Annotated in this window: 54 protein-coding genes and 3 pseudogenes (2 of these 57 running past the window's edge); 12 read left to right on the top strand and 45 right to left on the bottom strand. The window is 34.8% G+C overall.

Translation table 11 applies throughout. The annotated features are described in order from the left end of the window. From dnaJ to hrcA, 4 genes are all read right to left on the bottom strand, one after another. Window positions 1–267 carry the beginning of a molecular chaperone DnaJ gene (dnaJ, locus tag G7082_RS13860; protein ID WP_166035793.1) on the bottom strand. It extends 903 nt beyond the left edge of the window, so the window shows 267 of its 1,170 coding nt (coding positions 1–267); it begins with the start codon at window positions 265–267; the stop codon falls past the left edge of the window. 140 nt (window positions 268–407) lie between these two features. Further along, the gene (gene dnaK / locus G7082_RS13865; protein ID WP_166035794.1) at window positions 408–2,237 is read right to left on the bottom strand and encodes a molecular chaperone DnaK; all 1,830 of its coding nucleotides are present in this window, start codon (window positions 2,235–2,237) and stop codon (window positions 408–410) included. 28 nt (window positions 2,238–2,265) lie between these two features. Further along, window positions 2,266–2,781, bottom strand: a complete 516-nt coding sequence (gene grpE / locus G7082_RS13870) for a nucleotide exchange factor GrpE (protein ID WP_166035795.1) — start codon at window positions 2,779–2,781, stop codon at window positions 2,266–2,268. A gap of 14 nt (window positions 2,782–2,795) precedes the next feature. Next, on the bottom strand, window positions 2,796–3,842 hold the full coding sequence (gene hrcA, locus G7082_RS13875) for a heat-inducible transcriptional repressor HrcA (protein WP_166035796.1): 1,047 nt from the start codon (window positions 3,840–3,842) through the stop codon (window positions 2,796–2,798). Between the two features lie 278 nt (window positions 3,843–4,120). On the opposite strand from hrcA, the gene G7082_RS13880 reads away from it, so the two are divergent. Next, window positions 4,121–5,647: a YfcC family protein gene (locus G7082_RS13880; protein WP_166035797.1), complete on the top strand. Its 1,527-nt coding sequence runs from the start codon at window positions 4,121–4,123 to the stop codon at window positions 5,645–5,647. Window positions 5,648–5,978: 331 nt separating this feature from the next. Here G7082_RS13880 and hemW read toward each other — a convergent pair whose 3' ends face one another. From hemW to truB, 3 genes are read right to left on the bottom strand one after another with little or no spacing between them, the layout of a single operon-like run. Further along, the gene (hemW, locus tag G7082_RS13885) at window positions 5,979–7,112 is read right to left on the bottom strand and encodes a radical SAM family heme chaperone HemW (RefSeq protein ID WP_166035798.1); all 1,134 of its coding nucleotides are present in this window, start codon (window positions 7,110–7,112) and stop codon (window positions 5,979–5,981) included. Next, on the bottom strand, window positions 7,112–8,062 hold the full coding sequence (ribF, locus tag G7082_RS13890; protein ID WP_166035799.1) for a riboflavin biosynthesis protein RibF: 951 nt from the start codon (window positions 8,060–8,062) through the stop codon (window positions 7,112–7,114). The genes hemW and ribF overlap by 1 nt, the downstream gene beginning before the upstream one ends. A 12-nt stretch (window positions 8,063–8,074) precedes the next feature. Next, window positions 8,075–8,992, bottom strand: coding sequence for a tRNA pseudouridine(55) synthase TruB (truB, locus tag G7082_RS13895; protein WP_166035800.1), 918 nt, complete (start codon window positions 8,990–8,992; stop codon window positions 8,075–8,077). 246 nt (window positions 8,993–9,238) lie between these two features. On the opposite strand from truB, the gene G7082_RS13900 reads away from it, so the two are divergent. Further along, on the top strand, window positions 9,239–10,069 hold the full coding sequence (locus G7082_RS13900; RefSeq protein ID WP_166035801.1) for a transporter substrate-binding domain-containing protein: 831 nt from the start codon (window positions 9,239–9,241) through the stop codon (window positions 10,067–10,069). A 5-nt stretch (window positions 10,070–10,074) separates the two neighbouring features. Further along, on the top strand, window positions 10,075–10,731 hold the full coding sequence (locus G7082_RS13905; protein ID WP_166035802.1) for an amino acid ABC transporter permease: 657 nt from the start codon (window positions 10,075–10,077) through the stop codon (window positions 10,729–10,731). A 43-nt stretch (window positions 10,732–10,774) separates the two neighbouring features. Here G7082_RS13905 and G7082_RS13910 read toward each other — a convergent pair whose 3' ends face one another. The 9 genes and pseudogenes from G7082_RS13910 to rimP form a co-directional block, all read right to left on the bottom strand. Continuing rightward, window positions 10,775–11,863, bottom strand: a complete 1,089-nt coding sequence (locus G7082_RS13910; RefSeq protein WP_166035803.1) for a M42 family metallopeptidase — start codon at window positions 11,861–11,863, stop codon at window positions 10,775–10,777. 20 nt (window positions 11,864–11,883) lie between these two features. Continuing rightward, complete coding sequence (locus G7082_RS13915) at window positions 11,884–12,840, bottom strand: Gfo/Idh/MocA family protein (protein WP_166035804.1); 957 nt, start codon at window positions 12,838–12,840, stop codon at window positions 11,884–11,886. A 289-nt stretch (window positions 12,841–13,129) separates the two neighbouring features. Further along, window positions 13,130–13,483: a 30S ribosome-binding factor RbfA gene (gene rbfA / locus G7082_RS13920; protein ID WP_166035805.1), complete on the bottom strand. Its 354-nt coding sequence runs from the start codon at window positions 13,481–13,483 to the stop codon at window positions 13,130–13,132. A 21-nt stretch (window positions 13,484–13,504) separates the two neighbouring features. Further along, window positions 13,505–15,505: pseudogene (gene infB, locus G7082_RS13925) on the bottom strand (translation initiation factor IF-2); the annotation flags it as partial. A gap of 233 nt (window positions 15,506–15,738) precedes the next feature. Beyond that, a pseudogene (locus tag G7082_RS15245) lies at window positions 15,739–15,847 on the bottom strand (translation initiation factor IF-2 N-terminal domain-containing protein); the annotation flags it as partial. A gap of 11 nt (window positions 15,848–15,858) precedes the next feature. Next, the gene (locus G7082_RS13930; RefSeq protein WP_166035807.1) at window positions 15,859–16,167 is read right to left on the bottom strand and encodes a YlxQ-related RNA-binding protein; all 309 of its coding nucleotides are present in this window, start codon (window positions 16,165–16,167) and stop codon (window positions 15,859–15,861) included. Then, complete coding sequence (gene rnpM, locus G7082_RS13935; RefSeq protein ID WP_166035808.1) at window positions 16,157–16,456, bottom strand: RNase P modulator RnpM; 300 nt, start codon at window positions 16,454–16,456, stop codon at window positions 16,157–16,159. The genes G7082_RS13930 and rnpM overlap by 11 nt, the downstream gene beginning before the upstream one ends. Window positions 16,457–16,475: 19 nt before the next feature. Next, window positions 16,476–17,636 (bottom strand): transcription termination factor NusA, encoded by a 1,161-nt coding sequence (gene nusA, locus G7082_RS13940; protein ID WP_166035809.1) that lies wholly within the window; start codon window positions 17,634–17,636, stop codon window positions 16,476–16,478. A gap of 22 nt (window positions 17,637–17,658) precedes the next feature. Then, the gene (gene rimP, locus G7082_RS13945) at window positions 17,659–18,132 is read right to left on the bottom strand and encodes a ribosome maturation factor RimP (protein ID WP_166035810.1); all 474 of its coding nucleotides are present in this window, start codon (window positions 18,130–18,132) and stop codon (window positions 17,659–17,661) included. A 219-nt stretch (window positions 18,133–18,351) separates the two neighbouring features. Here rimP and G7082_RS13950 point away from each other — a divergent pair, with 219 nt between their 5' ends. Beyond that, on the top strand, window positions 18,352–19,176 hold the full coding sequence (locus tag G7082_RS13950) for a metallophosphoesterase (protein WP_166035811.1): 825 nt from the start codon (window positions 18,352–18,354) through the stop codon (window positions 19,174–19,176). A 103-nt stretch (window positions 19,177–19,279) separates the two neighbouring features. Here G7082_RS13950 and G7082_RS13955 read toward each other — a convergent pair. From G7082_RS13955 to G7082_RS14000, 10 genes and pseudogenes are all read right to left on the bottom strand, one after another. After that, window positions 19,280–23,613 (bottom strand): annotated as a pseudogene (locus tag G7082_RS13955) (PolC-type DNA polymerase III). Window positions 23,614–23,689: 76 nt separating this feature from the next. Continuing rightward, entirely contained in the window at window positions 23,690–25,390 is a 1,701-nt protein-coding gene (locus G7082_RS13960; protein ID WP_166035812.1) for a proline--tRNA ligase, read from the bottom strand. A gap of 25 nt (window positions 25,391–25,415) precedes the next feature. After that, complete coding sequence (rseP, locus tag G7082_RS13965) at window positions 25,416–26,705, bottom strand: RIP metalloprotease RseP (RefSeq protein WP_166035813.1); 1,290 nt, start codon at window positions 26,703–26,705, stop codon at window positions 25,416–25,418. Window positions 26,706–26,732: 27 nt separating this feature from the next. Next, the gene (locus tag G7082_RS13970; RefSeq protein WP_166035814.1) at window positions 26,733–27,521 is read right to left on the bottom strand and encodes a phosphatidate cytidylyltransferase; all 789 of its coding nucleotides are present in this window, start codon (window positions 27,519–27,521) and stop codon (window positions 26,733–26,735) included. Between the two features lie 2 nt (window positions 27,522–27,523). Further along, on the bottom strand, window positions 27,524–28,318 hold the full coding sequence (locus G7082_RS13975) for an isoprenyl transferase (protein ID WP_166035815.1): 795 nt from the start codon (window positions 28,316–28,318) through the stop codon (window positions 27,524–27,526). A gap of 202 nt (window positions 28,319–28,520) precedes the next feature. Further along, complete coding sequence (gene frr / locus G7082_RS13980) at window positions 28,521–29,078, bottom strand: ribosome recycling factor (protein ID WP_166035816.1); 558 nt, start codon at window positions 29,076–29,078, stop codon at window positions 28,521–28,523. Window position 29,079: 1 nt separating this feature from the next. After that, window positions 29,080–29,802 carry a UMP kinase gene (gene pyrH / locus G7082_RS13985; RefSeq protein ID WP_166035817.1) on the bottom strand — a complete coding sequence of 241 codons (723 nt, stop codon included), beginning with the start codon at window positions 29,800–29,802 and terminating at the stop codon, window positions 29,080–29,082. 131 nt (window positions 29,803–29,933) lie between these two features. Continuing rightward, window positions 29,934–30,812, bottom strand: coding sequence for a translation elongation factor Ts (gene tsf / locus G7082_RS13990; RefSeq protein WP_166035818.1), 879 nt, complete (start codon window positions 30,810–30,812; stop codon window positions 29,934–29,936). 111 nt (window positions 30,813–30,923) lie between these two features. Further along, on the bottom strand, window positions 30,924–31,703 hold the full coding sequence (gene rpsB, locus G7082_RS13995) for a 30S ribosomal protein S2 (protein ID WP_166035819.1): 780 nt from the start codon (window positions 31,701–31,703) through the stop codon (window positions 30,924–30,926). A gap of 201 nt (window positions 31,704–31,904) precedes the next feature. Beyond that, the gene (locus tag G7082_RS14000) at window positions 31,905–32,675 is read right to left on the bottom strand and encodes a hypothetical protein (RefSeq protein WP_166035820.1); all 771 of its coding nucleotides are present in this window, start codon (window positions 32,673–32,675) and stop codon (window positions 31,905–31,907) included. 121 nt (window positions 32,676–32,796) lie between these two features. Between G7082_RS14000 and G7082_RS14005 the strand changes: the two genes are divergently transcribed. Continuing rightward, window positions 32,797–33,420: a histidine phosphatase family protein gene (locus G7082_RS14005; protein ID WP_166035821.1), complete on the top strand. Its 624-nt coding sequence runs from the start codon at window positions 32,797–32,799 to the stop codon at window positions 33,418–33,420. Window positions 33,421–33,493: 73 nt separating this feature from the next. Next, window positions 33,494–34,048 carry a hypothetical protein gene (locus G7082_RS14010; RefSeq protein WP_166035822.1) on the top strand — a complete coding sequence of 185 codons (555 nt, stop codon included), beginning with the start codon at window positions 33,494–33,496 and terminating at the stop codon, window positions 34,046–34,048. A gap of 33 nt (window positions 34,049–34,081) precedes the next feature. On the opposite strand, the gene G7082_RS14015 is transcribed toward G7082_RS14010, so the two are convergent. Then, the gene (locus tag G7082_RS14015; RefSeq protein WP_166035823.1) at window positions 34,082–35,431 is read right to left on the bottom strand and encodes a hypothetical protein; all 1,350 of its coding nucleotides are present in this window, start codon (window positions 35,429–35,431) and stop codon (window positions 34,082–34,084) included. A gap of 146 nt (window positions 35,432–35,577) precedes the next feature. Between G7082_RS14015 and G7082_RS14020 the strand changes: the two genes are divergently transcribed. Next, a complete protein-coding gene (locus tag G7082_RS14020; RefSeq protein WP_166035824.1) occupies window positions 35,578–36,207 on the top strand; it encodes an MBL fold metallo-hydrolase in 630 nt (209 codons plus the stop codon). 210 nt (window positions 36,208–36,417) lie between these two features. Here the strand turns inward: G7082_RS14020 and G7082_RS14025 are convergent, their stop codons facing one another. Continuing rightward, a complete protein-coding gene (locus G7082_RS14025; RefSeq protein ID WP_166035825.1) occupies window positions 36,418–36,921 on the bottom strand; it encodes a PTS sugar transporter subunit IIA in 504 nt (167 codons plus the stop codon). 186 nt (window positions 36,922–37,107) lie between these two features. Here G7082_RS14025 and G7082_RS14030 point away from each other — a divergent pair, with 186 nt between their 5' ends. The 5 genes from G7082_RS14030 to rpsT all read left to right on the top strand — a co-directional run bounded on the left by G7082_RS14030 (window position 37,108) and on the right by rpsT (window position 41,928). After that, window positions 37,108–37,941, top strand: coding sequence for an undecaprenyl-diphosphate phosphatase (locus G7082_RS14030; protein ID WP_166035826.1), 834 nt, complete (start codon window positions 37,108–37,110; stop codon window positions 37,939–37,941). A gap of 197 nt (window positions 37,942–38,138) precedes the next feature. Then, window positions 38,139–40,067, top strand: a complete 1,929-nt coding sequence (locus tag G7082_RS14035; protein WP_166035827.1) for a heavy metal translocating P-type ATPase — start codon at window positions 38,139–38,141, stop codon at window positions 40,065–40,067. A gap of 113 nt (window positions 40,068–40,180) precedes the next feature. After that, window positions 40,181–40,711: a DUF1836 domain-containing protein gene (locus G7082_RS14040; RefSeq protein WP_166035828.1), complete on the top strand. Its 531-nt coding sequence runs from the start codon at window positions 40,181–40,183 to the stop codon at window positions 40,709–40,711. Further along, window positions 40,712–41,563 (top strand): DegV family protein, encoded by an 852-nt coding sequence (locus G7082_RS14045; RefSeq protein WP_238842661.1) that lies wholly within the window; start codon window positions 40,712–40,714, stop codon window positions 41,561–41,563. A 110-nt stretch (window positions 41,564–41,673) separates the two neighbouring features. Further along, window positions 41,674–41,928, top strand: a complete 255-nt coding sequence (gene rpsT / locus G7082_RS14050; protein ID WP_086952313.1) for a 30S ribosomal protein S20 — start codon at window positions 41,674–41,676, stop codon at window positions 41,926–41,928. 54 nt (window positions 41,929–41,982) lie between these two features. On the opposite strand, the gene holA is transcribed toward rpsT, so the two are convergent. The 17 genes from holA to G7082_RS14135 all read right to left on the bottom strand — a co-directional run. Next, window positions 41,983–42,999 carry a DNA polymerase III subunit delta gene (gene holA / locus G7082_RS14055; protein WP_166036109.1) on the bottom strand — a complete coding sequence of 339 codons (1,017 nt, stop codon included), beginning with the start codon at window positions 42,997–42,999 and terminating at the stop codon, window positions 41,983–41,985. Window positions 43,000–43,053: 54 nt separating this feature from the next. Beyond that, window positions 43,054–45,381, bottom strand: a complete 2,328-nt coding sequence (locus G7082_RS14060; protein WP_166035829.1) for a DNA internalization-related competence protein ComEC/Rec2 — start codon at window positions 45,379–45,381, stop codon at window positions 43,054–43,056. Then, a complete protein-coding gene (locus tag G7082_RS14065) occupies window positions 45,350–45,850 on the bottom strand; it encodes a ComE operon protein 2 (protein ID WP_166035830.1) in 501 nt (166 codons plus the stop codon). The genes G7082_RS14060 and G7082_RS14065 overlap by 32 nt, the downstream gene beginning before the upstream one ends. A 33-nt stretch (window positions 45,851–45,883) precedes the next feature. Further along, the gene (locus G7082_RS14070; protein ID WP_166035831.1) at window positions 45,884–46,531 is read right to left on the bottom strand and encodes a helix-hairpin-helix domain-containing protein; all 648 of its coding nucleotides are present in this window, start codon (window positions 46,529–46,531) and stop codon (window positions 45,884–45,886) included. A gap of 192 nt (window positions 46,532–46,723) precedes the next feature. Beyond that, complete coding sequence (locus tag G7082_RS14075; RefSeq protein WP_166035832.1) at window positions 46,724–47,764, bottom strand: SepM family pheromone-processing serine protease; 1,041 nt, start codon at window positions 47,762–47,764, stop codon at window positions 46,724–46,726. Window positions 47,765–47,774: 10 nt separating this feature from the next. After that, window positions 47,775–48,263 (bottom strand): pantetheine-phosphate adenylyltransferase, encoded by a 489-nt coding sequence (coaD, locus tag G7082_RS14080; protein ID WP_166035833.1) that lies wholly within the window; start codon window positions 48,261–48,263, stop codon window positions 47,775–47,777. A 3-nt stretch (window positions 48,264–48,266) separates the two neighbouring features. Next, window positions 48,267–48,827, bottom strand: a complete 561-nt coding sequence (rsmD, locus tag G7082_RS14085) for a 16S rRNA (guanine(966)-N(2))-methyltransferase RsmD (protein ID WP_166035834.1) — start codon at window positions 48,825–48,827, stop codon at window positions 48,267–48,269. 352 nt (window positions 48,828–49,179) lie between these two features. Then, entirely contained in the window at window positions 49,180–50,535 is a 1,356-nt protein-coding gene (gene glmM, locus G7082_RS14090; protein ID WP_166035835.1) for a phosphoglucosamine mutase, read from the bottom strand. Window positions 50,536–50,571: 36 nt separating this feature from the next. Next, entirely contained in the window at window positions 50,572–51,609 is a 1,038-nt protein-coding gene (locus G7082_RS14095; protein ID WP_166035836.1) for a CdaR family protein, read from the bottom strand. Beyond that, window positions 51,609–52,496: a diadenylate cyclase CdaA gene (gene cdaA / locus G7082_RS14100; protein WP_166035837.1), complete on the bottom strand. Its 888-nt coding sequence runs from the start codon at window positions 52,494–52,496 to the stop codon at window positions 51,609–51,611. The genes G7082_RS14095 and cdaA overlap by 1 nt, the downstream gene beginning before the upstream one ends. 144 nt (window positions 52,497–52,640) lie before the next feature. Next, window positions 52,641–53,201, bottom strand: coding sequence for an elongation factor P (gene efp / locus G7082_RS14105; RefSeq protein ID WP_166035838.1), 561 nt, complete (start codon window positions 53,199–53,201; stop codon window positions 52,641–52,643). Window positions 53,202–53,281: 80 nt separating this feature from the next. Continuing rightward, window positions 53,282–53,491, bottom strand: coding sequence for a hypothetical protein (locus G7082_RS14110; RefSeq protein WP_166035839.1), 210 nt, complete (start codon window positions 53,489–53,491; stop codon window positions 53,282–53,284). A gap of 89 nt (window positions 53,492–53,580) precedes the next feature. Then, window positions 53,581–54,918, bottom strand: coding sequence for a type I glutamate--ammonia ligase (glnA, locus tag G7082_RS14115; protein WP_166035840.1), 1,338 nt, complete (start codon window positions 54,916–54,918; stop codon window positions 53,581–53,583). A gap of 22 nt (window positions 54,919–54,940) precedes the next feature. Then, entirely contained in the window at window positions 54,941–55,267 is a 327-nt protein-coding gene (locus G7082_RS14120; RefSeq protein ID WP_166035841.1) for a MerR family transcriptional regulator, read from the bottom strand. 118 nt (window positions 55,268–55,385) lie between these two features. After that, window positions 55,386–56,630: a GTPase HflX gene (gene hflX / locus G7082_RS14125; protein ID WP_166035842.1), complete on the bottom strand. Its 1,245-nt coding sequence runs from the start codon at window positions 56,628–56,630 to the stop codon at window positions 55,386–55,388. A 13-nt stretch (window positions 56,631–56,643) separates the two neighbouring features. After that, window positions 56,644–57,585: a tRNA (adenosine(37)-N6)-dimethylallyltransferase MiaA gene (miaA, locus tag G7082_RS14130; protein ID WP_166035843.1), complete on the bottom strand. Its 942-nt coding sequence runs from the start codon at window positions 57,583–57,585 to the stop codon at window positions 56,644–56,646. Beyond that, window positions 57,582–57,671 carry the 3' portion of a glycerophosphodiester phosphodiesterase gene (locus G7082_RS14135; protein WP_166035844.1) on the bottom strand. The gene runs 639 nt beyond the window's last position, so only the last 90 of its 729 coding nucleotides appear in the window; the start codon falls outside the window, past its right edge; it ends in the stop codon at window positions 57,582–57,584. Before G7082_RS14135 ends, miaA begins: the two co-directional genes overlap by 4 nt.

A 57,671-nucleotide genomic window follows, 5' to 3' on the forward strand; every position in this document is an offset into this window, starting at 1 on the left:
AAAATCACCAAAGCCACCACCAAAGCCGCCAGCTCCAAAGTTAGGATCTGTACTTGCATGACCATATTGATCATACGCTGCTCTTTTTTGAGAATCACTTAAGACTTCAAAAGCTTCTGATAGCTCTTTAAACTTATCTTCTGCATCAGGTTCTTTGTTAATATCTGGATGGAATTTTTTTGATAATTTACGATAGGCTTTTTTTAGTTCGTCGTCCGTTGCTGTTTTAGGAACACCAAGGACTTCATAATAATCTCTTTTTGCCATTACGTGTAACCCCCATCTTTTCTCTACTTATAGAATCCCATAAATCATAACATAAATCAGGAAATATCGGAACCTTTTCTTATTATGATAAGAAAAAGCCAAAAGCGCAGTGCTTTGGCTTTTCCCCATTAACTATTTAATTATTTTTTGTCGTCGTTGATTTCTTCAAAATCAGCATCAACTACATCATCAGCGCCACCTTGAGCTGCTTCTGGGTTTTCTGTTTGTGCTTGTTGTGCTGCTTGTTCGTATAACTTAACAGTTAAAGCTTGAACGATTTCGTTTAATTCGTCGCGTTTAGCTTTCATGTCTTCTAAGTTATTTGCTTCAACAGCTGCTTTTAAGTCGTCACGAGCAACTTCTGCTTTTTTCACTTCGTCAGCATCCACTTTACCTTCTAATTCGCCTAAAGTTTTGTCAACTGAGAATAATAAAGCGTCGATGTCGTTTCTTAAATCAACTTCTTCTTTACGTTCTTTATCTGCTTCTGCGTTAGCTTCTGCATCTTTCACCATTTTTTCAATTTCTTCATCTGTTAAACCTGAAGATGATTTAATGGTAATAGTTTGTTCTTTTTGAGTTCCTAAATCTTTCGCACTTACGTTAACAATACCGTTTTTGTCGATATCAAATGTTACTTCGATTTGAGGGATTCCACGTGGAGCAGCTGGAATATCTGTTAATTGGAAGCGACCTAATGTTTTGTTATCTGTTGCCATTGGACGTTCACCTTGTAATACATGAATATCTACAGCCGGTTGGTTATCAGCAGCAGTTGAGAATACTTGTGATTTACTTGTTGGAATTGTCGTGTTACGGTCAATTAATTTAGTAAATACAGATCCCATTGTTTCAATACCTAATGATAATGGTGTTACGTCTAATAATACAACGTCTTTCACGTCCCCTGTGATAACACCACCTTGGATAGCAGCACCCATTGCCACTACTTCATCCGGGTTAACTGATTTATTTGGTTCTTTGTTTGTTTCTTTACGTACTGCTTCAACAACAGCAGGAATACGTGTAGATCCACCAACTAAGATAACTTCGTCGATTTCAGAAATTGAGATACCAGCATCTTTGATTGCTTGACGTACTGGGATTTTAGTTCTATCTACTAAGTCAGATGTTAATTCATCAAATTTAGCACGAGTTAAGTTTAATTCTAAGTGAAGAGGTCCAGCGTCACCAGCAGTGATAAATGGTAAGCTGATTTGTGTACTTGTTACACCTGATAAATCTTTTTTAGCTTTTTCAGCAGCATCTTTCAAACGTTGAACAGCCATTTTATCTTTAGATAAATCAATGCCGTTTTCTTTTTTGAATTCTTCTACTAAATGAGCGATGATTTTTTCGTCAAAGTCATCCCCACCTAAGTTGTTATCTCCTGCAGTTGATAATACGTCGAATACGCCGTCACCTAATTCAAGGATAGAAACGTCAAATGTACCACCACCAAGGTCAAATACTAAAACTTTTTCTTCTTTATCTGTTTTATCTAAACCGTAAGCTAAAGCTGCTGCAGTAGGTTCGTTAACAATACGTTCTACTTCTAAACCAGCGATTTTACCAGCGTCTTTTGTTGCTTGACGTTGCGCGTCATTAAAGTATGCAGGTACAGTGATAACTGCTTTATCAACTTTTTCGCCTAAGTAATCTTCAGCGAAACCTTTTAGGTATTGTAAAATCATTGCTGAGATTTCTTGTGGTGTATAAGTTTTTCCTTCTACTTCTTCTTTAAAGCCAACTTCACCGATATGGCGTTTGATAGATGCGATTGTATTTGGGTTAGTTACTGCTTGACGTTTAGCAACTTCACCGACTTGGATTTCTCCATTTTTAAATGATACAACTGAAGGAGTTGTTCTGTTTCCTTCTGGGTTTGCGATAATTTTTGCTTCTCCGCCTTCTAATACTGATACTGCAGAGTTTGTTGTTCCTAAATCAATTCCGATAATTTTACTCATATTAAAAATCTCCCTTAATTTTTATTTTTTATTGTGCAACAATAACCATTGTCGGTCTTAAGACACGGTCATGTAAAATATAACCTTTTTGCAATACTTGGATTATTTCATCTGCAGCTTGACCTTCAGATGCTGGTAATGTTTGTACCGCTTGATGTTTATTAGGATCAAACGTTTCACCTAATGCTTGAATTTCTTCAACATTGGCTTCTTTTAACGCGTGAATCATTCCTTCTCTTACCATCTCAATCCCTTTTTTCATGCCTTCGTCTTGTGTTTCAATTTCAAGAGCACGATCCAGGTTATCTAATGAATTAAGTAATCCTGTTGCTAAGTTTTGTGCACGATACTTGGCAGCATCCTCACGTTCTTTGTTATTACGATTACGCATGTTAACAATCTCAGCTTGGGCACGTAGGAACTTGTCCTCCATGTCACTTAATTCTTGTTTTAACGTTTCTTCAACTGAAATTTCTTCTGTTACTTCAGTAGATGCTTCTTCGTTTTCAAGTTCTTCAATTTCTTCTTTCTTCAAATCATCCATCTCCTTTCAAATGCTTAATTCCTAATTGAATTATCTAAGCCTCGGTAATACGAATCCAAGTGACCTGATAACTCATCTGTAAAGACATTAACTAAGCCTAATAGTTTTGAATAGGACATACTGGTTGGTCCTAACAGAGCAATCACGCCTTTACCATGTTGCGGCACTTCATAAGAAGCAGTGATTAAACTCATATTTAAAAGTAATTCATTGGGAATCTCGTTACCAATACGAATATCAATCCCTGTTGTATCAGGCAATAATAGTTCGGTTAACTGATCCGAATCACTAATTAACGAATAAATGGATTTAAATTCTGAGATATCATTTAACATCCCTGAATCAAGTAAATTCATACCACCACTAATGTAAACTTGATCATCAAAAGCTTGATTAAAAACTTCTTCGAACAAGTACAAGACGTGTGATGAATTGGAGAAATACCTTTGTAAAACTAAAGGAATTTCTGTTCTTAACTTGTGGTACACCGTTAGTAAACTCTCGCCTACTAAACGATCATTAATGATGCGCGTCATTTTCTCAATATCCTCAGAACTAATTGTTTCAGGAATTGAAAAAACTTGGCTCTCTACATAACCTTGGTCCGTCACGATAATCGCAATCAATTGATTCCGATTAAGAGGGACAATCCTAAAACCTGTTAATCTGCGTTCTTTAACTTCTGGACCTAAGGAAAATGCTGTATAGCTAGTTAAGTCAGATAAAATATTAGCAGATTGTTCGATAATCTCATTCGTCGCATTGTATCTTCTATCTAGCAATTGACGAATCTTAACAATCTCATTTTGGGATATTTCAGCAGGTTGCATTAAATGATCCACATAATAACGATACCCTTTTATAGAAGGAACTCGTCCTGAAGATGAATGTGTTTTTTGAATAAGCTCTAGTTCTTCTAACTTCACTAAATCATTTCTGATCGTCGCAGAACTTGCTTTAATCCCTTCATTCATTAACGTTTTAGAGCCTACTGGAATACCAGTCTCTGTATAAATTTTTACCAGTAAATGTAAAATAGCGAGTTGTCTATCACTTAACATTATCATCACCTTCTTTTTACATTAGCACTCTTATTTACTAAGTGCTAACTACATTTACTAATATATCAAGTTATAATTTTATTGTCAACAATAATCCATCATTTTTTTAGCACTCTTATCTTTCGAGTGCTAATTTTTATGATTATGAGAATTAAGACAGAACTTCTATTTATAAGTTAAGCCTTTTCACATGTGATTTTAAACGGATTTTCCAAATCAACTCATACTCCATAAAAATTAGATATAATTATTAAATAAATATTAAGGAGGCAGTTTCAATGGCAAAAGAAAAGAAAAAGTTTAGTTTTCCAAGTGCTTACACGGTTATTTTGTTGGTATTATTATTAGTGATGATTTTAACTTATTTCATCCCCGCTGGTAAGTACGCTACCTTAAGTTACGACATGGACAAAAAAGAATTTGTTCTAACTGAACCCAAAGGCGAAACAAGTGTTGAACCCGGCAACCAAGCTACTCTTGATAAATACGGTATCAACACAAATCTCGATAAGTTTAAAGACGGTTCAGTCTATAAACCTGTCGCAATTCCTAACTCCTATGAAGAATTAGAACGTGAAAATCATGGTTTCTTCGGGGCAGTTAAAGAATTTCTAAACGCACCGATTCAAGGACTAGAAGAAAGTATTAGTGTTATCACCTTTGTTCTTATTCTTGGGGGGATCATTGGTATCATTAATAAAACCGGGGCATTTGCTGCGGGAATGAATTCTCTGTCCAAAAAATTAAATGGCCGTGAAAAGTGGTTAATCATTTTAACAATGACATTAATTTCAATTGGAGGAACAACTTTTGGTTTAGCTGAAGAAACCATTGCCTTTTATCCAATTTTAGTACCGATTTTTATTGCAGCAGGATATGACGCTCTCGTTGCCATCGCTACTATTTACTTAGGAAGTTGTATTGGAACACTTGGTTCAACGGTCAATCCATTTTCAATCGTTATTGCTAGTAATACAGCAGGGGTTACGTTTACCGATGGAATGGGCTTACGTCTTGCAATGTTAATCATCGGAACTCTAATGTGTATTGCCTATACTGTTCGTTACGCTGAGAGAGTACGTAAAAATCCTGAAACATCCCTTATTTATGATCAAAAAGAAATGTTAGAGAAAAAATTCTTACACAGTGACACGGATGCAGAAATACCTGTTTTTGATTTAAGAAAAAAATTAATGTTAATTATTTTTGCTTTAGGTTTTGTTGTCATGGTTTACGGGGTAAAAGAATTAAACTGGATGTTCGTTGAAATTTCTTCATTATTCCTATTAATCACCTTTATCCTAGCGTTAATTTCTGGCTTGAATGAAAAAACTTTCGTTGGTGAATTTGTTACTGGCGCTAGTGAATTACTAAGCGTTGCTTTAGTTATTGCCTTAGCTCGTGGAGTAACTATTATCATGGAAAATGCCATGATTAGTGACACATTGATGTATCAATTAAGTAATGGCGTTTCGAGTATGAAAGGGCCAGTCTTTACAACCGTTTTATACTTTGTTTACATCTTACTAGGCTTCTTTATTCCATCATCTTCTGGACTTGCGGTATTGTCTATGCCAATTATGGCACCATTAGCAGATGTCGTTAATGTAGACCGTGCTCTTGTAATTGATGCCTATAACTGGGGACAAGGAATCATTTCATTTATCGCCCCAACCGGATTAGTCCTAGCATCACTTGCTATGGTTGAAATCACCTTTGATAAATGGGTAAAATTCGTCATGAAACTAATGATCGCTATTGCTATTGTTTCTATTATATTATTGGCGATAGGTGTTTATTTATAAGCGTGATGAAAAAGGCGTTTTGCTCCAAGCAGTTGGAAGAAATTAAAAACAATTCGTGCTCTTTGAATTGATTTTAGTTTCTGAAACTGCCGTAGGAGCTGCCTTTTGAATCCGGACTACATAGAGTGAATAAAAAATCGTTTTGCTCCGAGTAACTGGAAGGAATGACTAATAATCCGCGCTTTTTGGATTATTAGTCATTCCTGAAGTTACCGAAGGAGCAGATTTTTTATTCCGGACTACACAGCGTGATGAAAAAGGCGTTTTGCTCCAAGTATTAACAAAGAAGGTTTAGGAATTAAGTTTTCACTTTACTTCCTAAACCTTTTTATTATGATATTAAAAATTCTTTAAAAACTTCATTCCCTAAAATCAGACCTTTATCAGTTAAAGCTAACTTATCTCCTGATTTAAACAACATTTCATCCAGAATTAATTTCTCAATGGTTTGTCCATAAACGCTATCTAATGAAGAACCAAATTTATCTTCAAAATGTTGAATCGAAATCCCTTCAATTTTTCGAAGACCTAAAAACATTTGTTCTTCCATTTGATTGGTTTTTGTTAACGTATCAACTGTAATCGTTGGCAATTTATCTTCTCTTAAAGGCTCTAAATAATGTTGAATCGGACCGTGATTTTTATAGCGAACATTTCCTAAATAACCACTCGCCCCAGCACCAAGCCCGTAATAATGCTCATTGTTCCAATAAACTAAGTTATGACGACTTTCCATGCCTGGCTTAGCAAAGTTGCTGACTTCATACTGATGTCTGCCAGCTTTCGTCATTTTTTCAATAGCCATCTCAAACATATCACCTTCAACATCAATTCCCGGAAGATGTAAACGCCCTTGTCTTGCCCAATTGTAAAACATGGTCTTATTCTCTAAAATCAATGAGTACATTGAATAATGAGGTAAATCCAAAGATAACGCCTTATCTAGGGTATCTTCAAAATTCTCTAAGGTTTGATTAGGCAAAGCAAAAATCAAATCAATACTGACATTTCTAAAATCGGCGATATCAAAAATTTTCATCGTGTCATAAACATCTTGTGCTGAATGTTTACGTCCAATTTTTTTAAGCAGACGATCATCAAAAGATTGAACCCCCATGGATAAACGATTGACACCATAGTTCTGTAACACTTGAAGCTTTTCTAAGGTTAAATCACCAGGATTCGCCTCGACTGTAAATTCATTTTTATCGTCAAACGGTAGTTCTTCTCTGACTCCTTTTAATAAAGCATCTAATTGAGCGGCAGAAAGAGAAGTTGGTGTTCCCCCACCAATATAAATTGTTTCAGTATCTTCTGAAGGATATTTTTCCTTAGTTAGTCTAATTTCTTTAATAAGAGCTTGAATATATTCATCTACTGGTTGCCCTTCAAGAAAAACTTTATTGAAGTCACAATAGAAACAAATATGTTCACAAAAAGGAATGTGAATATAAGCTGACGTCATTACAGCTCACCTTGTTTAGCAAAATAATCACGAGTATCTGTTTCATCTTGATTTAATTGCTTCACTAGACCTTCGATACCGTCAAATTTCATCTCTTCACGTAAATAATGGCACCACTGAACAGAAACTTGCTCCCCGTAAATATCTTCATTGAAATCTAAAATATTCACTTCAATGGTCATCGGACGATTTTTTTCAAAAGTAATGTTATAACCAATTTGCGCCATACCATTGTACCAAGTATTGGCTACCTTGATTTTCACTGCATAAACGCCACCCACTGGAAGAAGTGAGTGATGAGGTACTTTGATATTAGCCGTTGGAAAACCTAGGGTACGACCACGTTTATCTCCGTGCATTACCATACCTGATAATTCGTAAGTGTAACCAAGAAACTGATTAGCGCCTTCCATGTTGCCTTCTGCCATCATTTTTCGTATGTTGGTTGAACTGATTTTATCCTCACCCTGTTTTTGTTGAGGGACTTCAATCACTTCAAAACGAGCGTTGGCATAGTTTGGCAATTGGCTCATACTAGCCACATCAGCTTTACCGTACGTATAATCAAAACCAGCAACTGCCACTTTAGCGTGTAAACCAACAATGTATTGATCCACAAAGTCCTGTGGTTTCAGACTCGCAAATGCCGAAGTAAACTCAATCACGTACAGGATATCCACGCCGATTGCTTCCATGCGGTTGATTTTTTGTTCTACCGTGGTAATATATTTCATTGTTTTATGATCAACTTTTTGAAAAACAACAGATGGATGATGATTAAACGTCATCACAGCTAGCTTAGATCCACGTTTTTTAGCTTCTATTTTTGCTGTTTCAATCACTTTTTGATGACCTAAATGAACTCCATCAAAAAAGCCTAAAACTAAAACGACTTCTTCATTAGGAATTTGATTCTCTTTATATGGATGATGTATTTCTATTACTTGCATGTTTTTTCCCCTTTAATCGTTGCGTAAAACTTTAATTGGTTTTAACAACCCACTTTTTGTTGGATGCTTCCCATAAATACTAACAATTTTTCCTTGATAAAACAAAGCAATCGGCTCATCAACGACCACATTTTCAAAAAAGTCTTCTGGTAGAACTGAACCATTTCTAACACCTTGATACTTTTCATCCGACAGATCCACTCGTGGAAAATCTTTCACACCGAGTTCAAGGGGATGTAAAAATGTCTCTTGGCGCTCTAAATCCATTAAAAGGGCAATTTCTTCAATCGTAAAACATTCGTCTTTAGTGAAACCACCACTTTTGATTCGAGTTAAATCAGACATGTGAGCGGCATATCCTAATTTTTTACCTGTATCAACTGCCAACGTTCTGACATACGTTCCTTTACCACAATCGACTTCAAATGACCATTTTTGTTGTTGTAGATCAGCATCAAAAACGGGTTCTGTCGTCCGGTTAAAAGAGTAAATCATCGCTTTTCTTTCAGGACGCTCCACCGTTTCACCGTTTCTTGCGTATTCATATAATCTACGTCCATTGACTTTAACCGCTGAATACATAGGTGGTATTTGCGTAATCTCACCAGTCATTTCTTTCATCATTTCGTCAATTTTCTTAGTTGAAATTTCAGTTAAAACAGGGGTCGTTTCTACAACTGCCCCACTCACATCTTCGGTTTCAGTTGAAAAGCCAAGGGTCACTTCACCTAGATAAATTTTATTCGAATCTTGAATGTACTCAATCACTTTCGTTGCCTTGCCAACACAAATCGGTAAAACCCCATCTACATCAGGATCTAACGTCCCACTATGACCTACTTTTTTAGTCTTTAATATTTTTCTTAATTTGAAGACACAATCATGACTTGTCATGCCACGAGGCTTCCATACAGGAATTATTCCTTCCATCTACACATGCTCCTATTCCTTAAATATACTTTGACATTATACCATATTTTTATCCCTAAAAAACAAGCACTCAAAATAGCTATAAAAACAATTTTGTTTTATTTTCATTTTAAGAACCTTGTAGTAGCGACCTTTCACAATAAACTTAAAAGAGAATAAATCAAAACAATACCTCATCTCTTTAAATTTGCCTATAATCATTGAGTATTTAACAAAAAGAATGGTACATAAGAGAGGAATTTATTTGTGAAAAAAATCGGATTATTAGTTTCAACCCTTATTTTAAGTTTAAGTTTATTTGCGGCTTGTACCCCTAAAAAAGAAAGTAAAGAACCTGCTAAGGAGAAAAAAGAATGGGTTGTAGCAACATCAGGTACTCTATTTCCAGCTTCTTACTACAATGATAAAAACGAACTAACAGGTTATGATATCGAAGTGGTTAAAGAGGTCGCAAAACGTATGGATAAAAAAGTAACGTTCAAAGAGTACAATGTAGACGGCATGCTAACATCCGTTCAAAAAGGCTCAGCTGATTTTGCTGCTAACGATTTTTCTTTAAGTGATAGCCGTAAGAAAAAATTTATTTTATCTGAACCACTTAAATATTCATTTGGTAGTATGATTGTTAGAAAATCAGATCAATCTGGTATTAAATCTTTCGAAGATTTAAAAGGTAAAAAATCAGCAGGTGAAGCGACAACTAACTACATGAAAATCGCCGAAAAATATGGTGCTGAATTAGTGAGTTATGATAACGCTACTAACGATCAATATTTAACAGATGTGGCAAACGGTCGTACTGATGTCATTTTAAATGATTACTACTTACAAAAAATGTCAGTAGGCGCTTTACCTGATATTCCTGTAATGATTTTAGATGATTTATACTTTAACCCAACAGAAAATGGTTTATTATTTAGCAAAGAAAATACGGAACTGAAAAAAGAAATTGATGTTACATTAGGTGAAATGAAAAAAGATGGCACCTTAGCAAAAATTTCTAAAGAGTTCTTTGGTGCTGACGTTTCCGTTAAACCTGATGTGAAAATTGCTGAAGATATTAAGATTGAAGAGTAATTATCATGTATATGCCTAGTATTGATTTTAAACTACTAGTTGATTCGATTCCCTTTGTTTTAGAAGGATTGCCTTATACTATTCTGATTAGTTTGGCTTCCTTTATGATTGGTAACTTACTAGGAATTTTACTAACTTCAATTAGTTTACTTGATATTCCAGTCATTCGAACTGTTATTAAGGTTTATCTTTCCTTCTTAAGAGGAACACCATCCCTTGTTTTGCTTTTTATTTTGTACTTTGGGATGCCTATTCAACTGCCACCGATTCAAGCAGCGATTATTTGTTTCTCTTTAACAAGTAGTGCTTTCTTGGCAGAAATTTACCGAGGAGCTATTTCTGGTGTTGATCCAGGGCAATGGGAGGCTTCTAAAGCATTAGGGCTATCTTATATAGTAACCATGAAAGATATTATTTTTCCTCAAGCTTTAAGAATTGCGATTCCTTCACTTGGAAATGTGGCGATGGATATTGTTAAAGGCTCTTCTCTAGCAGCCATGATTACAGTGCCAGACATCTTCCAAAAAGCTAAAATCGTTGGCGGACGTGAATTTGATTTCATGACCATGTATGTTTTAGTGGCACTTATTTATTGGGGAATTTGTTTGGTGATAGGGTCGTTGCAGAAGAGATTGGAAAAACAGTTTGAGTATTTGACGTAAAAAAAGATGAGAGAAACCTTAAACAGTTCTCTCATCTTTTCTTTTACCCCAAAGGCTTCACTAACTTCATCAACATCTCTTCATCTAACTCTCTTAACAACGTCACTATCAATTTTTTAGCCGCTTCATAATCATGATAATCCACATAACAATGATGGGTATGAGCGTATCTAACAGGTATTCCCACTACAATCGCAGGTGCTCCGTTGTAACGATTAAAGGATGCGCCATTCGTACCACCACCACTTCTCACAGATACTTGAAGTGGGATATTATGTTTTTCAGCTAAATCAATGACATGATTTTGAAATTCAGGATTAGTAATCATAGACACATCAAAATAACGCAACATTGGACCTTCTCCCAAAGCTGATTGAATCATATAATCTTCTGAGGAGGTATCATCAGCTGGACAGCCTTCAAAAACAATGGCTAAATCAGCAGCAACTTTTTTAGCCGCGACTTCAGCTCCACGCAAGCCAACTTCTTCTTGAGCAGTTAACGTACTGACCAGTTCAAAAGGCAGTTTCTCTTCTTTGACTTCATCTAAAACATCCATCATACAGGCCACACCAATTCGACAGTCAAATCCTTTACCTAAAAATAGGTTGGTCTCTTGATTGCACTCACAAACTACATCAGGAATCACAGGACAACCCATTCTAACTGAAAAACGTTTTTCCGCATCTTCTTTAGATTTTGCTCCAATATCAATCGATAGAGAAGCAATACTAAGTCCTTTAGCACGTTCTTCCTCTGACATAAAATGAGGTGGTTTACTCGTAACTATTCCTTGAATGTACTCACCTTTAGTATTTTTAACTTTAACTTTTTGAGCCGCAATATTACTAGGAACCCAGCCGCCTAAAGTTAAAAATTGCAACAGTCCATTAGGTTTAATCGCTTGCACAATAAATCCCACTTCATCACTATGAGCATCCAGTTGAACTCTTAGTTTAGAAGTATCTTTAGTCGATGCATTCAAATACAAATTCTTAATGCCGTCTGTATCTGTTTCACCTAAAGTGTTCCATTCTTTTCTGACATAGTTCACCACATCATCTTCAAAACCTGAGACACCATATAAATTTGATAGATTAATAATATTTTCGATTGCTTGCTCTTTTTTCATACTTAACACCTATCCCTTTTTTAGTTAATTCCCCAAGAAGCACGCATTTCATCCATTAATGAAATGACATGTTCTGTTACTTCTCTTGTATCAATTCCTTCAATTTTTCCAGCAGCGTAGTCATTTAATAAATCCATTTCGTAGGTGAAGACGTCTCTTCCATTACCTAGATTAATGACTTTTGTTTGACCATCATTGTAAAAAATAGTTCCCTCTTCTGCTCTAGGAAAGTCATCTATTTTCAAGAAGCCATTATCACCTGTCAAAACGACTTGTTTTGGCATTTTGCCTCTAAATGAAATCATCACACTTGCTTGAATCCCCTCTGAAGTTTTAAGTAGTGTTATGGATTTTTCATCCACACCAGTTGGGGCAAGTTCAACGTCGCTAGTCACAAAGTTTAACTCTGTACCTAGTAAATAAACAGCCGCAGACAAAGCATACGTTCCTATATCAAATAAAGCACCTCCGCCTAATTCTTTAGAAAAGAAGCGATTGGTTGGATCATATTCTTTACAACTACCAAAAATCACACTAGCATTGCTTATTTTACCTAGCTCACCAGCAGCAATCAGTTTTTTAACTTCATGATACATGGGCATGTAAAACAACGTCACTGCTTCCAATAAAACTAAATTTTTAGATTTGGCTAATTCAAATAACTCTTTCGCCTGTTCACCTGATAGCACCATAACTTTCTCACATAAAACATGCTTTCCAGCTTCTAAAGCTTGTTTAGCATAGGCATAATGTGTTTGGTTAGGTGTTCCAATGTAGACACACTCTAACTCTTTATTCCCTAAAAACTCTGTGTAATCAGTCGTATAGTTTATCACACCATTTTCTTTAGCAAAAGGGATTAATGATGTTTCTCGATGATTAAACATGGAAACAATCTCGTATTTATTTTTATCAAGTTGTGTGGCAAACTGCTTGGCAATATCTCCCGTTCCCACAATACCTATTTTTTTAATCAAATGAATCCCTCCTTATTATTTATACATTCTATCACACTAGATATTTATTTTAAGTAATTTTTGCTTAAAAGTAAAAAAAGAGACTGACAGGTGTCAATCTCTTACGGTATTAAAAATCTGTCCTCCAATTACTCGGAGCAAAACGATTTCTTATTCACTCTATTGTAGTCCGGATTCAAAAGGCAACTCCTACGACAACTTCAAAAATAAAAATTAATTCAAAAAGCACGAATTATTTTTTATTTTCTCCAGTTGCTTGGAGCTAAGCGCCTTTTTCATCACTATATTCTTAATACTCTTTTTTATTCAAATTTCTTAGTAAATCATCAATGTGATTTCCGTAAGCCACTGAGCTGTCTCTTTCGAAAATCAACTCAGGTGTTTTGTAAATTTGTAAACGATGTCCGATTTCTCGACGAACAAGTCCACTTGCTTTTTCTAAACCTTGTTGCACTTTTTGCATTTCAGAAGCTTTATCACCTAGTGAACTATAATAAATAGTCGCTTGTTGAAGGTCCCCTGTTACGCGAACCTCAGTGATTGTCACGTTATCAATACGTGGATCTCTTACTTTTTTTTGTAAGATATCGTTTACTTCTCTCAATATTTCTTGTGCTACACGGCGGTCACGATAATTTGCCATCGTTAACTCTCCTTGTATCTATTATTTTCTTTTAACTTCTTCCATGATGAAGCCTTCAATAATGTCGTCTACTTTAATATCATTGTAACCTTCTAAAGTAGCGCCACATTCAAAGCCTAATTTTACTTCTTTAGCGTCATCTTTGAAACGTTTCAAGCTGGCTAATTCACCTTCATGGATAACGATACTATCTCTAATTAGACGAACGCCACTTTCACGACGGATGAAACCTTCAGTTACGTAACAACCAGCGATTGTTCCAACTTTAGATACCGCATATGTTTCACGGATAACCATTTGACCTGTAATTTTTTCAACAAACTCAGGATCAAGCATCCCTTGCATTGCTGTTTCAATTTCTTCGATAACTTTGTAGATGATACGGTGTAAACGAATATCAACATTTTCTTGTTCTGCTTGAGTTCTTGCTTGAATTGTTGGTCTTACGTTAAATCCAACAACAATCGCATTACTTGCAGAAGCTAGCGTTACATCACTTTCATTAATCGCACCTACAGCCGAGTGAACGATTTTAACACGTACGCCTTCAACATCAATTTTATTTAAACTTGCTGCTAAAGCTTCAGCAGAACCTTGTACGTCTGCTTTAATGATTACGTTAACTTCTTTCATTTCGCCATCTTTAAGGCTTTCGAATAAATTATCAAGTGTCACACGAGAGCTCATTGAACGTTGCTCTAATAAAGCACGTTTCGCTCTTTCTTCACCTGCTGCACGAGCTGTTTTTTCATCTTCAAAGGTTACAAAACGATCTCCTGCTTGAGGAACATCATTAAGACCTGTAATTTCAACTGGTGTTGCTGGTCCAGCTTCTTTGTCGCGACGACCAATATCATTTGTCATCACACGGATACGTCCATGAGTGTTACCAACAACGATTGGGTCACCAACATGAAGTGTTCCTTGTTGAACTAAAACAGTTGTGATAGGTCCTTTACTCTTATCTAAACGAGCTTCAATAACTGTACCAATCGCGCGTTGCGTTGGATCAGCTTGTAAGTCTTCTACTTCAGAAACAAGTAAAATCATTTCTAATAATTCTTCAATGTTATCACCAAATTTAGCTGAAATTGGTACGAAGATTGTATCTCCACCCCAAGCTTCAGGAATTAGGCCGTGTTCACTTAATTCTTGCATTACGCGGTCTGGATTAGCATCTGGTTTATCAATCTTGTTAACAGCTACGATAATTGGCACTTCTGCCGCTTTCGCATGGTTAATCGCTTCAACTGTTTGAGGCATAACCCCATCATCAGCTGCAACTACAATAATTGTGATATCCGTAATACTTGCCCCACGCGCACGCATACTTGTGAAGGCCGCATGTCCCGGTGTATCTAAGAAAGTAATAGCTTTACCATTAGCTTCAATTTGATAAGCACCAATATGTTGTGTGATTCCTCCAGCTTCCCCTAAAGAAACTTTTGTATGTCTTAATGTATCAAGTAACGTTGTTTTACCATGATCCACGTGTCCCATGATCGTTACAACTGGCGGTCTATTAGTTAATTTTTCTTCATTAACTGCTTCAACTTCGAAGAATTTGTCAATATCAGCCACATCTTCTTGAACTTTTTCTTCTGGTGTAATGCCGTAATCAGTTGCTAACGTTTCAATAGTATCTTTGTCTAACGGTTGATTTTGGTTAACCATAACACCTAATAAGAATAATTTTTTGATAATTTCTGCTGGTTCACGGTAAATTTTCTTAGCGATATCAGCAACGTTCATACCTTCAGTATAAACTAAGACTTCTGGTAACTCTTTAAATTTACGAGCTGGTCCAGCAGGTTTAGTACTTGGTTGATACTTGCCCTTTTTACCTTTACGGTTGTTCTTTTTGTAACGGTTGTTTGGGTTATTGTATCCACCACCTTGGCTACGACCTTGAGGTTTGTTGCCACCTTTATAACCACCTGTATTTGTTTGTGGTTTGTTTTGGTTTGAGCCTTGTTGTGCTTGGCTTGGTCCAGTACTTGGTTTGTTAGTGCTTGTTGGTTTATTAGTACTTGGTTTACTTGTATTTTGTTGTGGTTTATTAGCAGTGTTATTGCTTCGATTTTGTTGCCCTGGTTTATTCACGCGACTTTCCTTACTTTTCGCTTTATTTTCTACAGGTGTAGAACGCGGTGTCTCTTTCGAAACATTTTCTTTTCTTGTTACTGGTTTTTCTTGTGTTTGATTCGGTTTTTTCATTGTTTGTTTCAACTTCGTTATGTCAGAATCAGTGAGTGTACTCATATGATTTTTTACATCAATACCCATTGAATGAGCTTTATCTACTATATTTTTACTCGACAAATCAAGTTCTTTTGCCAGCTCATATACGCGTTTTTTACTCATTAAATCACTTCCTATTCATCTTTCAATAATTCACGCATTTTCTTTGAAAAGCCGTTATCACAAACACCAATAATCGTTCGACTCTTACCTATCGCATGACTTATTTCTGCTTTTGTACAAGCAACTATGATAGGTGTTTGATAGTACTGGCATTTATCAGTCATTTTCTTGATTGTTCCTTCGCTCGCATCTGTTGCGACGATGACTAAACGAACATTATTTTTACGAACTGCTTTTACTGTTGTATCATCACCAGAAACTAATTTTCCGGCTTTTGTCGCTAATCCGAGAAGGTTTAGAAACTTATCTTTATTTGTCATTAGCGAACAACTCTCTTCTTGCTTTTTGGTGAGTCACATAATCTAATAACTCTTGATAAAATTCGTCCGTTAAGCTGGTTTCTAAAACACGGTCGAGTATTTTTCTGTCCCAACTTAACTGAACGACTTCAGGCTCAATAGAAAGGTAGGCACCTCTTCCAGACAATTTACCTGTGGGATCCATGGAAACTTCCCCTTCTTTAGAACGAACGATTCTCAACATTTCTTTCTTAGGTTTCATTTCATTAGACACGACACATTTTCTCATCGGAATTTTTCTTTGTTTCATCTATTTTCGCCTCCTGTTTCTATTCTTCGATTTTTTCTTCTTCAACTGTTTCAATTGTATCAGCTTCAATGTTTTCAACTAAATGTTCTGTTGATGATTCAATTTCTTCAACGATTTCTTCTGCTTCTACCGCTTCAGTTGCCATTGCTTCCATTTCTGATTCTGGTTTAATATCAATCTTAAATCCAGTTAATTTAGCTGCTAAACGAGCATTTTGTCCACGTTTACCAATGGCTAATGATAATTGGAAATCAGGAACGACTACAGTACAAGCACGTTGTGATGCATCAAAAATAACATTAACAACTTGTGCTGGGTTAAGAGCGTTTGAGATAAATATAGCTGGATCTTCGTTCCATTCAACGATATCCATGTTTTCACCTTTTAACTCATTAACAATTGATTGAACACGTTGCCCTTTTGGTCCAACACATGTTCCAACAGGATCGATATCTTTATTTTCAGCTTTAACAGCCACTTTCGCACGGTCTCCTGCTTCACGAGCAATGCTGACGATTTCAACTTCACCGTCATATACTTCTGGAATTTCTTGTTCAAACAAACGTTTTAATAAATCCGGATGGCTACGAGATACATAAACTTGTGGTCCTTTAGACGTGTTTTCAACTTTATGAATGTAAACTTTGATACGATCATGTGGTTGGTACACTTCATTAGGGATTTGATCATGTTTTGATAATACCGCTTCGATTTTTCCTAAGTTAACGTAGATGTAACGATTATCTTGTCTTTCTACAATTCCTTGCATAATTTCATTTTCATATGCACTAAATTCATTATAAATAATTGAACGTTCTGCTTCTCTAACACGTTGTAGAATAACTTGTTTAGCAGTTTGCGCTGCAATACGACCAAAATCTTTTGGTGTCACTTCAAAACGAATCATGTCACCAATTTCATAAGCTTGATTCACTTTTTGAGCTTCTTCTAAACTTACTTCTAATTGTGAATCCATTACTTCTTCAGTCACTTCTTTTACTGAATAAATATGAACGTCACCTTTTTTATCATTAAATTCTACTTCAACATTCTGAGCTTGTCCGTAATGACGTTTATAAGCAGAAATCATTGCTGCTTCTAAAGCTTCAATTACGATAGCTTTGGAAATGCCTTTTTCGCGTTCAAGAGCGTCTAATGCGCCTAACATTTCTTTGTTCATGAGTCTTTCTTAACCTCCGTTATTAAAATTCGATTGCCAATCTCGCTTTGGCTATATTTTTACGTTCAAATGTCATTGTTTTTCTTTGAGTTTTAACTTTAATTGTTAATGTTAATTCATCTTGATCAAATGAGTCTAAAAAGCCTTGATACTGCTTTTCACCATCAACTGCTTGATAGAATGAAATATTAATGTACTCACCAATGGCGTTTGTGTAATCTTCTTCTTTCTTTAAAGGGCGCTCTGCTCCAGGAGAAGAGACTTCTAAAAAGTATGCTTGTGGAATCGGATCAGGATTGATCATATCTAGTTTCTCACCTAATTTTTCACTGATAATGGCACACTCATTCAAATCAATGCCACCTTCTTTATCAATAAAAACTCGTAAAAACCAATTTCTTCCTTCTTTTACATACTCAATATCAACCAATTCGAATGATAATTCATCTACAATAGGACTAACCAAGTCTGTTACGATATCAACAACGTTCGCCAATTAATATTCGCCTCCTTTAAAGTTTTAAGAATTTCATCAAAAAGAGTGAGCGTTATCCACGCTCACTCCCTCAAGTTATCTTACAAACCAATTCTATCATGTTTCAAGTCAAAAAACAAATAAGAATAGAACAGATAGTTAAGCTTTCATTAAGACTGTTATTTTTAAAGCATTCTTAAGCTTTTTTTGCTAGAGTATGTTCTTATACGAGGTGAGAAGATGAAACTAATAAAAACATTATCCATTGCAAGTTTACTTCTAGGTGGCGCACTACTTGCTGAAGGGTACCGAGAAAACAGACAACTTGATAAGGACTTTTTTACAATAAAAAGCACGAAACTAAATAAAAAAAGTGATAAAATTAGGGTCGCCCACTTATCAGATACTCAATTTCCTAGATTAAAAGTTTCTCAAAGTAAAATTCTTAATACATTAACGAATGAAGCACCTGATATTATTTTATTTACAGGGGATACCATTGATCGAACTGAAAATATAAACACCACTGAATTAATCTATTTTTTAAGTAAGCTAACTAAAATTGCCCCGACTTTTGTGATTAGTGGGAATCATGAAGTCACCAATGCAGGTTTTGATCAATGGCGTGACATTGTAAGTAACAGTCAGGCTACTTACTTAGATAACGAGGTCACAGAAATCACACTGCATAATAATAAATTTAACATTGTGGGTATATCCAATGAAGAAATAAATTTACCAACCACTGAAAAAGAGAAAATTAATCCAAACCAAGAAACGTTAGTTCTAGCCCACCATCCAGAAAACATTCATGATTATATTAATAATATGGATCAGTCTTCAATTAATGTTTTTAGCGGACACGCTCATGGCGGGCAAATCATTATTCCAGGAGTGGGTGGCGTTTTTTCTCCTGATCAAGGCATGCTGCCTGATTATACGAATGGACATTATAAGTTAGAAGAAAATAATCTATTTGTCAGTCGCGGTTTAGCGAACAGTTCATTTCCAGTTAGACTTAATAATTATCCGCATCTACTCTTTATTGATATTGAAGGGAAGTAAAAAAGAAGAAGTCAGCCGACTTCTTCTTTTTTTGAATAATATTTAACAGTCAGAGGATAAAAAGTCTACTTGGAGCTAAACGCTATTTTCACCACTCTGTTCTTTACAACATATCAAACAATGACAATTGATTTTCATCTGGCAAGTCTTTCAATACACCATTTTCTGTCATGTATTCAATCAATGTTTTCGACACTTTTCCTCGGTTAGCTAAATCTTCTTTTGATAAAAATTTGCTATCTTCACGCGCTATTACCATTTGTTTTGCCACATTGGCACCCAAACTTGGTACGGCCCTGAATGGAGCGATTAAAGTGTCATCTTCAATCGTAAAGTTTTCAGCATCAGATTTATATAAATCAATCATGCTAAATTTGAAACCACGTTCCATCATTTCATTGGCAATTTCTAATACGGTTAAAAGATTTTTCTCTTTTGTGGATGCTTCCATCCCTTTATCCATAATCTCTTTAATACGAACTTTTGTTGCATCTTTCCCTTGAGACATAGCAACTAAATCAAAATCATCTGCCCGAACACTAAAGAAGGCTGCATAATAAAGAATTGGATAGTGTACTTTGAAATAAGCCACACGTAAGGCCATTAGCACGTACGCTGCCGCATGGGCTTTAGGGAACATGTATTTAATCTTCAAGCATGAATCAATGTACCACTCTGGCACGTTGTTTGTTCTCATCTCTGCTTGCCAATCATCCGGTATCCCTTTACCTTTACGCACACTCTCCATAATTTTAAAGGCAATCCCGTCTTCAAGACCCGCATGCATTAAGTAGACCATGATATCATCACGACAACCAATAACTTTCGCTAAAGTCGCTTCCCCGCGCTTAATTAATTCATCCGCATTTCCTAGCCAAACGTCCGTCCCATGAGATAACCCTGAAATTTGAAGCAACTCTGAGAAGGTTGTTGGATTGGTTTGTTCTAACATTCCTCGTACGAATTTTGTTCCAAACTCAGGAATACCTAACGTTCCAGTTTTTGAAAAAATGGCTGCTGGTTCCACACCTAAGACTTGTGGTCCTGAGAAAATTTTCATCACTTCTGGATCATCCGTTGGAATTGTTTTCGGATCAATTCCCGATAAATCTTGTAACATCCTAATAACCGTTGGATCATCGTGTCCCAGAATATCTAGTTTTAACACGTTATCGTGAATCGAATGGAAATCAAAATGGGTTGTACGCCATTCCGCATTTTGATCATCTGCTGGATACTGAATCGGTGTAAAATCGTAAACATCCATATAATCAGGAATTACAATAATCCCCCCGGATGCTGTCCAGTCGTCCGTTTAACCCCAGTAGAACCTTTCGCTAAACGATCAATTTCAGCTGCTCTAAAGCTGTAATTATTATCTCGTTCATAGCCCTTCACAAAACCATAGGCTGTTTTATCAGCCACAGTTCCAATTGTTCCTGCTTTATAAACATATTCTTCTCCAAACAAGACTTTCGTGTAGTTATGAGCCGTTGATTGATAAACTCCAGAGAAGTTCAAATCGATATCGGGTACTTTATCCCCGTGGAAACCTAAGAACGTTTCAAAAGGAATATCATGGCCGTCTTTAAACAATCTTGCCCCACACTTAGGACATTCTTTTTCAGGTAAATCAAAACCAGAACCATAAGAGCCATCTTCAAAGAATTCTGAATACTGGCATTTTGGACAACGGTAATGAGGTGGTAAAGGGTTCACTTCGGTAATCCCTGTCATGGTTGCCACAAAACTAGAACCAACCGACCCACGAGAACCTACTAAGTAACCATCTTGTAAACTCTTATGAACTAATTTTTGCGAAATCAAGTAAATAACGGAGAAACCATTTCCATTAATACTTTTCAATTCTTTTTCAATACGTTTAACCACAATCTCAGGAAGTTCTTCACCGTACAAACGATGAGCTTCGGTATAACTTAAATTAGTAATCTCATCTTCTGATCCATCAATTTTAGGCGTATATAAATCCTGTTTAACTGGCACAACTTTCTCACACATATCGGCAATCAAATTCGTATTATCCACGACAATTTTTTGTGCCACATCTTTTCCTAAAAATGAAAATTCAGCTAACATTTCATTAGTTGTTCTAAATTTTACGTCTGGTAAGGAATAACGATTTAAAGGATTAGCTCCACCCATGGAATTAATTAAAATTTTACGGTAAATCGCGTCTTCTTCATTGATATAGTGAACATTCCCTGTTGCTACAACAGGTTTATCTAAATCATCTCCAATTTTAACTAAATTTTGGATGATATCTTCCATGTCCTTTTCATTCATAATTAACTCTGCTTCAACTAAAGGTGCATAGACTGGTTTTGGCATCACTTCTATATAATCATAAAATTTAGCCCGTTTCTTCGCCTCATCTACCCCTTTTTGCATCATGGCTTCAAATATTTCACCATTACTACAAGCTGAGCCAATTAATAAGCCTTCTCTTAACTTGGAAAGCTGTGAGCGAGGAATCCTTGGAACACGGTAATAATAATTCACGTTGGACATAGAAATTAATTTAAATAAATTCTTTAAACCATCTTGGGTTTTAGCTAGAATCGTTGCATGGAAAGGTCGTGCTCGTTTATACGCATCTCCTTCTCCAATGTGTTCGTTTAATTCGTCATGATACTGAGCTCCAAAATCTTCATTGGCTTTTTTAATAAAAATCCAACACAAATGACCTGTTGCTTCTGAATCATAAACGGCTCTATGGTGTTGTTCTAAATTAATTTTATATTTTTTAGATAAAGTATTTAATCGATGAGATTTCATATCAGGATGTAATAATCTTGATAATTCCAGTGTATCAATGACAGGATTAGGTGCTTCTGGCATATCATATTTCTCATAACTGGTATTTAAGAAGCCCATATCGAAACTGGCATTATGAGCAACTAAAATGTGATCCCCACAAAACTCTTTAAAAAGCGTCAAGACTTCTTTTTCCGACTTAGACCCTCGAACCATCTCATCTGTAATGCCAGTTAAATTAGTGGTTGTCTGTGATAAAGGATGACCTGGATCAATAAATTCCTCAAAACTCTCAATCACATTTCCTTTATGCATTTTAACGCCTGCAAGCTCGATGATTGAGTTATAAACAGCAGACAATCCTGTTGTCTCAACGTCAAATACCACATACGTTTCATCTGATAGTAAACGATGTTCAGGATTATAGGCAATCGGCACCCCGTCATCCACTACATTGGCTTCAATTCCAAAAAGAATTTTGACGCCCTTAGACTCACCAGCATGATACGCATCAGGAAAAGCTTGGGCTCCCGCATGATCTGTAATAGCAACTGCAGGTAAGCCCCACGCTGCGGCTTGATTAACTAAAGCCGTCGCATTATTTGTTGCATCCATGGTACTCATGTTGGTATGCATATGAAGTTCCGCTCGTTTATTATTTTCTGGTTCTGTATCTTTTCTTGGGGCATGCTTGACTTCGATTAAGTCTTGAGCGTTCATCACTAAATCACGCATAAACGTATCTTCTTGAATACTCCCGCGAACTTTAAGCCAAGATCCTTCTTTAATTGCCTCAAAAACTGCCACATCTTTTTCATTATTAGAGAATTTCTTCACTGAAAAAGATGACGTATAATCTGTCATTTTGATAATTAAAATTTTTCTACCAGAACGTAAATCTCTGACTTCTTTTGAGAAAACATACCCTTCTAAAGTGACCCGGCGTTCCTCTTCTAAAATAGTTCCCATTGGGGTGATTGGTTCATCAGCTGGAATAGAACGCCCCAGTTGCACAGGACCTGACAAAGCAGGTACTTCGGTTTTTTGTTTTTGTTGCTGTTCATTCTTAACTATCGCATCTGCCGCTTGTTTCATCATCTGAGCCGTTTGTTCTTCTTGTCGTTTATCAAAAGCAAGTTTTATCTCTTCTGCCTTCTTTTCATCCATTTTTGGTTGAAAATTAAACCTAGGAAAACCGAATTTTTGATAACTTTCAATAATGTAGTCTCCATATTGTTGTTTGATATAATCAATCATACCTTCATTTTCAACTAATAAAGTTACGGCTCGATCATCTATGAATGGTGCTTGTTTAGTTAATCTTTGCTTCACAACGGGAGTCACAAAATTTTCATCTTTTAAGACTTCTAGCCAATAGTCTTGCAGAAGTTGATCATTAAACTTAGTGTCTGTTACTTGAATAGTAACCTTAACCTCTGCAATTGACCTGAAGGCCATTTTTAATTTATTAAAAAAATCTTGATATACAGTAAAAGGTAAAATAGTCGTAAAGACTAAATGAAATTCCCAAATGCGACTTTTCTTATGAACCGTCACTTCTTTGATTTCACCTGTTTCTAAAACAGTGTTTTCGCTCTGAGAAAGATCCATCTCTATCTGTTTTAGCAGTTGTTCGAATAATTCTTTTGAATCCATACTCATTTTCTTACCCCACTTTCCTATCATATTCTACACGAAAAAGGACCTTAGCGAAAGACCCGCCAAGGAACCCTTTATTTTATTTATTTAAGATACTTAATGTTTCATGTAATTCTTCACGTCTGATTTCTAACATTTCATCCGTACGTTTGATTTTAACTTCGATGATACCTTCTTCAGCTTTTTTACCGACTGTGATTCTAAATGGTGCACCAACTAAGTCAGCATCTTTAAATTTAACTCCTGGACGTTCTTTACGATCATCAACTAAACAGTCAATACCGCGAGATTCCATTTCTTTTTCAATGTCTAAAGCTAAATTCCACTGTGTTTCATCTTTAGGATTGATTGGGATGATGTGAACATCAAATGGTGCTGTTCCTTTTGGCCAGTTAATGCCATTTTCGTCAGCATTTTGTTCAGCGATTGCCGCTAATAAACGACTCACGCCAATTCCGTAACTTCCCATTTGAACAGGAATTTCACGTCCGTTTTCATCTAAAACATTCGCTTCCATTTTATCACTATAGAAAGTTCCTAATTTAAAGATATGACCTAACTCGATTCCTTTAGCAAATTTCAGTGTTCCTTGTCCATCTGGTGAAGGTTCACCTTCTTTAGCTAAAATAAGATCCGTATAAGCTGCTGGTTCAAAATCACGACCAGGTGTCACGTTAATAATATGAGCATCATTTTCATTCGCTCCAACACCAGCATTTGTCATATCTTGAACATATAAATCAGCAATTAATTTAACCTCTTCTGATAAACCGATTGGTCCAAGTGAACCAAAGTTAGCTCCTAAGAATTTAACCGCATCTTCTTCTGTTGCAGGTTCTACAAAGTCTGCTCCTAAGAAGTTTTTAAGTTTCACATCGTTTAATTCATGGTCTCCACGAACTAAAACCATAACAGGTTCTTCATCAGCCATAAAGAATAATGATTTAATTGTTTTAGTTGCATCCACTTTAATGAAATCACACAATTCTTGAATTGTTTTAACATTTGGTGTCGCAATTTTTTCAGGATCAAGTAAGCTTTCATGAGATTTTTTACCTGTATAAAGAGCTGTTGCCATTTCTAAGTTAGCAGAATAATCACTACTATCTGAATAAACAACCGTGTCCTCACCAATCTCTGAAATCGCCATAAATTCTTTAGAATCACTACTTCCCATGGCACCACCGTCACCGATGATAATACGGAAATCTAAACCACATCTATTAAAAATATTAGTGTAAGCTACTTCGAAATCTTTAAAGCCTTCATCCAAACTTTCAGTTGTTGCGTGGAAAGAATACGCGTCTTTCATAATAAACTCGCGACCTCTTAATAAGCCAAAACGAGGACGTTTTTCATCACGGTATTTTGGTTGAATTTGATATAAGTACATTGGTAATTTTTTGTATGAACTAATATCATTTCTAACTAAATCAGTAAATGTTTCTTCATGTGTCGGACCTAAGATAAAATCTTTACTATTTGAGTCTTTTACTTTTAATAGTGCATCTCCATACGTACTATAACGTCCAGATTCTTTCCAAAGATCCGCTGGAATGACAGCTGGAAGTAACATTTCATTCGCATCAATAGCATCAAATTCTTCACGCATGATGTTTTCTAATTTTTTGATAACGCGATAAGCAAGTGGCAAGTAGCTATAGTAACCACTTGATACTTGACGAATGTACCCTCCGCGTAATAACATTTTATGACTAATAACCTCAGCATCACTTGGTACCTCACGTAATGTTGGCATAAAGAATTTCGATTGTTTCATTGTTAAACTAACCCCTTTTTAATTTTTAATTAATAAAAAATCGTTGTATATCGTTCCATGTTACAGCGACCATAAGTAGTAATAAAATACCTACACCAATCATGGTAATCATGACTTCTTTTTCTTGACTTAGTGGTTTACCCCTAACACCTTCAAAAATATTTAACGTTAATTTTCCACCGTCAAGTCCTGGAATTGGTACTAAGTTCATAATACCTAAATTCACAGAAAGGATGGCTGTAAAAGAAAGCACAGCTATAATTCCACTATTTGAAACAGCTTCTGATGCTTTAAAGATCATCACTGGTCCACCTAGTTTATTTAAACTAAAATCTGTTATCAAGTTACCTAAAGCTTTAAAGATATTAAGTGAGTTGGCGAAAGTTTCAGTCACACCAAACTTCAATTTACCAAAGAAAGATAATTCTTCAAATGTGCTAGAAGGACCTACCCCTAACATTCCTTGACCTTTTCTTGTGTCATCCGTACTTTCAGAAGGTGTCACTTTTAATTCTTTTTTGTCACCTTTTTCAGTTTGAACCACTAAAGAAATTTCTTTGTTCGCATTGGGTGAGACCTCTTCTGAGATATCTGTAAATTGGCTAACTTTGTGACCATTAGCTTCAATAATTTTATCTCCCGGTTTAATGCCAGCTTTGTCAGCAACACTATCCTTTTGAACCGAACCAATTGTACTTGTTTTATCTGTGACATTAATGCCACCTGCCATAAAAGCAACGATTGTAAACAAAGCAATTGATAAAATAAAGTTATTCATTGGACCTGCAAAATTGGTCATCATCCGGCGACCTAAACTTGCTGATTGGAACTGAACATCTCTTGGTGCAATTTGCGTTTCGATACCATCTTCTTCAATAATTGTTGCATCATGAAAAACAGGATATCTCTTCTCTTTTGTTTCATCTCCCATTTCGTAACCCTTAATGTAAAGATCATCAACTAAATCACAGTCAATTAATTCTACAGGAATACTATTAGGTAATTGAATTTTTTTATTCGGATTAATTTTAACCACTTGTCCATTTTCATCCAGAACAAGAGACAAAGGCATTCCCGGAGCAAGTTCGATATCTTCGTCGCCCTCTCCAGCCATTCTCACGTATCCACCAATTGGTAACATTCTGATGGTATATGTTGTTCCATTCTTACGATGATGAAATAACTTTGGTCCCATTCCAATGGCGAATTCTCTAACTAAAATCCCACCACGTTTGGCAAATATAAAATGACCAAATTCATGAACGATGACAATTAACCCAAAAACAAATATAAATGTGACGATTGTTCCTACCATGAGTTATTTCCTTTCTTTACCAATAATTTAAAACAAACCAACTAAATGCATTAATGGAAATACAAATAATAAACTATCAAAACGGTCTAAAATACCACCATGACCCGGTAATATTTTCCCTGAATCTTTAACTCCGTAATATCTTTTATAAGCTGATTGAACTAAATCACCCATTTGACCTACAATTGAGAAAAGAACCGTTAAAACAAGCATTACAACAATATTATATGGTAATGGCCAGAAAATCAAATAGATTGCTGCAACCACTACGGCACATAAAATACCACCAATTGAACCTTCGATTGTTTTGTTTGGTGAAATATTTGGTGCCAACTTATTTTTACCAAATTTCATACCACAAAAATAGGCGCCGATATCTGTTGCCCAGACAACGAATAATGCAAACATTAATACTTGGATTCCTGCTTCACGAGCTGCAATAAAGTTCTGGAAGCCTATTCCTACATACAGACTGACTAATACAGGAAACGCAGCATCATCAAAAGTGTACGTATTTTTCGAAAACACAGGTACCATTAGAATAAACATAACAATTAAATAGAAAAGTGCCACGTTGTCTACTTTTTCTGGTAAGAATGAAAACCATGTTTCTTTTGGTAAAACTAGTAAGACTGAACCTAAAATAGCTAAGGCTCCTTCTAAACTCTTGATTTCCAATCCTCTCATATTAAATAATTCATACACACCAACGCCTGCCATTGCAGCAGCTAAAATTTGAAGTGGCATACTCCCTAAAATAATTAAAGGTATGAAAAACGCTAGTGCCACGACAGCAGTTATTATTCTTTGTTTCATTTTTACTTGACTCCTTCTGTCTTTTCTTTTAATCCTCCAAAGCGTCTTGTTCTAAGTTGGAACGTGCCAATCGCTTCTTCCAAGTGACTTGTTGTAAAATCAGGCCAATAAGCGTCAGTAAAGAATAACTCACTATACGCAATCTGCCAAAGTAGAAAATTACTGATTCTCTCTTCACCACTTGTTCTAATCAACAAATCAGGATCTTGTAATTCTTCACCTAAAGAAGCTGTCATTAAATGTTTTGAAAATTGCTCCTCATTCACCTCACCTGTAACTTGACCTTCTCTTGCTAAATCAACTAGTTCGTTAACAGCAGTCAAAATTTCGGCACGGCTTCCATAATTTAAGGCAAAATTTAAAATCATCCCTGTATTGTCTTTCGTTTGTTCAATCGCATTCTCGACAGCTCGTTGTGTATGTTCCGGTAAAAACTCTTTATAGCCCATCACATTCACACGAACGTTTTCTTTGATTAATTCTGGTACGAAAACATCAAAAAAATCAACAGGTAATTTCATTAGAAAATTAACTTCATCTGTTGGACGTTTCCAATTTTCAGTGGAAAAAGCATATAATGTTAACACTTTAACCCCTAAGCGACTAGCATGTGTCGTGATCGTTTTTACATTATTCATGCCTTCCTTATGTCCAGCAATTCTTGGAAGTAACTTTCTTTGTGCCCAACGACCGTTACCATCCATAATCACAGCGATATGCTTAGGTATTTCTTTAGTACTATCAAAAGTTGTTCCTTCACTTACTTCTTTTTTATCTTTTACAAAAAAATTAAACATTCTTAAAGCCCCCTATAAAGACTTGAGTTACTTAAACTTGTCCTTACTATTGTAGCAAAACCTTCTATAAAAACCTATAAAAATAGAAAATAATCCCGTTTTTTAATAAAAACATAACTCTAAATAATAAAAATCGTGGAATATCACCACAATCTTCCATCTTATCTGAAAGATTAAGATAATACTCCACGACTTTGATTAATTAAACTTCTAGTAATTCTTCTTCTTTAGCAGATACGATTTTATCGATATTTTTTGTGCTGGCATCTGTAATATCTTGAACATCTTTTTCTAAAGTACGTAATTCATCTTCAGAAATATCTTTAGATTTTTCTAATTTTTTAAGTTCATCTAAAGCATCACGACGGATATTTCTAACAGCCACTTTAGCATTTTCACCATTTTTACCTACTTCTTTAGCAAGCTCTTTACGGCGTTCTTCAGTTAACTGAGGAATCACTAAACGAATAACTGTTCCATCATTAGTTGGGCTAATTCCAATATCACTTGCCATCAATGCTTTTTCAATGTTTTCTAAAGCTGATTTATCAAATGGTGTGATCATTAAGATACGTGCTTCTGGAATTGAAATCCCTGCAATTTGATTTAATGGTGTTTGAGCACCGTAATAATCAACAGTGATACGGTCTAAAAGACTGGCATTAGCGCGACCTGCTCTAATTTGTCCTAATTCACGTTGTAAGCTTTCTTCTGACTTAGTCATTTTTTCTTTGGCATCATTTAATACTACTTTTTGCATATTATTTCCCCCTCACAGTTGTTCCGATTTGTTCACCTAAACAAACACGTTTTATATTACCTGATTCATTGATATTAAACACAACTAACGGAATATCATTATCCATACTTAAACTACTTGCTGTTGAGTCCATAACTGACAGACCTTTTGAAATAACATCTAAATGAGTTAATTCTTCGAATTTAGTTGCATTAGCATCTAATTTAGGATCTGCTGAATAAACACCATCCACATTATTTTTGGCCATCAAGATAACATCAGCGTTAATCTCTACGGCTCTTAATGCTGCAGTTGTATCTGTTGTGAAATAAGGGTTACCCGTTCCACCAGCAAAAATAACTACACGACCTTTTTCTAAATGTCTTACCGCACGACGTCTAATATAAGGTTCAGCAATTTGTCTCATTTCAATGGATGTTTGAACTCTTGTTGGAACACCTTGATTTTCAAGTGTATCTTGTAAAGCAAGACCATTCATTACAGTAGCTAACATTCCCATATAATCGGCTTGGGCACGTTCCATTCCCATTTCAGCTCCGATAGTACCACGCCAAATATTACCGCCACCAACAACGATAGCCACTTCAACACCTAAGCTGTGAACTTCTTTAATTTCTTTAATTAACTCGTTTACGACTGGTGGGTTAATACCAAAGCCTTTTTCTCCTGCAAGTGCTTCGCCACTAACTTTCAGTAATACTCTACGATATTTTGGTTCTGTCATTACAATTACCTCCGTTTAATATCCATACATTCATTTTATCATAACTCAAACGAATTATTAATCCATTTTTGTCTAAAAAAAGGGAGCGCATATATCAAATTAATAATAAATGCGTTCCCAATCAATGACTGTTATTTCATTTGGCTCATAACTTCTGCAGCGAAATCTTCTTCACGTTTTTCGATTCCTTCGCCGACTTCAAAACGTACAAATGTTTTAACAGTAGCGCCTTTTGAAGCTGCAAATTTTTCAACAGTTGTGTCTGGATCTTTAACAAATGGTTGGTCAACTAAACATACTTCTGCTAAGAATTTGTTCATGCGTCCCATAACCATTTTTTCAACGATATTGGCTGGTTTGCCTTCGTTTAATGCTTGTTCAGTTAAGACTTTTTTCTCATGTTCTAATTCTTCTTGAGAAACTTCATCTTTAGTTACATAACGAGGGTTGATAGCTGCAACGTGCATTGCGATATCTTTAGCTGGTTCTTCGTCTGTTGTTCCTTCAATAAGAGTTAAAACAGCGATTTTACCACCCATGTGTAAGTAACCACCGAAAGCAGCGTTATCTTCTTTTTCAAGTAATTCAAAGCGACGGAAGTTAATTCTTTCACCGATTACTGTTGTTGCTTCAATAACGTCAGTTTCGATTGTACCTTTTTCAGTTTTAATTGCTAATGCTTCTTCCATATTAGCTGGTTTGTTTTCAGCAACTAATCTAGCTACATCTTTAACCAAGTTTTGGAATAATTCATTTTTAGCAACAAAGTCAGTTTCTGAGTTAATTTCTACGATTGCAGCAGTGTTTCCAGCAACGTGTACGTTTGCTAAACCTTCTGCAGCGATACGATCATTTTTCTTACCAGCTTTTGCCATACCTTTTTCTCTTAATAAATCAATAGCTTTTTCTAAATCTCCTTCAACTTCAACTAAAGCACGTTTAGCATCCATCATACCAACACCAGTTAAGTCACGTAATTCTTTAACCATAGTAGCTGTAATTTTAGACATGTGTTATTCCTCCGATTTTTTTAAATTAAGCAAAAACTGCCCTAGACTAACAGAACAAAAGGCTACTTTGTTCACCTTGACCCGTAGCCTAAGACAGCCAATTATATTAGATTACTCAGCGTTTTTTCCTTCAACAGCTTCAACGATTTCTTCGATTGAAGGTGCTTCAGTTGTTTCGCTTGCAAATGTTTCTTCACTTACTTCATCTTCGCCTTGACGACCTTCGATGAATGCATCAGCCATTTTAGCTGAAATTAATTTAACGGCGCGGATAGCGTCATCGTTTGATGGGATAACTACATCAATCTCATCTGGATCACAGTTAGTATCAACCATAGCCACGATAGGGATATTTAATTTATGAGCTTCTTGAACTGCAATACGTTCTTTACGTGGGTCAACGATAAACATAACGTCTGGAATTCTTGGCATATCAGCGATACCACCTAAGAATTTTTCTAAACGTTCACGTTCTTTGTTTAATCCAGCAACTTCTTTTTTAGGAAGTACTTCGAAAGTTCCAGCTTCTTCCATTTTGTTGATTGCTTTTAAACGACCGATACGTTTTTGGATTGTATCCCAGTTAGTTAAAGTTCCACCTAACCATCTGTGGTTTACATAGTATTGACCAGAGCGGATAGCTTCATCTTTAATAGCTTCTTGAGCTTGTTTTTTAGTACCTACGAATAAAGCGATTCCGCCTTCTTCAGCTACATTTCTCATGTAGTTGTAAGCATCGTCTACTAAACGAACTGTTTTTTGTAAATCGATGATGTAGATTCCGTTTCTTTCTGTGAAGATGTATCTCTTCATTTTTGGGTTCCAGCGACGAGTTTGGTGACCAAAGTGTACACCAGCTTCTAGTAACTGTTTCATTGAAATTACTGCCATTGTTGTTTCCTCCGATTGGTTTTGTATTTCCCTCTCAAGTAAGCATCTCTTCTTAATAGAACTAAACACGTTTAGCACCACTATTAAAATCGCTCTTGATGTGGATTAGTTAAGGCCCTTAAGCACTCAACCTTTTGTATTATACAATAGCTAAATTCAGATTGCAACTTTAAATCATTTAAATAGAACACGTTAATTTAATTATTCTACTGAAATCGTTTCTGTTTTAGTTTCACTAAAAGAACTCAGCACTTTTTTCTGGATACTGATTTGCTCTTCTAAGCTCTTAATGGCTTCTTTTTCATCGTCTCTCACCGGTTCCATTCCAAAAACTAAATTAGAAACAATGACAGACTCTGAAAAACTCCCTTTTGCTTCTTCCATATGTGAAAATGAGATCCGACAAGCTCCGTCTGCCTCATGGATTTCTATTCCAATTAACCAAGTCAGTCCATCTATTTCAATTTTCTCTGTCTTTATAAAATCTAGCTTGTCTTCTTTTAAGATCGTCTCTAAGTCGTTCTCCGTTAATCTTTTTGCCTCCAGATTAGCAATACTTCCTTTATACGTTGGTAACATATACATTTGATAATAGTAAGGATATTTAGTCATATTCTGCCAAACCACATCCACATCTTCTAGGACAGTTCGAGAATTATCTAACGTCCAACTTTCTGGAATTTCATACTCTTTGTATCCTACCTCTATTTCATCACCAGACATCCCCACATACTTTTCGACACCATTGCTAGACGTTCTCAGCTTTTCTTTCTTAGTTGAGGTATTTTTTTCACTGCTCGGTGTTTCCTTGACTAGTTTTAAGAGTTTACTTGCCAAAACATTATCATTTTCCACCTCACTAGAAACAACACTTTCTTTTTTCGTCTGATTCACTTCTTCTTTAGACTGACATCCTGCTAAAGCAAACACACCAATCACTAGTATCATTCCTAAATAACGTTTAATTTTCATATCATTCACGTCCCCTTTACTTTAATACTTAAAAAAAGCTAAATGGTGACACTCTTTTTTTACTTCATTTTCTTTTTCTACTATAATTATAGATATCAATTTAGAAGGAGTGATTTAATCGATGACAACATTTTTTTGTGTAAGACATGGTAAAACTGAATATAACTTAAATAAAATTTTCCAAGGAGGGCTTGTTGATTCGCCTCTTTTACCAGAAGGTATTGAGAACGCAAAAAAAGTGGGCACTTATTTAAGTGATATAGCATTTGATCGCGCATTTGCTAGTCCACAAAAAAGAGCACAAGACACAGCACTTAATATCCTTCAGAATCATCCCACAGCCATTCAACTTGAAACAATTAATGATTTGCGTGAAATGGAATTTGGGACTTGGGACGGATTACCTGAGGAAAACTTTCATCATTTAGAGGAATTTCAACATTTAGTAAATGAACCTCATTTATATGATCCTACTGATTTTCAAGGAGAAAGTTTCGATACTTTGATTCAACGACTTCTAGCTGTTTTTAACGATTTAAGCTATACCTATCCTAATGATACTATTTTGATTGTTTCACACGGTTTAGCTCTTCAAACCATTTTAAAACATTTAGATGGCTCTCCTCTATCAAAACTTAGAGAAGGAAAATTTCTTGACAATACCAGCGTAACTGTTATTGAAAACTCTGATAAAAGAGATGTTTACAACATTATCAAATGGAATGACACCAGTTACTTAGACTAACTTTTTCAGTTTAAAATGACTTGTTTTCATGGTATAATCATTTGGTTGTATCACATTAGGGAGTGACTTTTTTATGCCAGAAAAACTAAAATCTGTCGTTTATTTTTTAGATAATCATGAATGGATTAATACTGTGATCAGTTTGATTATGGCTGCTTCAGGAATCTATTTGTTCTTTCATTACACTGCTTCAATTTATGAATTATTCATTATGATTGGATTGTTCGCTATATTGAAAGGTTTTCTAAATTTTAATACGTTCTTTATCATCGAAACAATCAATAAACATAATAAACAAAAAAATATGTTTTTAGTTGGCGCTTTAGTTAATATCTTTATAGGAACAATAATTATTTTAAATTTAGTTACTAATCCTTTATCGCTATTAGTTATTGCTTCACTATGGATGATTATTGATTCTGTTCCTTATTTTGTGTATGTTGTCAAAAGAAAATTAGGTCAAGAGTACAAGTTCAATCCTTTCAAAATAACTTTTTCTTTGATTGTTCTTTGTTCGATTCTAACCATCGTTTCTCATTACACACTTACTTTTGGACCAGCGATCCCTGTTGCTTGTTTTCTTCTACTAGCTTCAGCTAATATCATTCTTTTTCAAAGAGAACATTAATATAAAGAGCTGAATTTGGCAGTACAGTCAAATTCAGCTCTTTTTATATTTTATTTTAATAATTAATAAATAAATCAAAAAGTAACCCACTAAAATAAATTTAGTTAATGTTAACGTAAAAAAAGCTGATGGATCAACTGTTTTAAAACTGTAAGATTTTAATATTTCATCTAGACTAATTGTTTTAAACATCAAGGTAATCACATACATAAGTAAAGTCATTAAAATTTGGTGCAGTATGCTTCCAAGATTGTTTAATCGAAATTTCGATACCAGTCGATGATCTTGAGGTAAATCACTATTTAAATAAACATACTGATTCAACCTTTGATTTAGTTGTGAGATAAATAAACTAATCACAAAAATTCCAACATAAAATAAATGCGGAATTAATAGTAACACAAATCCACAAACAAGCCCCGAAACAATGACAGTAGGAATTTTCGAAATAGACATTTTCTTTAGTATCTTACTGTATACCATAGGTGATAGAATAATGCCCAACAAGTACAGCGTGTAGATTTTATATAATGCCGTATTCCCTTCTCTTATTAAACGATCAAATGTACAAAAAACTAAAAGAAAGTTTGTTACCATCCCTTTATAGATAATCACGCTTGTTAATAAAGGCGACACTCTTCTCTCTGGTTTTTTCTTAATCAGATAAGACACATAACCGACAATTAATACGGCAAGTAACATAAAAAAGATAGTCAAAGAACCAGAAACACCTAACTTTTTATCGATTTTTATGATAAATATAGTAAAAAAACCTGTAAGAAATAAAAAAAGCGTTTCAAAAAGTGGATAGTCAGGATATGTTTTAGTTTCCTTAATTTGATAATGAGGGTAAGCAGAAAGAATTATTAGTAAAAAACAAAGATTCACACCTAAAAAAATAAATGTCGCAGGAATCGACCACTTGACTAATGTGAATAAAACTAAGGTAAACACTGTCGCAAACCCCAAAGAATAGAGTTGATCTTTTGCTGTAATACCAAAGTCATTCATTTTCTTCTCATGAAAGGAAACTGTTAGAAAGCTTGGGTAAAGTAAGCCCGAACAAATCCCCAACATCATCCCCGCAATAAGTCCAAAATAAAAATTTACTTCATACATACTACCTAAGATCGTTCCAACAATGCCAATCACAATCGAAATTTGCAGTAACTGATTCATTTTAATTGGTTTTAAACGCAGCAGAAAAAGAATTGTCGTTTTAAAGCTATAATATAAAATTAAGGGCAAAACATATTCATTCACACTTCGATACTTCAAAAATAAATTGGCAAATATAAAAATAGGAAATAAGTTCATCCCATTAGTCAAAACAAAAGGAATAAATTGTAGAGATAGTAATATTTTCTTACTCTTTGGATTCATATTAAACTCCTAGCATCATAATTTATTGTTATTATACTGCTTTTTTTCAAAAAAGATAGGTTATTATTAGCTTACAGCTCGATTTTTTGAAAAGATTAGTCATTATCAGTTATAATACATTATACATGACCGAGGAGGAATTTTTTATGATTCAAGTGAAACAAATCGTAACAGGGGCAATTGAAGAAAATTGCTACTTAATCTATAACAACAACAACCTTTTAATCGTTGACCCAGGAAACGACGCTGAGCATATTAAACAAGAAATAAACAGTCTTGAAAAAAAACCGACTGCTATATTAATTACGCATGCTCATTATGATCATATTGGAGCCTTAGAAGAAATCAGAAATACCTACAACATTCCTGTTTATATCAGCCCGATTGAACAAAGTTGGTTATCTGATGCGACATTGAATTTTTCAGGTTTAATGCATCATAATGATATGGCTGATATTGTTTGCCAACCTGCTGAATTTGAATTCGAAAATTATCACAACTATACGTTAGGCGATATGAGCTTCAAAGTCGTTCCAACCCCAGGACACTCACCAGGAAGTCTAAGTTTTATTTTTGATACATTTGTTATTACCGGTGATGCTTTATTTAGCGGAAGTATTGGACGAACTGATTTACCTTTTGGTGACAGCCAAACATTACTTCATAGCATCCAAACAGAATTATTTACTTTAGATGACGCGATGATTGCTTACCCAGGACATAGAGAACCAACAACGATAGGTAAAGAAAAATTAACCAACCCATTTTTCCAATAGAGTGATGAAAAAGGCGTTTTACTCCAAGCAATTGGAAGAAATGAAAAATAAGCCATGCTTTTCGGCTTGATTTTCGTTTCTGAAATTGCCGCAGGAGCAGCCTTTTGAATCCAGACTACACAGCGTGATGAAAAAGGCGTTTAACTTCAAGCAGCTGGAGGAAATGAAAAAAAGAAAGACAAACCTGTTCTCAGATTTATCTTTCTTTTTTTATTTTGCTTTCACATTACCAATGACTTCACCTGCACTTGCAGTACCTGTCTTAGTTAATGTTAGGCTCTCTAAATTATCTGCTGTATTCGTAATCGCCACAACTAAATCATTCGGTTTACTAGCATTAGCTAAAAAGGCTAAATCAATCTTGGCAATCAAGGTGTTAGCTGATACTTTGTCTCCTTCTTTAACTTTGATATCAAAAGGTTCTCCGCCAAGTTCTACCGTATCAATTCCCATATGCAATAAAATTTCTAAACCACTCGCCATTCTAATTCCTAACGCATGTTTTGTTGGAAAGATACTCATAATTTCACCTGCAACTGGAGAATAAACATCACCACTTGTTGGAATAACAGCAAATCCATCACCCATCATTTTTTGTGAAAATACAGGATCATTCACTTTATCAATACTTACGACTTCACCTGTAGCTACAGCATAAATATCAGTACTTACATTTGAGTCCGCTTTTTTATTCTTTTTAAACATACCAAACATTTCAGTCACTCCATTCAAATTTGTCTATACCATTCATTCTACTACATCTATTTAACAATAGAAATCCTATTTTCATAAAACCTTACAAAATTGTTAGCGCTATTTCAAATTTTTTACTAGTTTTATAGACAACAATCAACTAAACTATAATATGTAATATTTATTCATATTGAAAGGAAGAAAATAATGGATTTAATTAATATGTTAAAAGTAATCTTTTTAGGAATTGTTGAAGGGATTACAGAATGGCTCCCTATCAGTAGCACGGGACATTTAATTTTAGTCGACGAATTTATCAAACTGGATGCTTCAAAAGATTTTATGGAAATGTTTAACGTGGTTATCCAATTAGGTGCAATTATGGCGGTTGTGGTCCTTTACTTTAGTAAACTGAACCCCTTCTCACCTTCTAAAACAGGTGGACAAAAAAGGGCTACTTGGACATTATGGTTTAAGGTTGTCGTAGCATGTTTACCTGCAGCTTTAATCGGCCCCTTTGTAGATGATTACCTAGAAGCACATTTCCACTCATTTTTACCAGTTTCTATCATGTTAATTGTTTATGGGATTTTATTTATTGTTGTTGAGAATCGCAATAAAGGGAAAGAACCTATTACTCAGACAATGGGAAGTTTAACTTATCAAACAGCTTTTATCATCGGGTTATTCCAAGTCTTGGCATTAATTCCAGGTACTTCACGTTCTGGAGCGACAATTATTGGTGCCATTATTTTTGGTTGTTCTCGTTATGTCGCAGCTGAATTTACCTTCTTTTTAGGAATTCCAATTATGTTTGGAGCTAGCGCTTTGAAAATAGTTAAGTTCCTTATGAAAGGTAATTCTTTTGATTCAACTCAAACAATGTTACTTCTAACAGGTAGTGTTGTGGCTTTTGTGGTTTCGATCTTTGCTATCAAGTTCTTAATGAACTACATTAAAAAGAACGACTTCAAAGCGTTTGGTTGGTACCGTATCATTTTAGGAAGTTTAATCATTGCTTATTGGTTAATTTTCAAATAAAGACACTTTAGCCTCTTAGCTCATTTATAGAATGAGTTAGGGGGCTTTTTATATACTCTAATTGAGAACAAAAATCATCAACTTCCGCTCTTAATGATAATCATTACTACTGATAATGACTATCATTACTATCTAAATTATAATCATTCCAATCTAAAGTTTTTTGTGATACACTCTTTTTGTAGGAGGAGATCAACATGACATATATAAAAGAAAAAAGCAGCATGATAGCGACAGTTATCTGCGGAATATTAATGATAGTAGGTTTAATTAATCAAAATACTGGTGGCACTATTTATCCTTATTTATTTGTAATTGGAATGATTATTGGTGGTTTTCACCAAACAAAAGATGGAATTATTGATACGATTAAAGATCGTCATTTAAATGTGGATTTACTAATGGCTTTAGCTGCCGTTGGTGCTTGTACTATTGAATACTATTTTGAAGGAATTATGCTGACCTTTATTTTCTCATTAAGTGGCTCTCTAGAAGAATTCACAACAAACAAAAGTAAAAAAGAAATTGAAAGCCTTATGGAAATTCAACCTGAGAATGCTTTTCTTCTAAATGATAATGGTCAAACAACAGAAGTGCCAGTTGAAGATTTAAAAATTGGCGATACCTTACTTGTTCCAAAAGGAGCTAGTATTCCAATCGATGGGGAATTACTCACACTTCACGCAACTATTGATGAAGCTGCCATCACTGGAGAATCTATTCCTAGAGAAAAGAAAACGAACGAAAACTTATTTGCAGGAACCATTAATATCGGCAACTCATTAAAAATGACTGTTACTAAAGAATCAAAAGATACTTTATTTAGTAAAATTATTCAATTAGTCGATGAAGCTCAAAACACACCTTCTAAAACTGCTAGTTTCTTAAGTAATTTTGAAAATATTTATGTAAAAGCTGTCCTTTTTATTGTTCCACTAGCTATTTTAATTCCTTATTTCTTATTAGGTTGGACATGGAGCGAAAGTTTTTACCGCGGGATGGTTTTACTTGTCGTGGCTTCTCCTTGTGCTTTGGTTGCCTCTGCTACACCCGCAACATTAGCTGCCATTTCTCATGGTGCTAAAAACGGGGTACTCTTTAAAGGTGGGATTTATCTTGAAGCTTTAGCCGATTTAAAAGCTATCACGTTTGATAAAACGGGAACGATTACTAAAGGGACACCTGTTGTGACAGATGAAATTTTTATTGATAATAATCGACAAGATATTATCAATGCCCTTGTAGCCATTGAAACTGAGTCCACTCACCCATTAGCAAATGCCATTACAACAAAGTACATTCCACATGTTTCAAATAAAACAACTCTTGATGTGAATGACATTACAGGCTCTGGTATGCTAGGTGTTGAGAATGGCAATGAATGGAAAGTCGGAAATGTTGATTTCGTCACTAACACTGACCTTTCTGAAGATATGAGTCAAAAAACAGCTCAATTACAAAAAGAAGGAAAAACGGTTATTTATTTCTCTAAAAATAATCAAATAGTTGCCTTCTTCGGTTTACTCGATATTCCTAAACAAGAAGCAATTGAAACAATCAAATACTTTAACAACAATGACATCCAAACAACCATGTTAACAGGAGATCATTCTCAAACAGCTAATGCTGTGGCTAAAATGATTGGCATTGACGCTGTTATAGCCGATTGTTTACCAGAAGATAAAACAATTTTTATTAAAGAACAAAAAGATAAAGTTGGGATTAACGCTATGATTGGTGATGGGGTTAACGATGCGCCTGCTCTTGCCAACGCTTCTATCGGAATCGCCATGGGACAAGGAACAGATATTGCTATTGATGTGGCTGATATTGTTTTAATGAAGGATGATTTAAGTAAATTAGCTGTAAGTCATCAACTCTCATTAAAACTAAAAAGAATCGTTAAACAAAACATCATCTTCTCATTATCAGTCATCGCCATTTTAATTTTCTCTAACTTCTTTAAAGTCATTAATTTACCACTTGGTGTTATTGGACACGAAGGTAGTACAATTCTTGTTATCTTGAACGGTTTAAGAATGCTTCAAAAATTACCAATGGAAAAAAGAATTGAAAAAGTTATTGAAACTAACAATTCTCACGAGTTACAAGAACAAATTAATTAATATTTTAAAGACTTCATAAAATTTGAAGTCTTTTTTTTTGATTCTATTGTAATTATCAAAAACCCATGATATAGTTTTGATTACTAGATGAACTTTTTAAGGAGACAAGATAGATGCCAAATAAAGAATGGGAAGATAATCTAGCGGAACTCATTCTTCCTAGATGGGATGAACTCCCCGAGATTGATGTCTACATGGATCAATTGGTCCAATATGTGGCCATACATACTTCTGTTTTAAAGTTGAGTCATTCAAAAGATATCACACCGTCTATGATTAACAACTACGTGAAACAAAAATTAGTGCCAAAACCGTACAAAAAAAAGTATGGTCGAAATCACTTAGCAAGAATCATCGTGATTACCATTTTAAAACAAGCTTTTGAGATTCCAGCAGTAAAAAGCGGGATTGAATTTCAAATCAACTCGACGGACTCAAGAGATGCTTATAATTTCTTTTGTGACCATCTCGAAGCAACAATTAAATATTTTATACTAAAAGAAAATGAAACTATGACAATTGCGAATATTAAACATGGATACACACCGATTCAAATGGCTTGTACAACTTTTATAGCCAAACTAATTACAGAAAACAGCTTAAACGACCTACTAACCCAAAATAAAATCTTGGAGGAAAATTAATTGAAAGAAAAAATTGCCTTACTTGTCGATTCAGCAATGGATACACCACCCGAATTAATCGCATTAGGAGGGATTTTTGTTGCCCCTTTGAATATTAACTATCGTGATCGTAGCTACATGGATAAAATTGAAATTACGTCAAAGGAAGTTTATGACCGAATTGATATTGAATTACCAAAAACTTCCCTACCTTCTTTATCTTACATTCAACGTTTAATCCTTGAAATCAAGGAACAAGGATATGATAAAATTCTTTGTATGTCCATTTCAAGTAATTTAAGCGGCACGCATAATGCGCTTAGATTAGCTCTTGAAGACCATCCTGAAATCGAAAGCTTTATTGTCGATACAAAAAGCATTGGTGGCGGAGCTGGTATCCAAGCAGCCTATATGAAAGTTGAAATTGATAAAGGCTTATCTTTTTCTGAATTAAAAGAGATTGCCGTCACATTACCTGAAAAAGGAAAAGTATTTTTCAGTATGGCAACACTAGAATATTTGAAAAAAGGTGGACGTATTGGTCTAGTAACCTCTATCATTGGCTCAGCTCTTCATTTAAACCCTATTATTTCTTGTAACGAAGACGGCATTTATCATACAGTTGGAAAAGCACGTGGCCGTAAAAAAGGGCTTTCAAAATTAATGGATTGTATTGAAAAATCAATTGGAGATGCTGAAGAATACGATTTAGCTATTTCTTATGGTACTGATCTTGAAGAAGCTACCCAATTAATGGAGCGAATGAAAGAATCTTTTAGTAAATATCGTTACTTCTATATTGATGAAGTAAGCCCAGTTCTAGGGGTTTATTCTGGTCCTGATTTCATTGGTGTTTCAGTTCTTCCAATTTAATCGAGAACTTTTTATATTATTTATTGCAAACTTATTGTGCTTTCTGTATAATGAGAATGTTGATTATATTTGATTATTCAAATGTAAACTCTATGTCGGAGGTGAATTTAATGCCAAACATCGAATCTGCTATCAAACGCGTTCGCACTAGTGAAAAATCAAATGAAGCTAACTCTGCTAAATTAAGCAGAATGCGTACTGCTGTGAAAAATTTTGAAAAAGCTGTAGAAGCAAATGCTGATAACCAACAAGAATTATTAGTAGCTGCTACTAGAGAAATTGATGTAGTCTCTTCAAAAGGACTTATTCATCAAAATAAAGCTAACCGTGAAAAATCTCGCTTAGCTAAAAAATTAGCTAAATAATAAAAACTTGATGGACTGAAGTCGTTATGATTTCAAGTCATCAAGTTTTTTATTTTATCTCGATTTTAGTAAAAACATTTCAAAAATTAGTTCTTTATCCATTTGACCTGTTTTTATTTTGTAGTCCATATCAATTAACTCATTAAACATCTCCCCTAAAACATTAAAGGATAAGTTCTTGCTTTGGTTCACCGCTAACTTGACTCGGTATGGATGGATTTTTAAGGCATCCGTAATGTTACTCTGTTGATAATTCATATCTAATAATAGTTTAACTTGTAGTAACAAACGAACCTGACCTAATAAAATTGCAATCACTTTAATTGTTTCTTCCCCGTCATTGATCAAATCGTGGTACAACCTCAACGATTTATCTGCTTGATTAGCTAAAACATGCTGGCTCAAATCGAAAATATTATGTTCTAATGATTTAGGAATTAACGCATCCACATCTTCAGTTTGAATCACTTTACTCTCTAAACGATATAAAAAGAGCTTATCCAATTCATTCATCATTCGGCTTAAATCCATATCCGTCAAATAAGTTAATCGCTCAAATGACCTCTTATCCATTTGATAGCCTTCATTTTCGATATATTGCTTCAAATATGGGATTAATTCTTTTTCAGACATTTGTTTGACATCTACAAGACAACTTTCTTTTTTCAACAGCTTAACAATTTTTTTTCGATCATCCATTTTCTCGTAGCTAGCGACAAAAACTAAAATTGTTGTCTCTAACGGGTTTTCTAAATAATTATTTAAAGCCGTTAAATCATGATCTAAGTCATTTTTTCTTTTTTCTCCCGTTAGGAAATAAGGATTTTCCACAAAAATCACTTTAAAATCACCAAAGAAAGGAACTGTTTCCGCCTCATGAATCACATGACCCACTTCTAGCTCTGTCATATCAAAGGTGATAAAATTGAAATCATCTACTTCATCTGTTGAGATTTCTTGTTTGAGTGTCTTCTTAAATAAATTGACTAGATACTGCTCTGTTCCTAGTAATGTATAAATTGATTTAAACTTCTTTTTTCTAAGTTCTACTAATTCTTTTTGTAATGTCAGTTCTCTCACCTACTTCATTTTACATCCTATCATAAAACCTTACATTATATCTATCTATTTCATTCTATTTATCCGAGAAAGATTCTTGTTATAGGAATTCCAGGTCATATACAACATACCCTGTTGATCCGTTTGATAGAAAGGAATCTCATATTCTTCTAAAAGCGCCACAGTCTCTTTAGAGGGATGCTGGTAACGATTATTTAGTCCACATGATATAATGACTATCTCAGGATTAACTTGGCTTAAAAACGCAGGATGAGTGGAAGTTTTGCTACCGTGATGGCCTGCTTTTAAAATATCAGCTTCTAAATCAATCATTGGATCTTTTAGTAACTTCTCTTCTCCCTCTTTTTCCAAATCACCAGTTAAAAGAATTTTCTTATTTTTAATTTTTAACATCATTACCAAGGAATCATTGTTTTGACCATCACCTTTTTCTTCTGGAAACAAGCAAGTTAATTCAATATTCCCCTTCATCCATTCATTGTTAGAAACAACGACCCGTTTATTGGTTTTCTCTAAATTTGAATAATTTAACATCTTTCTAAAGTTGGGTTGTTCTGCTGTGCCTGGACCAAAAAATAAATTTCGGACGTAAAATGTCTCACTCACTCGGTCCAAGTCACCAAAATGATCCTCATGAGCATGAGAGATAAAAACAGCATCCAATGTCTTAACACCTCTACTCTTTAAGAAAGGAATTAATGTGTAATCTGCACCTCTCTTATCCGCCCTTTTCTGCCAATCATCGACTTTAAAATCTAACCTACCACCTGTGTCTAGTAAATAATTACCTTGATGATGAGGCAGTTGAACAAAGATGGCATCTCCTTGACCAATATCAACAAAAGCGAGCATCCCATTAGGATTAAGATATTTATAAAAGGGCATAATCGCTGTGACACTGCAAAGTAAAAGAATCTTAGCGTTTAATTTGAACTGATTTTTTTCGAATTCTTTAAGTAGGAATAATTGAGATAAAATAAGAACTATTATTAAACTCAAAGGAATTTTACCTATGACTTGATGAGAAAAACTGATTTCATTTAAATTATTTCCCAGTATTTGAAAGTATTTTAAACAAATCTCTATTAACGGAAACTGATAATTTGTAAAGATAAAGGAAAGAATAAACACTAACAAAAGCATTGGCATTAAAATACTTAAGATAAATGAGCCCAATACTAAATTAATCACAAAACTCAAATAATTCCATTCATAAAAGTGATACCAAATAAGAGGTAGAGACATCACGGATAAAACCAAATTAAAAACAACCATTTTTAGGACAGGCTGCTTTATTTTTTGTATAATCGGACCAATAATGACAATCAAAAAAGTTAAATAATACGTTAACTGTCCCCCTACCGTGAGTAAGACATAAGGATCCACTAAACAATTAATAAATAAAGCAATTGACCAGCAATCTAGCAAACTTAACTGAAATTGCCACTTCCGATTACATTGTTTCACAACATGTAACACACCTGCTCTCATCATCCCCGGTCCCATGCCTGTCATAATCATTACAAACAATGTAAATAGGATATTCCATTTAAAGAGATTTTCCTTCGTCAAATGACAACTTAGTAAAACAAAATCAAAGAGAAATAAGAAAAAATAAATGTGCATACCTGATAAACTAAATAAATGAGCAACACCTAAATCACGCCATGTTTGCTGATAATCACTATCGCCTTTGTTTTGAAAGCCAAAAAGCAAAGAATTTAAATAACTTCTAGTTCTTTCTTTGAAGTGTTGATTCGTATGAATAAAACACCCACGCCGCCATTCTTTGATCTTCGTCACTACATCAAACATACTCAGCTTATTCACCTTTAAATCCATAATATCAACTAAATTGTATCTCTGATAATTCCCTTTATTCTCTAAATACTTACCGTAATCAAAGCCGTTAAGATTGCGAACACCTAAATTTTCAATAGGTTCTAATTTAGCTGTTAAATGAAGAGATTTTTTGTTTTGTTCAATAAAATGTTTCTCCTCTTCCGACTTTAAGATATAGGTGACAACTCCTGGCTGCTTTCTCTCACCAATTTTCCCTTCAAATGTCAATACAGCTCCATCTACTTTGATCGTATCAGGAATCAGTTCGATTGTTACTAGTTGATTTTCTCGAATTATTTCTGGTGGGTGCTTGAATTTAACCCACCACATAGCCAACCCAAACACTATCAGAGCCACTGACACATATAAAATTTTTTTGTTTTTGAAACAAATCATTCTAAAAAAAACGATTAAAAAAAGAAAGAGATACAGGATCGTTCTTTCTTTTAATAATATGATAAAAACAACAAAAATAATAATCGGGAAAAAATAAAATCCTCTAATCTGTTTCAGGTAATGGATCTGTTTCATCACCGAAATCCAAAGATTTAAAATATTTGTTTGAAAGTTTGACTTGATGCACTGTAGCACCTGCTTCTTTAATTAAACGTATTGCATAATCATTGTTATGATAATCCTTTAAATAATGAATTGTTTTAATTCCTGATTGAAGAATCATCTTCGTACATTGAAGACAAGGAAAATGAGTGACGTAAATTTCTGCTTTATCTGTTTTGACACCAAATTTCGCGCACTGCAAAATAGCGTTCATCTCCGCATGAATTGTGCGAACACAATGCTCATCTACTAAGTAACACCCTTCATCAATACAATGGATATCACCACTCACGGAGCCGTTATATCCTCCTGCAATAATTCTCTTGTCACGAACAATAGTTGCACCCACAGCTAACCTTGTACATGTGCTTCGTAAAGATAAAAGTAAACTTTGACCCATAAAATACTGATCCCAAGGAATTCTCTCATAATTTTGTTCCATTTTAAAACTCCTTTCTTTTACTTTAAGCTTACTTTAAATTGTAATAGATTCTTTCAAACTTTCAAATGTTTTTTCACCAAATCCATTAACTTTTTTTAAATCTTCAATGGATTCAAAAGAGCCTTTTTCTTCCCGATGTTCAATAATCTTCTCTGCCTTTTTTTCACCAACCCCATTCAATGTCATTAATTCTTCTTTCGTCGCTTGATTTAGATTGATTTTCCCCTCTTTTTTTCCTTCATCACCTTTTTCTCCCTCTTTATTTTGAGGAACGATATTCTCTATTTCAGCCAAAATTTCGCCTTCTTTTGGAATGTAAATTACCATTTGGTCTTCCAGTCTTTGAGCAAAATTAACTTGTTTATCATCTGCCTCTTTAAGTAAACCTCCCGCAAGTTCCACCACATTTAAAATCCTCATCTCTGGCGTTACCTCATACATGCCAGGTTTTACCACTGCCCCTTTAATATCCACGTATATTTTTGAGCTAGTTTCTTCCTTAACCGTTGATTCTTCAATCTTCAATGATTTTTCTTGCGTATTTTCTATGAGAGTTGGCTTCTTTTTAGTATCATCTGGTTTAAAAAGAAAACAACCACCAATCACTACCAAACTTAAAACAATGATACTTAAAAAAACAACCAATTTTTCCTGCTTTAATATTTTTTTGACTTTTCTCATCTTCCCTCCCCCTCTTCTTTAATATACGAAAAAAATAAGAGAGCGACTAAAAGTCACCCTCTTATTTTTTCGAACTAAACGGTGTCACAGAAGTAGCTTCTTCGGAAATAAGCCGAAAATCACAAAAATTTGAAAAGCAATTTTCTTGATTTCCTTCTTATTTCTTGAAGCTGAACACTTCTGTCACAACCTCTATTTTTCTAAATACTTTACCGCATCCTGAGCTGTTTTAACTGGGACTATTTTTATGTCTAATTTGTTCTTTTTCGCAGATTCCACAGCTTCTTGATAATTCGTTTTGATCTCTGGGTCATATTTTTTCATCTCAGCATCAATTTTATCATCTGGCGCAAAGAAAATTTCTGCTCCTTCAGCATCTGCTGCGATAACCTTTTTATCGATTCCACCAATTCTTCCCACAACACCCTCTTGATCAATCGTTCCTGTTCCTGCAATCTCTTTACCATCTCTTAAGTCTTTATTTGCAAGTAAACCATATAGCTCTAGGGTAAACATTAATCCTGCAGAAGGACCACCAATCTCGTCTGTTTGGAAATCGATTTTATCTTTTGATTCAATTTCCGTATGATCAACTAAGGAAATACCAATTCCCGTTTTTTTCGTCTCTGGTAATTTCATTAGTTTTGCTGAAGCCTCTTTTTTCTGATCATCTCTTATAAAGCTTAACTTTACTTTATCCCCTGGTTTTTTATCTTGGATATAGTCTGTTAGCTCTTTTGAGGAATTTAGTTTTTTACCATCTACTGCATAAATTGTATCCCCCACCTCAAGAAGATGATTAAAATTGGAATCTTCACCTATTTCCATCACATAGACACCTTCATATGTCATGTCATAAGGCTTTTCAGCTAAATCTAACGCATTTTTTATCGCTAAATTTTGTGAGGTTTCCATATAATAGGTTTGCATCTTTTCATATTCTCGGTCGCTACTTGTTCCCATCATCTCTTTTTTACTGATTAAATCATTATTCGGGGTAAAATAACCTTGAATCAATGTTGCGACGGTTGCTTGTTGAACAGCCACTGTGGTAAGCATAAATGAGCCATCAAAATTATCTCTCTTCTCATTAACGGTCACATGATCTCGAATATTTTCAGAACTCCCTGGCATTTCAATAAAATAAGGAATTGGAATGACCACTAACAGTAATAAAAGGAGGGTCAAAAATATGACAATTTTTTTAAAATACTTATTCTCTGTAATTTTCATCTAGTTAGTCCTATCCTAATTTTTGAATCAGTGCTTCGTTGACCTCTTTTGGAACAAACGAAGACACATCCCCTTTAAATTTTGCAATCTCTTTAATCATACTTGAACTAATATTACTAAACTTATCATCTGCTAGAAGAAACACCGTATCAATTGATTCATCCATGGTTCTATTCATGGAGGCGATATTTTTTTCATACTCGTAATCTTGATTATTTCTAACCCCACGGATTAAAAAATTGGCTTCAAGCTCTTTAGCAATATGAATCGTCAATCCCTCAGATTGTAAAACCACTCTCACGTTATCCAAATGTGCCACTGCTTTCTCGGTTAATTCTTTTTTCTCTTCTGGACTAAAAAGTGGTTTTTTAGTTGTATTCGTGAATATCCCGATAATCACTTCATCAAATAGTAAACAGGCTCGTTCAACCGTATTTAGATGCCCATTAGTGAAAGGATCAAAACTTCCTGGGAATAAAGCAATTCTTTTATTAGTCATGCTCTATTCCTCCTTTTGATAGCGATAAATATAGACTTTAGTTGCGCCATAACTTTGAACTTTAGACAATGATAACTCCTTAATTTCTTCTGGTAAATCAACCTTTTTATCGGTCTCACAAACTACTTTACAAAAAGGTGCAAACAATTCAAGTTCCAGCATTTTTTCTAATTGTTTCTCAATCGTTTGTTTGGCGTATGGTGGGTCAAGAAAAACTAAATCAAAGCTTAGTTTATTACTAGACAGCCATTCCAACCCTTTATCTGCGTCCATTTTTTTGACAACAAAATCAGATCCTTGTTTGGTCAATGCGATATTTTCATTAATCACACTGATTGCTTTGAAGTGATTATCAAAACAATAAGCTTTTTTTGCTCCTCTAGAGATAGCTTCAATCGCTAAATTTCCACTACCACTATACAAATCTAATACTAATTCTTCATCAAAATAAGGTCCAATCATATTAAAAATAGAACCCTTTATTTTATCACTTGTTGGTCTTGTGTTGTCTCCTGATAATGAATTTAATTTACGACCTTTAAAATTACCTGCTATTACGCGCATCGAATTTCCCCTTAATTTTATTATGTCATTATTATAACAAATTATGCGAATAAAAAAAATGTTGAGCAAAAATGATTTCTCATCCTGGCTCAACATTTTCATCACGTTTATTAGTCCAGATTCAAAAGGCAGCTCCTGCGACAACTTCAAAAATCACAATCAATCCGAAAACTATGGATTGTTTGTAATTTTCTCCAGTTGCTTGGAGCTAAACGCCTTTTTCATCATGCTGTGTAATCCGGAATAAAAAATTTGCTCCTTCGGTAACTTCACTGTTCTCAATTAATCCGAAAACCATGGATTATTTGAGAACAGTTCCAGTTACTCGGAGCAGAACAATTTTTTATTCACTCTACTTTAATCCGATTTCTTTTACGACCACGTCAGCGATTTTATCCACATAGTAATCTACTTTTTCTTTTGTTGGTGCTTCTGCCATGACACGTAGTAAAGGTTCAGTTCCTGAAGGTCTTACTAAGATACGACCGTCACCATTCATTTCGCCTTCCACTTCTTCGATCACTGCTTTAATAGCAGGAACGTCCATTGCACCGTATTTATCACTAACTTTAATATTCACTAATTTTTGTGGGTATTCTTCAATTTCTGAAGTTAATTCAGATAAAGTTTTACCAGTCTCTTTCATCACGTTCATTAATTGAATTCCTGAAAGTAGTCCGTCACCTGTTGTATTGTAATCTAAGAAAACGATATGTCCTGATTGCTCGCCACCTAAGTTATAATCAGACTTTCTCATTTCTTCAACCACATAGCGGTCACCAACTTGTGTACAAACTGCGTTCATCTCTGCATCACTAACAGCTTTATGGAAACCTAAATTACTCATAACTGTGGCAACGATTGTATCGCCTTTAAGTTTTCCGTGAGCTTTTAAATATTTACCACAGATGTAAAGGATTTTATCTCCATCAACAATGTTACCTTTTTCATCAATCGCAATCACACGATCGCCATCACCATCAAAAGCTAAACCTAAGTCAGATTTATTTTCTAAAACGAATTTAGCTAATTCTTCCGGATGAGTTGAACCAACGCCGTCATTAATGTTAATTCCGTTTGGTTTCACACCCATTGTTGAGAATTCAGTGTCTAAATCTGCAAATAAATGGTTAACGATTGGGGCAGTTGCACCATTTGCTCCATCTAAACTTACTGAAAGTCCTGATAAATCACCAGGGATTGTTTCTTTTAAGAATTCCATGTATTTTTGTAAACCTTCTGGATAGACATCTAATGTTCCTAATCCATCTGCTGAAGGACGAGGTAATGTGTCTTCCGTCGCATCTAATAATGCTTCGATTTCTAATTCTTCGTCATCCGCTAATTTGAAACCATCTGGACCAAAGAACTTAATACCATTGTCTGCTGCTGGGTTATGAGATGCAGAAATCATAACACCCGCTGCGGCTTTTTGATTACGTGTTAAATATGAAACGCCTGGTGTTGAAATAACGCCTAATTGAAGCACTTCAATTCCTACTGATAATAAACCAGCAATCAAAGCTTGCTCTAGCAATTGACCAGAAATACGTGTATCACGTGCCACTAAGACTTGAGGTTTTTTATCTCCTTCTTCATGTTGACACAAGACATAACCTCCACAACGTCCAATTTTAAATGCTAATTCTGGTGTTAATTCTTGATTCGCAATTCCTCTAACGCCGTCAGTTCCAAAATATTTACCCATTTTAAAAAAAATCTCCTAACTCATTCTATAATATTTTTATTTATTCTTACTCGACACATTTAACGAAAGTTTATCAGACTTTGAGGATGATGTCGATTTATCTTTATTTTCAGATGTGGTTTTAGTGCTACTATTTTTAGGAATAACGGTCACTAAAACTGTATCTGGTTCAACTTTTACTTCTTTAGGTACTACTACAATGTATGAACTACTTGTGGTTTCTCTAATATTACTTGTATCTATTTTTAAATCAATGGTACTTATTTCATCCAATATTTCTTTAGGTCCTGTAATATCTACCTTGTCCTGTTTCATTGAAAAAGTATAATCCGAGATACCTTGAGGCATTTTACCCGCCTGAACTGGATTGACTTTTACTCGTTTAGTAGGTGCTTTTACATTAACATCCACTCGAACGCTTTCTGGCTCAATCTTAACATTCAGAGGTTCCCCTTTTTCGTTAATTGCATACAATTTTACTTTCTGTGAAAAATCACTGCTAATATTCGTTTGATCACTAATTCCTGCAATCACTTTTGACACATGTTTAATGGTTTCTTCCCCACCAGAGAGTGTCACATTTTCTGGTTCGATTACCGCTTTTTCAATTTCAAAGCCTTTCGCAAAGATTTTACTATCGATGGCAGCTTCTACTGGGAATTTATTGCTCTTTTTCTTTTCAACCGTTACAGCTAACTTATTAGGCTTAATAGTTCCTTTAATCGCACTAGGCAAGCCAACGATTTGAAGTGGTACTTCATGAGTACCTTCTGAGTATTTCGTCAAATCCATCACAATTGAAAAACTTCTTGTTTCTGCATTGGACTCTTTATCTAAAAGAATCTTATTAGAACTCTTTAATTCAACAGTAACAGTTTGATCGTATCCAGAAATGAAATATTTATCCTGATTGTACGTGACATTCACAGGTACTTTTTCAGCTGTTGCTGAGAGTTCTGAAAATTTCATATCGTCATCATTCAAACTGGTTGAATTCGCATTATAAAATAGCAAAATCGCAAAAAATAATGACAAAATTCTAACAATCCATGTTCCCTTTTTATCAGTCTGCATTATTTTTTACCTCCTTTGAATCCATTTCTCGTGTCTTCAATGAATTGGTAAAAAAAGTTTTGTTTGTTTTCTTCGATTTTTTGAATGAGCTCTTGATTTAAAACATCAATGTATTCTTCCCGGTTAAGGTGTGGTAAAAACTTGTTACGAAACGCTATACTCACATCTCCCGTTTCTTCTGACACAATAATCGTAATCGCATCACTCACTTCACTCAAACCGATTGCCGCTCTGTGCCGTGTTCCATATTCTTTTGGAATCAAGGTACTTTCCGATAAAGGTAAGTACGAACACGCAGAAGCTATTTTTTCATTTTGAATAATAACAGCCCCATCATGAAGTGGTGTGTTAGGAATGAAAATATTAATCAGTAATTGATTCGAAATATCTGAGTCTAAAGGAATTCCTGTATCCACATAATCGATTAAACTATCTCGATTTTCAATACAAATCAAGGCACCGATTTTTCTTTTTGACATATACTGAATCGACTCGTCTAATTCGACAATTAATTTGTCTTTGTGATCCGTTTGTTTTTTGATACTCTTTAAAATAGAACCTCTTCCTAAATGTTCCAATCCTCGTCTAACTTCTGGTTGGAAAATAACGATAGCTGCAATCGCTCCGTAAGTAATCACTTGACTCATTAGCCATGACACCGTGGTCAAACCAATAAAATCACTAATGATTCTTACCATAATAATCACCGCAATCCCTTTAAACACCTGAATTGCTTTAGTCCCATTTAAAAGCATAATCAATTTATAGATAACAAACCAAACAACAAATATATCAATGATGTGTATTAGTAAATTCGTAGAAAAATAATTGCTAAAAAAATATTGCCAGGTATCGGGCTTGAACAAGTCCATAAAATGAATATTCATCTTGCTCCTCCCTCTCTTATTTATAATATTTACATGTTTCAGTATAGCATATTGTCTATATCCATGTTTACCATTTGTTGAATTTTCTTAAAAATTTCAACAAATCTTTAAGAATATAAAAAAACAAAGTCAAAATGACTTTGTTTATTTCGCGCGTTTTACGTATGAACCATCAGCAGTGTTAACTTCTAACATTTCTCCTGCTTCAATAAAATCAGGAACATTAACAACTAGACCAGTTTCCATTTGAGCTGGTTTACCAGAACCTGAAACTGTCGCTCCTTTGATTGATGGTTGTGTTTCTTCAACTCTTAAAACAACGGTTGTTGGTAAAGTAACTCCCACAACTTCGTCAATGTAAAATTGGATTTTAACTTCCATGTTATCTAATAAGTATTTTAATTCTTCCTTGATAACTGATACTGGAATTTCATATTGTTCATATGTTTCTAAGTCCATGAATGTTGAAATATCATCTTGGATGTACAAGAATTGAACAGCTTTACTGTCGATATGTGCTTTTTTCACTTTTTCATCTGGACGCATTGTTGTATCAGTTGTAGAACCAGAACGCATGTCTCTTAATTTAAGACGCATTACTGTGTTACCTTTACCTGGTTTATGATGACTTGCTTCTAAAACTTTAATTAATTTACCGTCTTTTTCAAATGTCATACCTGATCTTAAATCACTTACTGCTATCATTATTTATGTCTCCTTTATATTCAACTATCGCTATTTTACCACAAAAGTGAGGATTGCAGAATATTTTTTTATAATTTAGGTTATTCCCCAATCACTTTGATTGGGTTTCCTTTAGCGTCGAAAACTTGTGATTGAGTGTTTTGGGTCGATTCAGTTGTTTCTTTACCATAGTTAGATTGACTTGTTCGTATAGCTTCTTCATTACTTTTATTTTTACTTATTAACCGTATTGATAAACTTGTGATACCAATCAAAATAATCAACAATAATACATACTTTTTCTTAATCATGTAGCTCCTCCTTACTGAAACTATTATATCCTATTTTCTTGATAAAAAAGACTCACCATCATCAACACGACGGCGAGTCTTACTATTTCTTAATACATTTCTAAATATTGTTCTCTTTCCCACTCTGACACTTGTTGACGGAAGGCTGACCATTCCATTTTCTTCGCTTCAACAAAGTTATTGTAAATGTGAGATCCTAAAGCTTCTTTTACCATTTCATCTTTTCTCATTGCTTTAATGGCATTGTGTAATGTTGATGGTAAATCTGTGATTTCAGCAGCTTCTCTTTCTTCTTCTGTCATCACGTAGATGTTACGGTCAACTGCAGCTGGTGGTGTAATTTGATTTTTAATTCCATCAAGACCTGCTTGTAAGAGTACAGCCATTGCTAAGTATGGGTTAGCAGTTGGGTCGACTGAACGTAATTCTAAACGAGTTGACATCCCACGTGAACTTGGCACACGTACTAATGGCGAACGGTTTTTACCACTCCAAGCCACATATACAGGCGCTTCGTAACCAGGTACTAAACGTTTGTATGAGTTAACAATTGGGTTACAAATAGCTGTATACCCTCTCGCATGTTTTAATAATCCACCTAAGAAGTGGTAAGCTGTTTCACTTAAACCATCCACGCCGTTTTCATCGTAGAAGACATTTCCTTCTTCGTTGAATAAAGACATGTTGATATGCATCCCACTACCAGCAATTCCATATAAAGGTTTTGGCATGAATGTTGCGTGTAAACCATGTTTACGAGCAATTGTACGAACCACTAATTCGAAGGTTTGGATGTTATCACAAGCTTCAATTGCATTAGCATATTTAAAATCAATTTCATGTTGTCCTGGGGCACACTCATGGTGAGAGGCTTCCACTTCAAAGCCTAAGCTTTCTAATTCTAATACGATATCACGACGACAGTTTTCACCTAAGTCAGTTGGGGCAAAGTCGAAGTAACCACCATTATCATTTAATTGGTCAGTTGGGCGACCATTTTCATCTAATTTAAATAAGAAAAATTCTGGCTCAGGTCCAATGTTAAATCCTGTGAAACCTAAGTCTGTCATTTCTTTTAAAACACGTTTTAAGTTTCCACGTGGGTCTCCGTCAAAAGGTTGTCCTTCTGGATTGTAAACATCACAGATTAAACGAGCTACTTTTCCTTTTTCACTTTCCCAAGGGAAGATAATGAATGTTGACACATCTGGGTATAGGTACATATCACTTTCTTCGATACGAACGAATCCTTCAATTGATGAACCGTCAAACATCATTTTATTATCTAATACTTTATCAATTTGGCTAATAGGAACCTCAACATTTTTTAGTCTACCTAAAATATCCGTGAACATTAGTCTTAAAAATCTCACATTCTCTTTTTGAGCTGCTTCTTTTACGTGTTCGATTGTTGTGTATTTTCCCATCGTTTCGCCTCTTCTTTTCTTTTTAGTATAGTCCACTTTCATTCATCAAATCGTTATACAAAGCAATTCGTATTTTTTCTTCAGAAAGTTGCTCTTTCTTTAGATCCTGTTTAATAAATTGCTTTTTAATATCTTTGATGGTGAATTCGTGGTTTAGCATATCCTTTATGTCCAGGAGTCGATCAATATCGTTTAAAGAAAATAAGCGATTGTTCCCTGCGTTTCGTTCTGGAAAAATTAAACCTTGTTCTTCATAATATCTAATTTTTCTCGCAGTTAAATTCGTTAATTTCATAACAGAACTCATTGGAAACACTGCAAGGGTTCGTCGTAATTCTCTCTCACTCATTTTTTCGACCTCTTTTCTTAAAGGTTAATGAAATAATAACAGGCGAAAAAAAGAAAGTCAATTAACTATGTTAGATAATCTAACATAGTTAATTAACTTTTTTTATTTTACGTTAAAATCACCATTCTAATAGGTCATCAGAGACTTCTCTCACCCATTTTGATTGCTTAGGTGCGTAACCTTTTAAGAAATAATTATTTTTTTCTTCATCATATTCGTACTCATCTAATAAAACTTCTTGTTGCATTTGAGTAATCAAATACGCTTCTTTTGGTTCTAGTGTCATCTCAAAAGGTAAAAATAGTTCTTTCATTTGTTTAATAATTGCTTGAGTTAATATTTCTTGGTCCGCCTCTTGATGAGCTGAGATTAAGCAGTTCGGGAAAAGGGTCGGCACAAACTCATCAACATCTAACAAATCTGCTTTGTTATAAACAGTTAAAACAGGGATATGTTTCATGTCTAAAGAATCAATTAATTCAAGAACGGTATCTTCTTGCTGACTTCGGTTAGATGAAGTGGCATCCACCACATGAAGCAGTAAATCAACACTTCGACTTTCCTCTAAGGTCGACTGGAAGGCTTCAATTAATTGTGTGGGTAAATCTTGAATAAACCCAACCGTATCCGTCAATGTTGTTTCTAATCCTTCTGGTAGTTGCCATTTTTTAGTTAAGGGATCTAATGTGGCGAACAACTGGTTTTCTGCGTAAGTTTTTGTGTCTGTCAGTAAATTCATAATGCTTGATTTTCCAGCGTTGGTATAACCAATTAAACCAATTTGAAACACCGAAGACTCTTTTCGCTTTTGACGGCTTCGCTCTCTATGTTCTTCCGTTTGCTTTAATTCACGCTTAATCAAGGTTACTTTTTGTCTAATGTGACGGCGATCTGTTTCTAATTTCGTTTCACCAGGACCTCTTGTCCCAATCCCACCACCAAGACGTGACAAAGCAAGTCCTTGACCGACTAATCGAGGTAGCAAATAATTAAGTTGGGCTAATTCAACTTGCAATTGACCTTCTTTAGATTTTGCTCGCATGGCAAAAATATCTAAAATAAGTTGCACGCGGTCTAATATTTTTACATTCACGACTTCTTCGATTAATCTAGCTTGTCGTGCGGATACTTCATGATTAAAAATAACCACATCTGCTTCTGTTGATTCTACTAAAGACTGTAATTCTAATAATTTACCTTTACCTAAAATCGTACGGCGATCAATCGCTTGTCTTTTTTGAATCATCTCACCAACAACTTCACCTTGTGCTGTTTCAGCTAAATTAGCCAACTCAGCCATTGATTCAGTAAAAGTTTTAAAATTCTCTTGGTTCTCAACACCGACTAATATAACTTTCTCCACACAATACCTTCTTTCACTCTTCTAGCCATTTTGTGACATCCTTGATGATATCCTCTTTAATACTAGGTTCCTTAATCATATCATACCACTCCACGCTCATCCGATTTTTAAACCAGGTCAGTTGGCGTTTGGCGTATTGTCTGGAATGTTGTTTAACAAGTTCCACACAACTACTCATCTCTAAATCACCTCTAAAAAAAGGAAAGAACTCTTTATAACCAATTCCCTGCATTGCCTGAACTTCACCTAATTCATAGACATAGCGGGCTTCTTCAAGTAAGCCCTGTTCCATCATCATATCCACACGTTGATTAATTCTGTCATATAAAACAGGTCGGTCCGTTTCTAGCCCAATCAACTTCACATCATATTGAGACTGACTTAAATCTTTAAAATCAATTCCTTGCTGATTTAAAATACTAGTACCTGTTTTTTCAAAGACTTCAATCCCACGAATGACACGTTTCTCATTATTCATATGAATTGATTTAGCTGCTAGTGGGTCTATTTTATTCAAATGATTCCATAGACTTTCTTTACCTTCCGTTGACGCAAACTCTTCCCACTTTTCACGAGTTAAACGAGCTTCTGTGTCTTCTTCGTTACTCCCTAATTGAAAATCAAAGAGGAGAGACTGAATGTACATACCTGTTCCACCTGCAACAATCGGCAATCCAGAACGGCTAGTAATCTCTGCAATTTTTTCTTCAGCACTTGTTTTAAATTCATAAGCTGAATAATTTTCATTCGGTTCCTTCACATCTATTAAATAATGAGGAATGCCCTCCGCTTCTTCTTCAGTGACTTTCGCTGTCCCAATATCTAATTTTTTATAAACTTGTAGTGAATCACCACTAATAATTTCGCCACTAAATTCTTTAGCTAACTCAATGCTAAGAGCAGTTTTTCCGACGGCTGTTGGACCAACTATCACTAATACTTTTGTTTTTTTCATCGCTTATTTTTCTCATTCATTGCTTTTTCTGGAAAATCAGTATGGAAACCTTCTAATTTCAAATCAAAACATAAATTCATGTCTTC

The organism is Vagococcus hydrophili (assembly GCF_011304195.1).
GTDB classification, from domain to species: domain Bacteria; phylum Bacillota; class Bacilli; order Lactobacillales; family Vagococcaceae; genus Vagococcus; species Vagococcus hydrophili.

What these genes read in the sequence shown, in the direction of transcription:
- dnaK (WP_166035794.1), bottom strand. Translation starts at nt 2,237, where the DNA reads ATGAGTAAAATTATCGGAATTGATTTAGGAACAACAAACTCTGCAGTA.
- grpE (WP_166035795.1), bottom strand. Translation starts at nt 2,781, where the DNA reads ATGGATGATTTGAAGAAAGAAGAAATTGAAGAACTTGAAAACGAAGAA.
- hrcA (WP_166035796.1), bottom strand. Translation starts at nt 3,842, where the DNA reads ATGTTAAGTGATAGACAACTCGCTATTTTACATTTACTGGTAAAAATT.
- G7082_RS13880 (WP_166035797.1), top strand. Translation starts at nt 4,121, where the DNA reads ATGGCAAAAGAAAAGAAAAAGTTTAGTTTTCCAAGTGCTTACACGGTT.
- hemW (WP_166035798.1), bottom strand. Translation starts at nt 7,112, where the DNA reads ATGACGTCAGCTTATATTCACATTCCTTTTTGTGAACATATTTGTTTC.
- ribF (WP_166035799.1), bottom strand. Translation starts at nt 8,062, where the DNA reads ATGCAAGTAATAGAAATACATCATCCATATAAAGAGAATCAAATTCCT.
- truB (WP_166035800.1), bottom strand. Translation starts at nt 8,992, where the DNA reads ATGGAAGGAATAATTCCTGTATGGAAGCCTCGTGGCATGACAAGTCAT.
- G7082_RS13905 (WP_166035802.1), top strand. Translation starts at nt 10,075, where the DNA reads ATGTATATGCCTAGTATTGATTTTAAACTACTAGTTGATTCGATTCCC.
- G7082_RS13910 (WP_166035803.1), bottom strand. Translation starts at nt 11,863, where the DNA reads ATGAAAAAAGAGCAAGCAATCGAAAATATTATTAATCTATCAAATTTA.
- rbfA (WP_166035805.1), bottom strand. Translation starts at nt 13,483, where the DNA reads ATGGCAAATTATCGTGACCGCCGTGTAGCACAAGAAATATTGAGAGAA.
- G7082_RS13930 (WP_166035807.1), bottom strand. Translation starts at nt 16,167, where the DNA reads ATGACAAATAAAGATAAGTTTCTAAACCTTCTCGGATTAGCGACAAAA.
- rnpM (WP_166035808.1), bottom strand. Translation starts at nt 16,456, where the DNA reads ATGAAACAAAGAAAAATTCCGATGAGAAAATGTGTCGTGTCTAATGAA.
- nusA (WP_166035809.1), bottom strand. Translation starts at nt 17,636, where the DNA reads ATGAACAAAGAAATGTTAGGCGCATTAGACGCTCTTGAACGCGAAAAA.
- G7082_RS13950 (WP_166035811.1), top strand. Translation starts at nt 18,352, where the DNA reads ATGAAACTAATAAAAACATTATCCATTGCAAGTTTACTTCTAGGTGGC.
- G7082_RS13960 (WP_166035812.1), bottom strand. Translation starts at nt 25,390, where the DNA reads ATGAAACAATCGAAATTCTTTATGCCAACATTACGTGAGGTACCAAGT.
- rseP (WP_166035813.1), bottom strand. Translation starts at nt 26,705, where the DNA reads ATGGTAGGAACAATCGTCACATTTATATTTGTTTTTGGGTTAATTGTC.
- G7082_RS13970 (WP_166035814.1), bottom strand. Translation starts at nt 27,521, where the DNA reads ATGAAACAAAGAATAATAACTGCTGTCGTGGCACTAGCGTTTTTCATA.
- G7082_RS13975 (WP_166035815.1), bottom strand. Translation starts at nt 28,318, where the DNA reads ATGTTTAATTTTTTTGTAAAAGATAAAAAAGAAGTAAGTGAAGGAACA.
- frr (WP_166035816.1), bottom strand. Translation starts at nt 29,078, where the DNA reads ATGCAAAAAGTAGTATTAAATGATGCCAAAGAAAAAATGACTAAGTCA.
- pyrH (WP_166035817.1), bottom strand. Translation starts at nt 29,802, where the DNA reads ATGACAGAACCAAAATATCGTAGAGTATTACTGAAAGTTAGTGGCGAA.
- tsf (WP_166035818.1), bottom strand. Translation starts at nt 30,812, where the DNA reads ATGTCTAAAATTACAGCTACTATGGTTAAAGAATTACGTGACTTAACT.
- rpsB (WP_166035819.1), bottom strand. Translation starts at nt 31,703, where the DNA reads ATGGCAGTAATTTCAATGAAACAGTTACTAGAAGCTGGTGTACACTTT.
- G7082_RS14000 (WP_166035820.1), bottom strand. Translation starts at nt 32,675, where the DNA reads ATGAAAATTAAACGTTATTTAGGAATGATACTAGTGATTGGTGTGTTT.
- G7082_RS14005 (WP_166035821.1), top strand. Translation starts at nt 32,797, where the DNA reads ATGACAACATTTTTTTGTGTAAGACATGGTAAAACTGAATATAACTTA.
- G7082_RS14010 (WP_166035822.1), top strand. Translation starts at nt 33,494, where the DNA reads ATGCCAGAAAAACTAAAATCTGTCGTTTATTTTTTAGATAATCATGAA.
- G7082_RS14015 (WP_166035823.1), bottom strand. Translation starts at nt 35,431, where the DNA reads ATGAATCCAAAGAGTAAGAAAATATTACTATCTCTACAATTTATTCCT.
- G7082_RS14020 (WP_166035824.1), top strand. Translation starts at nt 35,578, where the DNA reads ATGATTCAAGTGAAACAAATCGTAACAGGGGCAATTGAAGAAAATTGC.
- G7082_RS14025 (WP_166035825.1), bottom strand. Translation starts at nt 36,921, where the DNA reads ATGTTTGGTATGTTTAAAAAGAATAAAAAAGCGGACTCAAATGTAAGT.
- G7082_RS14030 (WP_166035826.1), top strand. Translation starts at nt 37,108, where the DNA reads ATGGATTTAATTAATATGTTAAAAGTAATCTTTTTAGGAATTGTTGAA.
- G7082_RS14035 (WP_166035827.1), top strand. Translation starts at nt 38,139, where the DNA reads ATGACATATATAAAAGAAAAAAGCAGCATGATAGCGACAGTTATCTGC.
- G7082_RS14040 (WP_166035828.1), top strand. Translation starts at nt 40,181, where the DNA reads ATGCCAAATAAAGAATGGGAAGATAATCTAGCGGAACTCATTCTTCCT.
- rpsT (WP_086952313.1), top strand. Translation starts at nt 41,674, where the DNA reads ATGCCAAACATCGAATCTGCTATCAAACGCGTTCGCACTAGTGAAAAA.
- G7082_RS14060 (WP_166035829.1), bottom strand. Translation starts at nt 45,381, where the DNA reads ATGAAACAGATCCATTACCTGAAACAGATTAGAGGATTTTATTTTTTC.
- G7082_RS14065 (WP_166035830.1), bottom strand. Translation starts at nt 45,850, where the DNA reads ATGGAACAAAATTATGAGAGAATTCCTTGGGATCAGTATTTTATGGGT.
- G7082_RS14070 (WP_166035831.1), bottom strand. Translation starts at nt 46,531, where the DNA reads ATGAGAAAAGTCAAAAAAATATTAAAGCAGGAAAAATTGGTTGTTTTT.
- G7082_RS14075 (WP_166035832.1), bottom strand. Translation starts at nt 47,764, where the DNA reads ATGAAAATTACAGAGAATAAGTATTTTAAAAAAATTGTCATATTTTTG.
- coaD (WP_166035833.1), bottom strand. Translation starts at nt 48,263, where the DNA reads ATGACTAATAAAAGAATTGCTTTATTCCCAGGAAGTTTTGATCCTTTC.
- rsmD (WP_166035834.1), bottom strand. Translation starts at nt 48,827, where the DNA reads ATGCGCGTAATAGCAGGTAATTTTAAAGGTCGTAAATTAAATTCATTA.
- glmM (WP_166035835.1), bottom strand. Translation starts at nt 50,535, where the DNA reads ATGGGTAAATATTTTGGAACTGACGGCGTTAGAGGAATTGCGAATCAA.
- G7082_RS14095 (WP_166035836.1), bottom strand. Translation starts at nt 51,609, where the DNA reads ATGCAGACTGATAAAAAGGGAACATGGATTGTTAGAATTTTGTCATTA.
- cdaA (WP_166035837.1), bottom strand. Translation starts at nt 52,496, where the DNA reads ATGAATATTCATTTTATGGACTTGTTCAAGCCCGATACCTGGCAATAT.
- efp (WP_166035838.1), bottom strand. Translation starts at nt 53,201, where the DNA reads ATGATAGCAGTAAGTGATTTAAGATCAGGTATGACATTTGAAAAAGAC.
- G7082_RS14110 (WP_166035839.1), bottom strand. Translation starts at nt 53,491, where the DNA reads ATGATTAAGAAAAAGTATGTATTATTGTTGATTATTTTGATTGGTATC.
- glnA (WP_166035840.1), bottom strand. Translation starts at nt 54,918, where the DNA reads ATGGGAAAATACACAACAATCGAACACGTAAAAGAAGCAGCTCAAAAA.
- G7082_RS14120 (WP_166035841.1), bottom strand. Translation starts at nt 55,267, where the DNA reads ATGAGTGAGAGAGAATTACGACGAACCCTTGCAGTGTTTCCAATGAGT.
- miaA (WP_166035843.1), bottom strand. Translation starts at nt 57,585, where the DNA reads ATGAAAAAAACAAAAGTATTAGTGATAGTTGGTCCAACAGCCGTCGGA.